At 57.1% G+C, this 57,671-nt stretch carries 45 protein-coding genes and 1 pseudogene (2 of these 46 only partly in view); 25 read left to right on the forward strand and 21 right to left on the reverse strand.

Annotated elements, in window-relative coordinates:
• The 3 genes from EI77_RS16735 to EI77_RS16745 form a co-directional block, all read right to left on the reverse strand.
• Positions 1-450, reverse strand: the beginning of a protein-coding gene (locus EI77_RS16735; protein ID WP_133796446.1) for a PSD1 and planctomycete cytochrome C domain-containing protein. Its footprint begins 2,580 nt before the window's first position; only the first 450 of its 3,030 coding nucleotides appear in the window; the start codon lies at positions 448-450; its stop codon lies beyond the left edge, outside the window.
• A gap of 83 nt (positions 451-533) precedes the next feature.
• Positions 534-2,249: a tRNA guanosine(34) transglycosylase Tgt gene (gene tgt / locus EI77_RS16740; RefSeq protein WP_133796447.1), complete on the reverse strand. Its 1,716-nt coding sequence runs from the start codon at positions 2,247-2,249 to the stop codon at positions 534-536.
• Positions 2,250-2,319: 70 nt separating this feature from the next.
• On the reverse strand, positions 2,320-3,531 hold the full coding sequence (locus EI77_RS16745; protein WP_133796448.1) for a nucleoside monophosphate kinase: 1,212 nt from the start codon (positions 3,529-3,531) through the stop codon (positions 2,320-2,322).
• Positions 3,532-3,730: 199 nt separating this feature from the next.
• On the opposite strand from EI77_RS16745, the gene EI77_RS16750 reads away from it, so the two are divergent.
• The gene (locus EI77_RS16750; RefSeq protein ID WP_133796449.1) at positions 3,731-4,486 is read left to right on the forward strand and encodes a phosphatase PAP2 family protein; all 756 of its coding nucleotides are present in this window, start codon (positions 3,731-3,733) and stop codon (positions 4,484-4,486) included.
• A gap of 76 nt (positions 4,487-4,562) precedes the next feature.
• Here the strand turns inward: EI77_RS16750 and EI77_RS16755 are convergent, their stop codons facing one another.
• Together EI77_RS16755 and EI77_RS16760 are read right to left on the reverse strand one after the other, a co-directional pair.
• A complete protein-coding gene (locus EI77_RS16755; RefSeq protein WP_133796450.1) occupies positions 4,563-5,369 on the reverse strand; it encodes a cysteine peptidase family C39 domain-containing protein in 807 nt (268 codons plus the stop codon).
• Between the two features lie 111 nt (positions 5,370-5,480).
• A complete protein-coding gene (locus EI77_RS16760) occupies positions 5,481-6,551 on the reverse strand; it encodes a peroxiredoxin family protein (protein ID WP_166647309.1) in 1,071 nt (356 codons plus the stop codon).
• Positions 6,552-6,724: 173 nt separating this feature from the next.
• Here EI77_RS16760 and mnmA point away from each other — a divergent pair, with 173 nt between their 5' ends.
• The gene (gene mnmA / locus EI77_RS16765) at positions 6,725-7,801 is read left to right on the forward strand and encodes a tRNA 2-thiouridine(34) synthase MnmA (protein ID WP_133796452.1); all 1,077 of its coding nucleotides are present in this window, start codon (positions 6,725-6,727) and stop codon (positions 7,799-7,801) included.
• A 10-nt stretch (positions 7,802-7,811) separates the two neighbouring features.
• Here mnmA and EI77_RS23835 read toward each other — a convergent pair whose 3' ends face one another.
• Both EI77_RS23835 and EI77_RS16780 read right to left on the reverse strand, forming a co-directional pair.
• Positions 7,812-10,943 (reverse strand): excinuclease ABC subunit UvrA, encoded by a 3,132-nt coding sequence (locus tag EI77_RS23835; protein ID WP_243838905.1) that lies wholly within the window; start codon positions 10,941-10,943, stop codon positions 7,812-7,814.
• A 92-nt stretch (positions 10,944-11,035) separates the two neighbouring features.
• Positions 11,036-14,161, reverse strand: a complete 3,126-nt coding sequence (locus tag EI77_RS16780) for a PSD1 and planctomycete cytochrome C domain-containing protein (protein WP_133796454.1) — start codon at positions 14,159-14,161, stop codon at positions 11,036-11,038.
• Between the two features lie 231 nt (positions 14,162-14,392).
• Between EI77_RS16780 and EI77_RS16785 the strand changes: the two genes are divergently transcribed.
• Positions 14,393-16,111 carry a hypothetical protein gene (locus EI77_RS16785; RefSeq protein ID WP_133796455.1) on the forward strand — a complete coding sequence of 573 codons (1,719 nt, stop codon included), beginning with the start codon at positions 14,393-14,395 and terminating at the stop codon, positions 16,109-16,111.
• Between the two features lie 96 nt (positions 16,112-16,207).
• Here EI77_RS16785 and EI77_RS16790 read toward each other — a convergent pair whose 3' ends face one another.
• Complete coding sequence (locus EI77_RS16790) at positions 16,208-17,200, reverse strand: DUF6807 domain-containing protein (protein WP_166647310.1); 993 nt, start codon at positions 17,198-17,200, stop codon at positions 16,208-16,210.
• A gap of 134 nt (positions 17,201-17,334) precedes the next feature.
• Between EI77_RS16790 and ftsY the strand changes: the two genes are divergently transcribed.
• Together ftsY and tadA are read left to right on the forward strand one after the other, a co-directional pair.
• Positions 17,335-18,180 carry a signal recognition particle-docking protein FtsY gene (gene ftsY / locus EI77_RS16795; protein ID WP_133796457.1) on the forward strand — a complete coding sequence of 282 codons (846 nt, stop codon included), beginning with the start codon at positions 17,335-17,337 and terminating at the stop codon, positions 18,178-18,180.
• A complete protein-coding gene (tadA, locus tag EI77_RS16800; RefSeq protein WP_133796458.1) occupies positions 18,177-18,734 on the forward strand; it encodes a tRNA adenosine(34) deaminase TadA in 558 nt (185 codons plus the stop codon). Before ftsY ends, tadA begins: the two co-directional genes overlap by 4 nt.
• Before the next feature lie 54 nt (positions 18,735-18,788).
• Here the strand turns inward: tadA and EI77_RS16805 are convergent, their stop codons facing one another.
• The 3 genes from EI77_RS16805 to EI77_RS16815 form a co-directional block, all read right to left on the reverse strand.
• A complete protein-coding gene (locus tag EI77_RS16805) occupies positions 18,789-19,586 on the reverse strand; it encodes an ABC transporter permease (protein ID WP_133796459.1) in 798 nt (265 codons plus the stop codon).
• Between the two features lie 40 nt (positions 19,587-19,626).
• Entirely contained in the window at positions 19,627-20,382 is a 756-nt protein-coding gene (locus EI77_RS16810) for an ABC transporter ATP-binding protein (protein ID WP_133796460.1), read from the reverse strand.
• Positions 20,383-20,469: 87 nt separating this feature from the next.
• A complete protein-coding gene (locus EI77_RS16815) occupies positions 20,470-21,459 on the reverse strand; it encodes a hypothetical protein (RefSeq protein ID WP_133796461.1) in 990 nt (329 codons plus the stop codon).
• A gap of 283 nt (positions 21,460-21,742) precedes the next feature.
• On the opposite strand from EI77_RS16815, the gene EI77_RS16820 reads away from it, so the two are divergent.
• Positions 21,743-23,785, forward strand: coding sequence for an FAD-dependent oxidoreductase (locus EI77_RS16820; RefSeq protein ID WP_133796462.1), 2,043 nt, complete (start codon positions 21,743-21,745; stop codon positions 23,783-23,785).
• A 54-nt stretch (positions 23,786-23,839) separates the two neighbouring features.
• Here EI77_RS16820 and EI77_RS16825 read toward each other — a convergent pair whose 3' ends face one another.
• From EI77_RS16825 to EI77_RS16835, 3 genes are read right to left on the reverse strand one after another with little or no spacing between them, the layout of a single operon-like run.
• Positions 23,840-24,874 carry an aldo/keto reductase gene (locus EI77_RS16825; protein WP_133796463.1) on the reverse strand — a complete coding sequence of 345 codons (1,035 nt, stop codon included), beginning with the start codon at positions 24,872-24,874 and terminating at the stop codon, positions 23,840-23,842.
• A gap of 21 nt (positions 24,875-24,895) precedes the next feature.
• Positions 24,896-25,930: an LLM class flavin-dependent oxidoreductase gene (locus EI77_RS16830; protein ID WP_133796464.1), complete on the reverse strand. Its 1,035-nt coding sequence runs from the start codon at positions 25,928-25,930 to the stop codon at positions 24,896-24,898.
• A complete protein-coding gene (locus EI77_RS16835; protein ID WP_133796465.1) occupies positions 25,927-26,976 on the reverse strand; it encodes an alkene reductase in 1,050 nt (349 codons plus the stop codon). Before EI77_RS16835 ends, EI77_RS16830 begins: the two co-directional genes overlap by 4 nt.
• A gap of 79 nt (positions 26,977-27,055) precedes the next feature.
• Here EI77_RS16835 and EI77_RS16840 point away from each other — a divergent pair, with 79 nt between their 5' ends.
• Positions 27,056-27,388: an ArsR/SmtB family transcription factor gene (locus tag EI77_RS16840; protein ID WP_208300396.1), complete on the forward strand. Its 333-nt coding sequence runs from the start codon at positions 27,056-27,058 to the stop codon at positions 27,386-27,388.
• A gap of 15 nt (positions 27,389-27,403) precedes the next feature.
• Entirely contained in the window at positions 27,404-28,843 is a 1,440-nt protein-coding gene (locus EI77_RS16845; protein ID WP_133796467.1) for a DHA2 family efflux MFS transporter permease subunit, read from the forward strand.
• 81 nt (positions 28,844-28,924) lie between these two features.
• Here EI77_RS16845 and EI77_RS16850 read toward each other — a convergent pair whose 3' ends face one another.
• The 5 genes from EI77_RS16850 to EI77_RS16870 form a co-directional block, all read right to left on the reverse strand.
• Positions 28,925-29,278 carry a DUF5615 family PIN-like protein gene (locus EI77_RS16850; protein WP_133796468.1) on the reverse strand — a complete coding sequence of 118 codons (354 nt, stop codon included), beginning with the start codon at positions 29,276-29,278 and terminating at the stop codon, positions 28,925-28,927.
• Complete coding sequence (locus tag EI77_RS16855) at positions 29,275-29,523, reverse strand: DUF433 domain-containing protein (protein WP_133796469.1); 249 nt, start codon at positions 29,521-29,523, stop codon at positions 29,275-29,277. Before EI77_RS16855 ends, EI77_RS16850 begins: the two co-directional genes overlap by 4 nt.
• 30 nt (positions 29,524-29,553) lie before the next feature.
• Positions 29,554-31,692, reverse strand: a complete 2,139-nt coding sequence (locus EI77_RS16860) for a BatA domain-containing protein (RefSeq protein ID WP_133796470.1) — start codon at positions 31,690-31,692, stop codon at positions 29,554-29,556.
• A 171-nt stretch (positions 31,693-31,863) separates the two neighbouring features.
• Entirely contained in the window at positions 31,864-32,760 is an 897-nt protein-coding gene (locus EI77_RS16865) for a DUF58 domain-containing protein (protein WP_133796471.1), read from the reverse strand.
• 152 nt (positions 32,761-32,912) lie between these two features.
• Positions 32,913-33,914 carry an AAA family ATPase gene (locus tag EI77_RS16870; protein WP_133796472.1) on the reverse strand — a complete coding sequence of 334 codons (1,002 nt, stop codon included), beginning with the start codon at positions 33,912-33,914 and terminating at the stop codon, positions 32,913-32,915.
• A gap of 499 nt (positions 33,915-34,413) precedes the next feature.
• Between EI77_RS16870 and EI77_RS16875 the strand changes: the two genes are divergently transcribed.
• Positions 34,414-35,445, forward strand: a complete 1,032-nt coding sequence (locus EI77_RS16875) for a hypothetical protein (RefSeq protein ID WP_133796473.1) — start codon at positions 34,414-34,416, stop codon at positions 35,443-35,445.
• Positions 35,446-35,484: 39 nt separating this feature from the next.
• The gene (locus EI77_RS16880; RefSeq protein WP_166647311.1) at positions 35,485-40,311 is read left to right on the forward strand and encodes a Kelch repeat-containing protein; all 4,827 of its coding nucleotides are present in this window, start codon (positions 35,485-35,487) and stop codon (positions 40,309-40,311) included.
• Between the two features lie 124 nt (positions 40,312-40,435).
• Here EI77_RS16880 and EI77_RS16885 read toward each other — a convergent pair whose 3' ends face one another.
• Positions 40,436-41,431: a hypothetical protein gene (locus EI77_RS16885; RefSeq protein WP_133796475.1), complete on the reverse strand. Its 996-nt coding sequence runs from the start codon at positions 41,429-41,431 to the stop codon at positions 40,436-40,438.
• Entirely contained in the window at positions 41,421-42,080 is a 660-nt protein-coding gene (tmk, locus tag EI77_RS16890; RefSeq protein ID WP_208300390.1) for a dTMP kinase, read from the reverse strand. The genes EI77_RS16885 and tmk overlap by 11 nt, the downstream gene beginning before the upstream one ends.
• Positions 42,081-42,173: 93 nt before the next feature.
• Between tmk and hisI the strand changes: the two genes are divergently transcribed.
• From hisI to EI77_RS23610, 15 genes and pseudogenes are all read left to right on the forward strand, one after another.
• Complete coding sequence (gene hisI, locus EI77_RS16895; RefSeq protein WP_133796476.1) at positions 42,174-42,596, forward strand: phosphoribosyl-AMP cyclohydrolase; 423 nt, start codon at positions 42,174-42,176, stop codon at positions 42,594-42,596.
• Positions 42,597-42,836: 240 nt separating this feature from the next.
• A complete protein-coding gene (sucD, locus tag EI77_RS16900; RefSeq protein WP_133796477.1) occupies positions 42,837-43,742 on the forward strand; it encodes a succinate--CoA ligase subunit alpha in 906 nt (301 codons plus the stop codon).
• Between the two features lie 1,040 nt (positions 43,743-44,782).
• The gene (locus tag EI77_RS16910; protein WP_133796478.1) at positions 44,783-45,226 is read left to right on the forward strand and encodes a hypothetical protein; all 444 of its coding nucleotides are present in this window, start codon (positions 44,783-44,785) and stop codon (positions 45,224-45,226) included.
• Positions 45,216-45,605, forward strand: a complete 390-nt coding sequence (locus tag EI77_RS16915; protein ID WP_133796479.1) for a type II toxin-antitoxin system VapC family toxin — start codon at positions 45,216-45,218, stop codon at positions 45,603-45,605. Before EI77_RS16910 ends, EI77_RS16915 begins: the two co-directional genes overlap by 11 nt.
• A 27-nt stretch (positions 45,606-45,632) precedes the next feature.
• Positions 45,633-46,542: pseudogene (locus EI77_RS16920) on the forward strand (virulence RhuM family protein); the annotation flags it as partial.
• Positions 46,543-46,547: 5 nt separating this feature from the next.
• Complete coding sequence (locus EI77_RS16925; RefSeq protein WP_133796480.1) at positions 46,548-47,957, forward strand: ATP-binding protein; 1,410 nt, start codon at positions 46,548-46,550, stop codon at positions 47,955-47,957.
• Positions 47,958-47,969: 12 nt separating this feature from the next.
• A complete protein-coding gene (locus EI77_RS16930; protein WP_133796481.1) occupies positions 47,970-49,811 on the forward strand; it encodes a DUF262 domain-containing protein in 1,842 nt (613 codons plus the stop codon).
• Between the two features lie 195 nt (positions 49,812-50,006).
• On the forward strand, positions 50,007-51,113 hold the full coding sequence (rsgA, locus tag EI77_RS16935) for a ribosome small subunit-dependent GTPase A (RefSeq protein ID WP_133796482.1): 1,107 nt from the start codon (positions 50,007-50,009) through the stop codon (positions 51,111-51,113).
• A 297-nt stretch (positions 51,114-51,410) separates the two neighbouring features.
• The gene (locus EI77_RS16940) at positions 51,411-52,478 is read left to right on the forward strand and encodes an AAA family ATPase (protein ID WP_133796483.1); all 1,068 of its coding nucleotides are present in this window, start codon (positions 51,411-51,413) and stop codon (positions 52,476-52,478) included.
• 55 nt (positions 52,479-52,533) lie between these two features.
• The gene (locus EI77_RS16945) at positions 52,534-52,857 is read left to right on the forward strand and encodes a hypothetical protein (RefSeq protein ID WP_133796484.1); all 324 of its coding nucleotides are present in this window, start codon (positions 52,534-52,536) and stop codon (positions 52,855-52,857) included.
• A complete protein-coding gene (locus EI77_RS16950; RefSeq protein WP_133796485.1) occupies positions 52,850-53,557 on the forward strand; it encodes an ATPase in 708 nt (235 codons plus the stop codon). The genes EI77_RS16945 and EI77_RS16950 overlap by 8 nt, the downstream gene beginning before the upstream one ends.
• A gap of 6 nt (positions 53,558-53,563) precedes the next feature.
• Positions 53,564-54,472 carry a DUF58 domain-containing protein gene (locus tag EI77_RS24005; RefSeq protein ID WP_133796486.1) on the forward strand — a complete coding sequence of 303 codons (909 nt, stop codon included), beginning with the start codon at positions 53,564-53,566 and terminating at the stop codon, positions 54,470-54,472.
• Positions 54,472-54,999, forward strand: a complete 528-nt coding sequence (locus tag EI77_RS16960; RefSeq protein WP_133796487.1) for a DUF4381 family protein — start codon at positions 54,472-54,474, stop codon at positions 54,997-54,999. Before EI77_RS24005 ends, EI77_RS16960 begins: the two co-directional genes overlap by 1 nt.
• Positions 54,996-56,021, forward strand: coding sequence for a VWA domain-containing protein (locus tag EI77_RS16965; protein ID WP_133796488.1), 1,026 nt, complete (start codon positions 54,996-54,998; stop codon positions 56,019-56,021). The genes EI77_RS16960 and EI77_RS16965 overlap by 4 nt, the downstream gene beginning before the upstream one ends.
• A 1-nt stretch (position 56,022) precedes the next feature.
• Positions 56,023-57,671 carry the 5' portion of a VWA domain-containing protein gene (locus tag EI77_RS23610; protein WP_208300391.1) on the forward strand. Its footprint extends 289 nt past the window's final position, so only the first 1,649 of its 1,938 coding nucleotides appear in the window; the start codon lies at positions 56,023-56,025; its stop codon lies beyond the right edge, outside the window.

Raw genomic sequence — 57,671 nt, forward strand, 5'->3', positions numbered from 1 at the left:
GGCCATTTGAAGGCCTGCTTTGGACAATCGTGCTGTGATGAAGTGATCCACAGGATGCCCCGTCACTTTCGTTTTCACCGGCTTTTCAAAAGCCCAGTGCTTGCCCCAAACTGCTCCCTGGGCGATCCAGCGACGTATAACGTCAGCCTGTTCTGGGTTAAGGCGCGGCTTGTGGGATTTAGGCGGCGGCATCAGTTCATCGGCATCCTCTGTCAGGATGCGGGCCAGGAAATCGCTCGCCTTGGGATCGCCGGGTTTGATGACGCTCATCGCCCCATCTTGAGTGTCCAGCCGAAGGTCTGCCTTGCGGTGAGCTTCGTCCTGGCCATGACAGCTCAGACAATTATCGGACAGGATCGGCAGCACATCGCGGCTGAAACTGACCGTCTCTTCACTGTAGGAAAAGAGCGGCAGCAGGGCAGCAATGAAGGCGGCGGATCGGACGGACATGGACAATACCATGCCATAAAGAACGCTCCCGGCCATGAAGCGTGCAGGCATTGCCTTTGGACTATCCGATCATTTTTAGCGACCTATCTCTCAGGTGTTCCAATGGGAATCTCCATCCCTGGCAGCACCTGGTGGAATGTCGCTTCCGGGGGAGATGGAGCCTGAGGGATGGTTTTATCCAGAGGCCCTTGCAGGAGGGTCCAGGTCAGTCCCGTCTTGTAGCGTGAGGTCCATGCATTGCGATGCAAAAGTGTGTCCGCCGCGCCATGACGCAGATAGGGGAAATGCCTCTTGTGGCTAAGTGCCAGCCGCAGGGGTGAAAGATCATTGGTTAGGCTGACGATGTGCATTGGCCTGACCGGCCCCTTGTCCGCCTCCATCTCGTAAGTCAAAATGGCCGCAATCGCCGCCGCACCCGCTCCAAGGCCGATATCCCAGACGATCAGCGGCATGGACTCTTCTGCACTTTCACCTGCTGGCAACCGCAGGTGGGTGGCCAGGTGGGCATCCTCCGTCCAGGCCGCTGCCGTCACATCCGTATTCACCGTCTGGCCCGTACCGATGTGAAATATCCGTGCGGCTTCACCGGCGCGCAGTTCCAACTCATAGTCTCCCATCCTTTGGGCATGATCCGGGCTGATGACGGGCGGCTTCACGGTGGTAATGGGATGGTCCACATCTTCCACCTGGAGAATCTGCCTTTTTTCGTGATACAGCTTCAGGAAACGGTCTTCCAAAATGCTCTGGCGGATCTCCCGCATGAGCTGGTGATAAAAGTGAATGTTATGCTGCCCCATGAGCTGCCAGCCCAGCGGCTCCTGCGTCTTCGTCAGGTGGTGCAAATAAGCCCGAGTATATTTGGCGCACACCGGGCAGGTGCAGTCGGGATCTAGCCTCTCTTCAGAAAATTTATACACCGAACGGCGGAGTTGAACGATCCCGCGCGAGGTGAAAAGCGATCCGCGTTTAGCCACCTGCGTGGGGATGATGCAGTCAAACATGTCCACCCCGCGATGCACCGCCTCCAGCACGTCCAGAGGTGTGCCCACACCCATCAGATAGCGGGGCCGGTCCTGCGGCAGCAGGCAGGCCGTCATCTCGCAGGTATCCTCACGCTCAGCTTTCTCCTCCCCCACTGCTAGCCCACCGATGGCAAAGCCGTCAAACGGCAGCTGCATCAGACCTTCGGCACTCTCACGCCGCAGATGCGGATACAGCGCCCCTTGCACAATGGCGAACATGGATTGGGGGGAGTCTTCGCGTGCCGCCAAACTACGAACCGCCCAGCGCTGGGTCACTTGCAGGGCCGCACGTGCCGCAGCCTCATCGGCAGTGGAGGGAATGCACTGGTCCAGCACCATCATGATGTCACTGCCAATGGCCATCTGTGTCTGGATACTCAGCTCCGGGCTCAGCAGGATGCGCTGGCCATCCACGTAACTTTGGAAAACTGCCCCAGCTTCCGTCATAGAGCGGGAGTGGGGCAGGGAAAAGATCTGGTAGCCGCCAGAATCTGTCAGCACGGATCCGGGCCACTGCATGAATTGATGGATGCCACCCATCCGCTTAAACACCTCCGGCCCTGGCCTCAAAAGCAGGTGATAGGTGTTGGCTAACAAAATTTGCGAACCGGATTCATGCAGCGTCTCTGGCAGCTGCGCCTTCACCGTCGCTTGAGTGCCTACCGGCATAAAAAGGGGCGTACGCACCGTGCTATGCAGTGTGCGGAAGGTGGCCGCACGTGCGCGCGAGCCGGTGGCCTGGGCTTCTAATTGAAAATCGAGACGGGAAGGGGACATGAACACCCTTTCCCTATCGTCGATTCAGCCGTCGTCGAGAGCAAAGCACCGTCCGTCTCTCACAGAAGAGTTAACCGCGCCGGATCTCCGACCCCTTGAACCGGATGCCAAAACGGAAGACCTTCTTTTTCCGGCACTGGATTATCCCTGTTTGCAGGTCAAATTTCTCAGGAATCTCAATGTGATGGAGGTCCACCGTCGCCTGAAAACCGCGCTCGGAAAAGATGTCAATCAAGATGGCCAGCGCCTGCGGATCGTGAAACAGTTTGTCCTCGGAGTTGATGTCCGCCCGGCCCGAAATGGCATGACGTACAATGATCGGCATCATCTTTTCCTCGATGAAATTCACCACGGCCTGCATTATTTCAGGCTTCTCAACCTTATAGCCATCCAGCCTGCGCACCAGGTCCTGCCGCGCATGGCGGACGATCTCGCTGGCCAGTGGCAGCTTGCGTAGAAGATCAAATGTCCTTGGATCCAGTTCCAGCGAGCTTTGGTATTCCAGCTCACGGACGATGTTTTCCTGCACCAGTTCCAGCGGTGCCTGGGCATTGATGAAGTGATAATGAAAGATCTCTTTCAGCGAGACCAGTGCATCATAAGTCTTCTCCTTGAAGACCTTATAGCGGTTTCTGGCCAGGTTCGTATCAAAGTCCGTGGCTCTTTCCTCCCACAGTTCCCCCAGGCCGGAGCGCCGCACCTCCTCATTGTGTGCCAGCACTTCTTGGCCACGTTTCAACTGCCGGGCGATACTCTCCGCCTCATCCACAAACAGTACCATGATATGGAAGATCGGCTGTTTGAAATGAAACGCCTCCGGTGTTTCGGAAAAGTCCATTCGCAGCCGCATCATCTCATCAAAGAGCAGCTTCAGGCACTCCACCTGTACTTTGGTGCGGGGAAAGCCATCCAGGATCGCCCCATTCTGCTGCTCCGGTTCCAGCAGCTTGCGGATCAAGATGCCCACCACTTCACGGTCACCCACCATGCCCCCTTGGGACTTCAATTTCTGCGCCTCTGGACTGTCCAGCAGCGCACTCACCACGATGGGTTCTGCGGTGATGCCACGCAGCTTGCGGATGAAATTGGTATTCGTCCCTTTCCCCGCACCCGGTGCGCCGCCCAGCAGGATCAGCTCCTTCGGAAACCGCAGGTTCTCACGCCCATAGTCTTCCTCCAGCTTCTTCCATACCTGGTTAAAGATAAGCTGCGCATCCTTAATTTCCAAATCCGCCGGAGCGGTCGGTTTGAGGGCGGGGGTTTCTGTAGGCACAGGCGGCATGGATGGGGCTTATCGCAGGGAGCCTCACTTGCCAAGCTCCGTCATCAAAAACTACTGGGTGACAGAATTTCGTAATTACCCCGGACTATCTTTGCCAGACATCCAGAGCTTTCGGCTGGAACGAAGTATGCTTGTTGTTTCATGGCTGAAATTCACGGGATTTTGGCCGGAGTTGGATTAGGGGTTGAACCACACTTCTATGCTTGCGCGTTCCTTCGAACTTTTTTTAAATCAGGTGCGGTCTTGGCGAAAGGAGCCGCTCATCCCTGCGGCCCTTTTAATCATTGCCTGTGGACTGTTTGCCTTCATCGAAATCGCGGAAGAGGTGCAGGAAAAGGAGTCACACAGCTACGATGAAATGATCCTGCTGGCGATGCGGGAGCCTGGAAATACAGCGGATCCGTTGGGTCCCCCTTGGATGGAAGAGATGGGCCGGGATCTCACGGCCCTGGGCGGATTCACGATCCTGACCGGTCTGACGGCTGCCTCCATGGGCCTGATGCTGCTGTTTGGCCGTGTGCGGCTTTCACTGCTCACGCTGTTGGCCATCATGGGCGGCATGCAGGCCTCGGCCTGGTTGAAAAGCATGTTTGACCGTCCGCGCCCGGACCTGGTACCGCATGGGGTGCTGGTGACCAGCGCGAGTTTTCCCAGCGGCCATGCCATGATGGCGGCAGTCGTCTATCTGACTCTGGGCGTCATGCTCGCCCGCACCCAGACCAGTCGGAAAGTCCGGCTCTACATCGTATCTTTGTCGGTATTCATCGCCCTTTTGGTCGGCTGCAGCCGGGTGTATCTGGGCGTCCACTGGCCCACGGATGTATTGGCTGGCTGGATGCTAGGCGGAGCCTGGGCCGTGACCTTTGGCCTCATTGCCCTCAAGGTGGACCCCCGCCGCCCTGGCGATGAAGGTAGCGCCGATGAGGATGCGGATACGCTGAAGGAGATCGAGTGAAAATTCAGTTCTGGGTCTGCGATTGACGGCTTTGGGATGTAAGATGCCGCCCCTTGCAAGGGATACATTTAGCTTTCTAACGCATGGGATGACTTGAATGAACCTCCATCCAAAATCCTGTGAATTTATATCGTTGCTCTAACTCTCCAAGCTCCAGCACCTCGCTTCCACGCAACGGATCACCGATGTGAAACTGTTCGTCATTACGGGAAAGCACGGCGATAAAATGGCCTGTATGGCCAAACCGCACTCCAACAATGGCCGGGAGAGAGTGGGCCTGAAATCGGTGAGGAAGGTCAGTGGTGACATGCATCGTGGCTTCGAGATTCCTTTTTCGGAGTGCCCTTGCCAGATACCAGACCTCTGTTCCTCCCTGGTAGGAGTAGGCTTCGCGTGCTAATGCCGATTCACTGACGGTGATTCCATGATGTCTCAAAATGGTTGCGGCTGATGCGGCTCCACAGGTGGAATAGGTGCTTTGCAGACAAATGTCTCCCTGCCACTGGTCTTGTAAAGAGCCTTCAGGTAATGGACCGAGAAAGGGCTTCACAAAGGGAACGCTCACCAATGCGGAGACGATAAGTAGCACCAGTATTCGGGGAATCGCACTAAAGAAGCTCGCCAAGAATCCACCCGCCACTCCGATCAAGATCAAAGCCGATTCTATCCTCTGCCAAGAACGGAATTCATAGTACCATGCGGGCACATCTACCAGATGGGCATAATACCCCGCAAAGCTCGCTCCAGGAAGGGCTAGAAGAACAAGGAGTCCTGTCCACACAGCCCTAGTACCTTCAGACAGCCTTCCGGCCAAAACATAGCTCACAAAAAAAGCCAAAAATACTACCACTGTGCATACGATACCGAACCAGTTGGGATTCATGAGGGCGAGGGGAACCGACAGATAATAAGGCTGTTATGCTGATTAAGCCTGAGCTCCACGGCAAGCCAAAAGGATGGGCGACGATTCTCGTCACGCCATGGGCACGCCACACTACAGTCCCTTCAAGCTTTCCCTCACCGCCTCAATGCTGGTCTGCTTGAGCAGGATTTTCCCATCCGGGCCAATCAAATACAGGGTGGGAAAGTTACGCAGGTTAAAGAGGGTGGTGATGGGACCCGATGTGGTGCCGTCGGACCAGTTGCGAAAATTGACCTGATAGTCCGCATAGGCTTTGCGCGCTTCCGTGGGAATGTCGGTGTTGATGCCCAGGACCGTCACCGGTTTTCCCCCGGTCTTCATGTCGGTGACAAACTGGTTCACCACTGGCAGCACCCCATGGCAGGCATGGCACCAGCCGCCCCAGAAGATGAGGACTACGTACTGGCCACGGTGGTCACTGAGTTTGAAGGTCTGTCCATCCAGGTCCTGCCCTTCGATCTCCGGGGCCGGACTTCCTGCGGATAGGTTGGCCATTTCAAATAGCATGCGGCCTGCCTGCTCGGCGATGGGGAAACCTTGGATTTTCACATCGCCATGAGCGGAGATGATTTCCTGGAAACAATCCATGGAGCGCGTTTTGGCTGCTTCCTCCTCCGTTGGACTCAGACCTGCATCGAAGCGGCGGAAGTAATGCATGCCCAGAGCATAAAGGGCGGCGGCTTTCTCCTCCGCATGGGGATTCTTCTGGCGGATGGTTTCCAGGATAGATTCGACCTTTTCCAGAGGCTGAAATTCCAGGGATTTCACAGCCGGGGCAATGCCTGCACTGGCAGCAAACGTGGTGGAGAGGAGATCGAATGCCTTTTGGGATTCCGGGAAAGCGGCGGCCTGGGTGATGAGCCAGACGATGCCCGTGATACCGCCAGGATCTTCTGGACTGGCCTCAATGATAGCCAGGACGCGCGTGGCATACGGCGCAGCACTCGGTACGGTGGAGCGATAGCGGGCCCGCTCCTCCTCGGTGGTCGCTGCAATGATCTTTTGGGTATTGGCGCGGACATTGGTTTCGTATTCGTCGATCACCGTGCGGATCTGGAGGTGAACCGGACTGCGAGTCAGGTCGCTCTGCGCGTTCAGCACGGTGACGAGGCTCAACAGGAAGAAGATAAGAAAGCGGGGCATGGCGAAAGGATGCAGATTGGCGGATTCAGTCCGAGTTTGAGGCTTGGGATAAACCTGAGGCAGAAAGATGAACATGTCTAATTTATGGTAATTATAAAGACATGTAAACAAGAACTCGCAGCTTCTGCCAACGGCCATTTGTTTACCGACAGCGTTTATGTCATGAAGAAGGAATGAAGATTTTGGCCGCTATGTCAGGGGGAGTGGACAGCAGTGTTGCGACGGCGCTGCTGGCCCGGGAGGGGCATGAAGTCGTGGGGGCTTACATGAAGAACTGGATCAATGAGGAAAACATCATTGGCCACTGCCCCTGGGAGGAAGACATTGTGGATGCCCGCGCAGTGGCGGACCAGTTGGGCATCGAATTTCATGTGGTGAACCTGATGAAGGAATACCGGGAGCGGGTGGTGAAATATCTGCTGGAAGGATACCAGGACGGCATCACCCCGAACCCTGACGTGATGTGCAATCGGGAGATGAAGTTCGGCGTCCTTTGGGATTGGGCTAAGGAACGCGGGTTCGATGCCATCGCCACGGGTCACTATGCGCGCAAGGGGAGTGATGGGCTATCCATCCTGCGTGGAGCCGATCCTAACAAAGACCAGACCTACTTCCTGGCGATGATGCAGCCTGAGCAGGTACGCATCGCCCAGTTTCCCATCGGCCATCTGTTGAAGCCAGAGCTACGGGAGCAGGCGCGGCAGTTGGGATTGAAGACGGCAGAAAAGAAGGATAGCCAGGGCATCTGTTTCATCGGCGAGGTCAAAATGGAAGACTTTTTGCGCACTTTTGTCGCGGATAAACCCGGGCCAATTGTGAATCTGGAAGGCAAAGTCCTGGGGGAGCATAAGGGCCTGCATCTTTATACCCTGGGGCAGCGGAAGGGCATCGGTGTGGCCAGCAATCTATACAAGCAGGCCTATGTAGTGGTGGCAAAGCGGCATGAGGCCAATGAACTCGTCATCGCCATTGAGCGACCGGATACCCCCCTGCTATGGGCCAGGAAATGTACCCTCACCGGGGTATCCACCACCGGCTCCCCTCTGGATGCAGAGCGGACTCTCCAGGCACAGCCACGGTATCGCTGCCCGGCAGGGGATGCGGTCTATACGCCAGTGGGAGAAAACCGCGCCGAACTGGTCTATACGCAGCCGCAGCGGGCGCTCACCCCCGGGCAGATTTGTGCACTCTATGATGGCGACCAATTACTGGGCGGAGCCGTCTTTGAACGCATCGAATACGAAGGCTAACCTGGAGAAATCAGGCGGGATTCAGAAACCGTCCTGTCGCGCTGGACGTCACTTTAGCCACCTCCTCCGGTGTACCTTCGGCCACGATATGCCCTCCTTCATTGCCCCCGCCCGGCCCCAGGTCCACCACCCAGTCCGCACAGCGGATCACATCCAGATGATGCTCGATTACGATGACCGTATTCCCTGCATCGCGCAGGCGGAAAAGCACCTGCAATAGCGTTTGGATATCCGCAAAGTGCAGGCCCGTCGTCGGCTCATCTAAAACATAAAGCGTATTCCCCGTAGCCTTGCGCGCCAGTTCTGCGGAAAGTTTGATCCGCTGCGCCTCCCCACCGGAAAGGGTATTCCCCGCCTGGCCCAGCCGCACATATCCCAGGCCGCATTCCTCCAGCGTGCGCAGCTTTTCAGCAATCGCACTCGCCTTGCCAAAAAAGCGTGAGGCCTCACTCACCGTCATCTCCAGAACCTCGGCGATGTTTCGTCCCTTGAAGGTGATCTCCAGCGTCTCCGCATTGTAGCGCTTTCCATGGCAGTGGTCGCAGGTCACATAGACATCCGCCAGGAAGTGCATGTCGATTTTGATCTGGCCATCCCCCTGGCATTTTTCGCAGCGCCCACCGGCCACATTGAAGCTGAAACGACCTGCCTCATAACCGCGTACACGTGCCAGCGGCAGGTTGGAATAAAGCTCACGGATCGGCCCAAACGCAGCCGTATAAGTCGCAGGATTGCTGCGCGGACTCCGTCCAATGGGTGATTGATCGATCACCACCACCTTGTCAAAGGCTTCGATTCCTGAAATGCTGCCATGCCTGCCCGGCTCATCCTTTGCATGATAAAAATGCCGCTGCAGCGCCCGCATCAGGATACGGTTGATCAAGGTGGACTTGCCACTGCCGGAAGGTCCCGTCACCGCAGTCAGACACCCCACTGGAAACGAGGCGGTGACATGCTTGAGGTTATGCTCAATAGCATCGTGGATCGTCAGCCAGGTAGGCAGCGGATGCTCCGCCCGCAGGGCGAAGTGCTCTCCCAGTACCGTTCTCTTTTTCCCCGGCTGAGACTGGGCGCTGCGCTCCATGGCGGCTGCGCTCACGGTCGCAGCCGAAGGCGGTTTGCCGATAGGAGCCACCCGTCCTGAGGGCGGTGTAATGCGGAGCTGCTCGCTCAAATAAGCCCCCGTCAGACTCTCCTTCATCGCCATTACCTCTTCGGGGGTGCCCTGGGCGATCAACTGCCCTCCATGGACGCCTGCCGCAGGCCCCATCTCGATCACATGATCCGCCGCCCGCATCATTGCCTCATCATGTTCCACCACCAGCACCGTGTTTCCCAAATCCCGCAGGCGCAGCAGCGTGCCGATGAGCCTTTCCGTATCCGCCGGGTGCAGGCCGATGCTTGGCTCATCCAGCACATAGAGGACACCCGCCAGCCCCGCACCGATCTGTGTCGCCAAGCGGATACGCTGCATCTCCCCACCGGAAAGGGTACCACTCTCCCGGTTCAGCGCCAGATACCCCAGCCCCACCTGCTCCAGGAAATCCAGCCTCTTTAAAATCTCCTTCTGCAATTCCTCCACATAGCTACGCTGATGCTCCGTGAGGCTGAGATTCCTCACCCAGATGAGAGCATCCCGGATGGGAAGCGAGCAGAGATAATGGATGTTTAATAATGAGGGGGAAATAGAGACGGGAGTGCTCAGTGCTCCGTGTTCAGTGCTCAGTGGGGGAATGGGCGGGGCATTGTCCTTGGTCCTTGTTTTCCCCCTGGCCTTTTTCGGTTCCGAAGTCTGAGCACTGATCACTGCGCACTGAGCACTAATTTCTTCTCTCGCCCCAATCTCCGACGCCAGCACCACCGCCAGGCTCTCTTTCCGCAGTCTTTTCCCCTCACAGGCCGGGCAGGGCAGGGGATTCATATAGCGGGTCAATTGTGCCCGCAGGGTGTCACTTTCAGCATTTTCATAAAGTCGCCGCGCCTCATTCAAAAGGCCCTCATAAGGTTTCGCCAGGCTGCGTTTATTCGCTCCGGTAGCCCAGCCTGTCGGGATGGCCTTGTCCCCGGTGCCATGGAAAAGAGCCTCTTTAAATCCCTGCGGCAATCCTCGGAATGGAGCATCCACCGCCACCCCAAAATGCTTCGCTAAAGCCTCCACTCCGCGTTGATGGATCAGCTTCAGTTTCGGATTGCGAGACCACCAAGTTTTCACCGCACCATCTTGGATGGACACTTCTCCATCCGGAACCAGCAGCCCTGGATCGGGTGCCATCAGGGTGCCCACGCCTTCACAGGTCGGGCAGGCTCCCAGGTGCGTGTTGAATGAAAAATGCTGAGGCGTCAGTTTTTCGATCACATAGCCGGTGCGTGGATTTGCATAGGCCGTGGTGAAACTCAGCAGGTCCGGTTTTGCCTCAGCGGCACCGCTCACTAAAAACTGTACTTCGCTCTCATTCCACCGCAACGCTGCCTCGATGGATTCCATCAGCCGCGCTTTCACTCCTTCTCGGATCACCAGCCGGTCCACCACGATCTCTACCCGATGTTCCTCCCTCAGGCTTGGCTTCAGCTCCTCCTCCAGTTCCACGATCTCTCCATCCAGCCGCACCCTCACAAACCCCTGACGGCGCAGTTTTTCGAATAGTGCCCTTAGGGCCGCTCCATCCGCCGGGGGCTGTGGAGACAGAACCACCACGCGCGTTCCTTCTCCCAGAGAAAGCAGCCGCTCCCCGATCTCCGCCGGCGTGTTTTTGATCAGCCTCTCCCCCGTTTCCGGGTCATGCGGCTGTCCGGCGATGGCATAGAGTACACGCAGGTAATCATAGATTTCCGTCACCGTAGCGATGGTGCTGCGCGGGTTTGGTGCACTGTGCACCTGCTCGATCGCCACCGCTGGAGAAAGGCCTTCGATGAAATCCACATCCGGCTTTTCCAGTTGATCCAAAAACTGCCGCGCATAGGCCGAAAGGCTCTGCACATACCTCCGCTGTCCTTCGGCATACAGGGTATCAAACGCCAACGATGACTTCCCGCTGCCACTCACCCCCGTGAGCACGACCAGCTTGTGACGGGGAATGTCCACGTCCACATTTTTCAAATTATGCTGCCGGGCCCCACGCACCCGGATAAAGTCCTGCGCCATCTCTGGATAAACGAGGGCGCACCGCCCCGCGCAAGCACAACTGCGAACAAATCCCGCTCCTGGGATGGGGCGCTCCCTCACCGGCACCTATCTCAATACCGCGTGATCATCTCATGCAGATTCAGTACCACACGGCACACACTGGTCCAGGCGGCCATCTCAGCAAGGTCGCCGGAGGGACGAGGGCGCAGGCCGGCGGAGAGAAGTTTTTCAGCATCTTCTGGGGCCGCCTGGTAAACCTCCCGCTGGCTTTTGAGGAAGCCTAACAAGCTTTGCATTTCCCCGGCTTTCGGTTTGCGCGCCAGGGTGCGCAGAAAGATGGTTTCCAGCCGGGCTTCGTCAGCCCCCTGTGGCAGTTTTTCTGCCAGGGTGCGCGCGGCTTCGACAAAGGTCGGGTCATTGAGCAGCGTCAGTGCCTGCTGGGGTGTGTTGGAGACGTTGCGTGTGGCCGTGCATTCATCACGGGCCGGGGCGTCAAAATTCGCCAGCATGGGGTGCAGGAAAGTCCGCTGCCAGTGCATATAAACTCCCCTCCGCCACTGCCGGTCATCTGTGCTGGCGATGTAGTCGCGGCTGGGAAACTGGATGTTTTCATAGTAACCGCCGGGCTGGTAAGGCTTCACACTCGGGCCACCGATGTCCAGGTTCAAAAGGCCGGAAGCAAACAGGGCATTGTCACGCACAAACTCCGCATCCAGGCGACGCGGATTTTGAAAAGCCAGCAGACGGTTGCCTGGATCCAGATCCTTCAATTCTGGCCGGGTGCGGCTGTCCTGAAGGTAGGTATGGCTGCTGACGATGAGGCGCATGACGTGCTGGATGTCCCAGCCGCTTTCACGAAATTCCACCGCCAGCCAGTCCAGCAGTTCCGGGTGGCTCGGGGTCTCTCCCTGCGCTCCCAGGTCATCCACAGCCTGAGACAGGCCGATGCCGAAAAACTGCTTCCACAGACGGTTCACAAAGGTGCGTGCCGTCAGCGGATTTTCGGGTGAGGTCAGCCAATGCGCCAAGTCCAGCCGGGTCTGGCGGCCAGCGTTTTCTTCCAGTTTGCCCGTGAGAAATCCGGGCGGTGAAGGTGGGCAGATTTCTCCCGTTTCATCCATCCAGTTACCACGCGGCAAGCGGCGGATGGTCAGGGGTTCTTTGACTGCTACGGTGACTTGAGTCCAGGTTTTGCCGCCCGTGCATTCCACGGCCTGCGCATGCAGATTTTTCCAGGCGGCCTTGGTTTCCGGGGCAGCTTGACCGGACTGCCGCATCCATGCCTGGGCCAGGAGAGGAGACTTCAGCGTTTCCTTTTTCAAATCGGATACCAGTGGCTCCACCCAGTCCTGAGCTAGGGGAGTAGGTGGTGCGACAGCGGCCAGGGAAATGCGCAGGCAGCCGACGCTATGCGATGGAAGACGGACAGTGAAAGTCTCTCCGGCCTTCAGTTCCGCCGTTTCATCCAGCAGCCAGACAGAGGAATGGGGCATCTTGGTTTCCTTCATGGAGGTCTTCCATCCACCCGTCACTCCCGGCTGCTCCTGGGTGCCAAGATAGCGAGGCGCTTTCACATCCGCATCTGCCTGGAAGACGGCCAGTGCACGGTCTTTCTTATCCCCTGCGGGCCGGTAGCTAAAGGCAGGCATGACCGTCATACCTGTCGCTGTTCCGTTAAGTTCAATGCTGTCCTGATGCGCTGCATCTGGCAGCAACTCCAGCCTCACGGCAGCAATGCGGGTATCCTCAGTGGCAGTGAAGACCATCGTGGTATTTTGGGCTGCCTTAGCGCTGATAAGCAGCCTACCATCCTGCTGCTGGGTGATCTTGGATTCATCCACCGGTTTCGGTGCATCTGGTTTGGCGGCATCCGCTTTGGGCTTGGCTTTGGCCGCACCCTTTTTGGACACAGGAGCCAGCTCTGTACGTACATTTGAGGGCAGGGTAAACCAGATTTCAGGCCGCGCCTCAAGAGTGGTGAGCGTATTTTGGACCCAGGATTTCACACCCTCTTTCGGCGCTTTCTGCACGGCCTTGAGGGCCATCTGATTCATTTGGGTAGTCAGTTTTTCCAGTCGTGTCTTCAGATACGGACTGTCCACCAGGATCTCCGGGGGGAATGGGTATTCATTGGTCCATCCGGCCAATTCTTCGATGGGGGAATAGCGATAGCTGCCGTACACCCCGAACTGCTTCACATCCGCAAAGTAGGCGGACATAGAATAGAAATCGCGTGCGGTATAAGGGTCAAATTTATGATCGTGGCATTCGGCGCAGCCCAGGGTCGCGCCCAGCCATGCTCCGCCCACCGTACGCACGCGGTCGGCCTGGTATTTAGACAGGTATTCCTTTGCCTGGGCACCGCCTTCGCGGGTCATCATGTTCAGCCGGTTAAACCCACTGGCCACTAGTTGCTCCGTCGTCGGATTGGGCAGCAAATCACCTGCGAGCTGCTCCTCCGTAAAACGATCAAACTTCTTGTTAGAATTAAAGGCGGCGATCACATAGTCACGATAGGGAAAGATGCGCTGGTTCTGGTCCCCATGAAAACCCACCGTATCCGCAAAGCGCGCCACATCCAGCCACCAGGCGGCCCAGCGCTCGCCAAAATGGGGGGACTTCATCAGACGCTTCGTCCAGATCTGCACGGTACGCTGCGGGTCGCGGGCAAAAGTCAGCTCAAAGTTTTCCACCTCCTGCGGTGTCGGTGGCAGGCCCACGAGGTCCAGGCTCAGACGGCGGAGGATCGTGCGTGCATCCGCCAGCGGGGCAGGGGAGATGCCTTTCCCTTCCAGCGCATTTTGTACATAAGCATCTATCGGGTGGCCTTTTTTTCCCTCAGGCAGTTCCGGCCTGACTAACGGTGTATAGGCCCAGTGCGGTTCGTACTCAGCCCCCTGCCGGATCCATTCGGCCAGCATTTGCTTCTGTGCATCCGTCAGCGTTTTTTTGGATTCCGGCGGCGGCATCACATCCTCTTCGTCATGGGTATGAATGCGCTCCATGATGCTGCTTTTATCCGGATTTCCGGGCAGGATGGCATTCATTTCCATGGCTGCCTCACGCACATCCAGGCGCAGGTCCGCCTCCCGGTGGTTTTTATCTGGACCATGGCAGGCGAAGCAGTTGTCTGACAAGATTGGCCGGATGTCCCGGTTATAGCGCAGCTTTCCCGTGGGCGCGGCCGATGCGGCAGCGGCGGTCATGGCCAGGAGAATGAACAAGCGGGAAGTCATGGCGAAAAAGGTAAACACACTACCCGGTATATACGCACGCTGGCCAGCCGGGATTTCGCCGCTGCATGGCGGCGTCTGCTCAAAGGCATGGGCATTGCACGCATGGATGCCCATTTTCCTCGGCTCATCAGCCTGTGGCGTCCGTGCAAAACACCTGGAATCCAGCCATTTTCATCAACACTGAATAATCATCCGCTTCAGGGGGTCTGTACGACATCTAGCTTTTCCCCCATGAAAACTGTCAGCCCAAATCTTTCCGTGATTGAATCCTTAGAGGCTCGCCTTGCTCCTGCAGGGGTCGTGGCCCTCACCCTCTCTGCATCGGGTGCCCTCACCATTACTGGAGATGTCCATGCGAACGATTTCACCATCACCGAATCCGGTGATCTGTGGACCATCACCTCGCAAACAGGCACCACCGATTTCAAGTTTAACAATGGTGCAGAAATGAGCGCCATTACCTTTGATGCACCTCTTTCTGTCAAAGCTACCCTGGGCGATGGCGATGATGTGATGGTGCTGGACGGCGTACTGATTCCCAAAACTCTGAACGTCAATACCGGCAATGGCAATGACATCGTGGATCTCACCAGCACGGCCATTTTCAGCACGGCCACCGTGGCCATGGGCAACGGTGATGACACTTTCACAGGGGGCGGTGATCTTTACTTTGCGAAGGGCTTCAGCGTCACCTTGGGGGCAGGTGCCAATACCTTTGATGTGAATGCCGACACCCTGTTGTCCGAAGGCAACATCTCCGCCACTGCCGGAGGAACCATCCTTGAAGATCAGGCCTTTATTCTGAAGGCAGGTGTGGGGGAAATTTTCGGCAGCCTGACTTTGCGCACCACCATAGGCAGCTCCACCGAATTTGAAATTGGAGAACTGCTTTCCGATTCTCTCCTGGTCACGAAGGCCATGACCTTGCAGTCCGCCGCTGGCTCGGATGATGTCACCCTTCGCGGCGACCTGATGGTGGGCGGCGTCTTGTCCCTGAAAATGGGCAATGGCAATAACCTCATCTATACCGATGAGTTGGACCAGCTCAGCACCAAAGGCCTAGCCTATACGGGCGGTACCGGACTGGATGATTTCCGCCTGGAAGCACGCGAAGTCATCGTGGACGGTAGCTTTACCTTCAGCGGCAGTTCTGGCGAAAACTACCTGGACCTGCTCACCACGGAATACCTTGGCATCACCAAAGGGCTGACTTATACGGGCGGCGTGGGACAGGATTCACTCGTCATTGGCGGCCCTGAAGTGGTCGTCATTGGTCAGGTGAAAATGACCGGTTCCAATGGTTTCAATTATCTTGGCATTGATGCCACCTGGGCAGATCTCGGCAGCCTCGCCTACAGTGGCGGCACCGGGGCGGATCTTGTGGAAATCGGCCACCTTGAGGGGGACTCTGAACTGGTCACTGTCTATGGTGGCATGTCCCTGGCTATGAGCAGCGGCGATTCCGAAGTGCACCTGCTGGATACTTATATCCGTGGAAACCTCTCCATCACTACCAAAGCCGCCCTCGGTTACCTGGATAATATCTGGCTTCTGGATAGCGATTTCGACGGCTCCGTCTCTGTCAATATGAGCGGCACCGCTGACAGCTATGTGGAAGTCCGCGATGGCATCTTCAATGGCAACGTGACCCTTCGCACTGGGGCAGGCTATGACGAAGTCCGCTTTGATACGGATATCGACTCCTCCTCCATCTACAGTGAGTGGAATGGATATGTCCGCGTTTATCTCGGCTCCGGTGATGATGAATTCTACGCAGGCGGCACACCCACCCAGTCCACCGTCGGCCACGTGGGCAATGATTTTAACTACTACGTGGACGTCTATGGAGATGCTGGTTACGACACGGCTTACTTCATGAGCACCGCAGATTATAACAATGGATTCAACTACGACGACCCATGGATCTTCAGCATTGAAGACTATGCCTGAAATAAAAAGGGTGAGGATTCGAGATCCTCACCCTTTTCATGAATCAGTCTTTCAAAGCAGCGTGCGCAGGGATGCGGACGCTGCTTTGGTTTGGGCTCAGGGCTCCTTGGCGTAATCTGCAAAAGCCTCAGCGATCTTGGCTGCCTTTTCATCACCCAGGTGGAAGATGAAGCGGTGGCGCAGGGTGATTTTTTCACCTTTCTTCAGTGTCACAGCACCATTCTCAGCCTTCGGGTCCAGGGACTGCGTGCCAAATGGATTGGCGGTGAAGAGACCGTATGTGCGCACATGCCATGGGGTAGGGTGGCGAAAGCTCTTGGGGTGGTTCAGCATAGCCACACCTACCTGCTTGCCGTCCACTTCACCATAGTAGTCACACCAGGTGGCGCGCTTAGCCCAGGCATCGGCATCTGTCTCGCCTTCGCTGTTGATGATCTTGCCGGTGCCCGGTGTTTTCTTTTCTTTTTCCACCGCCATGTTAGTCGGCACACGGATGCTCAGGCCGGAATCTTTTTTGTCATCCACCAGCGTGTCGCCCTCGGTGGCGATGAGGTCGATGTCGATATCAATGAGACGGGTTTCACCCACCACTTTGAAAGTATGATGGCGCACTTCTTCGATGGTCTTCTTGCCATCTGGTCCCACGTAGTCGGAGACGGTGGTGAAGGAGGCTGTTTCACCTTCCTTGATGTCCTTCAGTTCGCGATGCTTGATGGCACCCAGGTGTTTTACACGTTCGGCTGTTTTCGGATTCTTGCTTTCACCAAAGGTGGCGGCTTCCGCCCAGGTGTCATAACCGCCTATGTTTTCGTGGCCGAAGCACAGGCCGCGATGGTGCGGGTGGTCATGCTGCTCACCTTCCACGGTCTTCATCGGGTAGGCGCGGGTCATCGTCTGGCCGCCAGGGCCGATGATGGGCCACAAGTAAGGCTTATTGGCCTGATCCACCACGAGTTCGGTGAAAAATTGGCCGTCAATTTTGACCACGGCACCGCCTGTGGGAGTCTTTTCGACGGTGAATGTAGCTGCGGCGGCGCTCAGTGAGAGCGAGCCGAGTAGAAGGGCGGATAGGATGGGCGTGAACTTCATGAGTGAATGTGGCACAAGGACGTATATCAACGTTCTTGCAATGCATATTCTTCCGCCCTCCATTCATCATTCCGTGATGGCGGCATGCGCATTTCTGAGTAAGCACTCACCCCCTTCTTTTTCTTCACGACCCTATGGCCGGCTTTTTCAAATCTCTCATCCAACGCTTCACGAAACCCGACATCGATTGGGATGACCTGGAGGCCGCCCTCATCGCCGGTGACCTCGGGCCCCGGCTCAGTCTGCAAATTGTGGATGACCTGAAGGATCAGGCTCGCAAGCTCCACGGAGCAGACATTGTGCAAGTGACCCGGGAGCACATCCGCAAGATCCTGCCCGAAGCGCCTAAACCGCTAACCCGGCTGGAAGGGAAACCAAAAGTGGTCCTGGTTATCGGTGTCAATGGCACCGGCAAGACCACCTCCACCGCCAAGCTGGCCCATCTGCTGCACAAGGGCGGACACAAGGTCGTCCTCGCCGCTGCGGATACCTTCCGTGCGGCCGCTGTGGAGCAGCTCGAAGTCTGGTCCCAGCGCTTGAATATCCCCATGGTCAAAGGACCGCCGAATGGCGATCCTGCCTCTGTTTGTTTTGAGGCCTATGACCTGGCCTCCAAGACCGGAGCGGATTTCCTCCTCTGCGACACCGCCGGGCGTCTCCATAACAAGCACAACCTCATGGAGGAGCTGAAAAAAATTCATCGCATCCTCGGGCGCAAAGACAGCACCTCCCCGCATGAAGTCCTCCTTGTCGTGGATGCCACCACCGGTTCCAATGCCTTGCAGCAGGCACGTGAATTTAACAAAATTATCCCTCTCTCCGGCGTCATCGTCACCAAGCTGGATGGCAGCGGCAAAGGCGGCATCCTGGTGACCATTCAGCAGGAGCTCGGCGTGCCCACCCGCTACATCGGCCTGGGTGAAAAGGTGGAGGAATTTCAAGCCTTCGATTCCCAACGTTTTGTCGAGGAACTGCTATGAGCATCGAGCTGCCGCCCGCCATCGATCTCATCTCGGACGCCCACTTCATGCGCGAGGCCCTGCGCATGGCGCAAAAAGCTGCCCGTCAGGACGAGGTGCCCATCGGTGCCGTCATCGTCCACCAGGGGCAGATCATTGGCCGCGCCTGGAACCAAGTGGAAACACTCAAGGATGCCACCGCCCATGCGGAAATGCTGGCCCTCACCCAGGCGGAAAGCGCCATGGAGGACTGGCGCCTGGCTGACTGTGATCTCTACGTGACCAAAGAGCCTTGTCCTATGTGTGCCGGGGCCATCATGCACTGCCGCATTCGCCGCGTCATCTTCGGCTGTGGCGACCCCAAAGGCGGTGCCGCCGGCGGTTTCTGGAACCTCCTCCAGGCCCCCAACCTCAATCATCGCAGCGAGATCACCCCCGGCGTTTTGGCCGAGGAAAGCGTCGCCCTGTTAAAGTCCTTTTTTGCCGAGGCCAGAAAACGCAAAGCCCTCGGCCAAATCCATACCAAAGGACTCGGCGGAGTCTCCTCCTCCCCAGACATCTTCGACGGCCCCTAGCCATTGATCCAGAGCGTAGTTTGCAACCACGCTCACAAGCCGCTGGGAAGCCCCCTACTGCGTCGCAAACTTCGTCAGCAGCCCACGCTTCCGCGTGAGGCGCAGGATCCACAGGAAAAGCCCTCCGGCAGCCGCCAGATACACCAGATTAAGCGCGAAGGACTGGACCAGCAGCGTCATATTCATCGTGCCCGTTTTCATCACCTCGCGCATGCCCTCAAAGATATACGTGGCCGGGAAAGACCAAGCGATGGGCTGCGCCCAGGAAGGCATATCCGCCACCGGATAAAACACCGCCACCGCAGGCTGGATAAAGAATGGTACCGCCCAGGCCAGCGATTCCGCCGCCTGGCCCCAGCGCAGGATCAGCGCCGTGGAGATCATCCCCAGCGACCACCCAAAAAGCATCAAGTTCAGGAAAAACGGTACCAGCCACCATTCCAGCACGAACACATTAAACGAATAACCAAACCACGCGATGGACCCCAGCACCACACCCGTGATGGCGATGCGCAGCACCCCCACCGCAAAGGTCGCGCCCAGGTATTCGGAGGTCCGCACAGGGGCGACAAAGATGTTCAGCAGATTGCGCGTCCACACATCCTCAAGGAATGAAATGGCCACCCCCTGCTGTGCACGAAACATGATGTCCCACAGGATCATCGCGCCGAGCAGGAAGAGGATGTAATTGCCAAATTCATGCGTCGTGTTGCGCTGCAAAAACAGCGTCAGGTTTCCCCACACCAGCAGGTCCACCACCGGCCAGAATACCATCTCCACCAGGCGCACCGGATTCCTTGTATAAAGGAAGATGTACCGCAAAACCAAAGCCCAGATTATTCGCAAATTCATAATGGTTGATCAATAAAACACGCTTCCTGTGGATTCCGCCTCATGCCTCCAGGTCCCCGCTGCGGGCGATCTTGATGAACACATCCTCCAGCGAGTTTTCGGAAAACTTTTTCACAATCTGGTCCGGCGTCCCTTCCGCCACGATCTTGCCCTTGTGCAGGAAGATCACCCGGTCGCACACTTCCTCGATGTCACGCATGTTGTGGCTCGTGTACAGGATGCCGATGTTCCGCTCACTCTGTACCCGCCTCACCACTTTGCGCACCTTGTCGGCGATGTCCGGGTCAAGGCTTGCTGTCGGTTCATCCAGCATCAGCAGTTCAGGATCATTCAGGAAGGCCTTGCACAAATTTACACGCGTGGATTCCCCGGCGGAAAGTTGTCCCGTGACCCGGTTTCTCAGTTCCGTCACCTCCAGCAGTTCCAGCAGCTCGGCGATTTTCTTCTTCGCATTGGGTACGCCATAGATCTGGGCAAAGACCTGGAGGTTCTGCCACACCTTCAGGTTTCCTGGCAGGGCCACATAGGCGGAGGAAAAATTCGTCTTCTTCAGGATCTCGATCCGGTTTGCCTCCAGCGCCTTGCCAAAGGCAAAAAGGTCGCCCGAGGTTGGCAGGGTCAGCCCCAGCATGCAGTTCATCGCCGTCGTTTTTCCCGCCCCGTTTGCCCCCAGCAGCCCCAGGATTTCCCCACGGTGCAGCTTGAATGAAAAACGGTCCAGTGCCTTCACCCCGTCGAATTCGCGGGTGAGTTCACGGGCTTCCAAAATGACTTCGCGCGTGTCGGTGGCTGGCATGGGCGCGCAGATTCGCTGGGAAGTGCAGAAATGCAAGAGCGGCCCGCACTTGCTGAACCCAGATAGACCGCCAGCCCTGCCTCAGCTTCACTGGCGGCTCAGTTCCAGTTCGATCTCCAGAAATTTATCCGCCAGTGGAGCCGTGAGATACCAGTGGTTGCTTTCACGTCCCAGCACCGTTTTGATCCTCCCCACACCCCGTCCCGCATTCCGGATTTCATACCACACACTCCGGGATGAAGAAGAATTGGAACGATCATACAAAAAGTTGAAGTAGGGGTTGCGGCTGCCATCCGGCCCAATTCCTGCCCACACAATGTCTTTGGCGTTCTTTTGATGGAGCTGGACTGAGATGACACGGTCCAGCGCATCTGTGATGAAGTGGATTTCATCAAAAACCTCCCCCCGGTCCAGGATGCCTAGATTGCCCCCGATATGCCAAAAGTGGATACTCAGCCCCTCTGGAAAGCACAGGCGGTTAGCGCGGTCAGACCTTAGCTTATAAGACCCTTTGGGCAACGTCGCCAGAGCATCGCCGATAGGCATCAGCCATGTGATGCTGCTCCAGATTTTTTCGGGAGTGCCGGAGGTGCTCTGCAGCACCTTACGGGAGTATTCAGCCAGACTCTGCAGCAGCACTTTGCGGCTATACAGGCTGGAGGGTATCCACGGATCATACAGAGCCATCTCACCCGGCTTCGGATTCAGCTTATCCGCAGCATGCACCTGGTCAGGCCTTGGCGTGTCCGCCACAGGGGCCAACGATTTTTGCCGGAGACCACGGATGAGTCCTGAGGCGCTGCCTTCTTCAAGATAGCGCGTGGCTTCGGAATCAAAGGTAAGTGTCACCGTTTGCTGATTCGGGTACGTCACCCGCAGTGTATCATGATCCAGCGCTTCCCATTGGCTGACCTGCTTTTCTCGGGTGAGCAGCGTACCATCCGCACGAAAGCAGACTAAAGTATCCGCTGTCGGGCTCTGCCAGGTCCATAAATACCCCTGGACGGCCTTGGCCAGCTCCGCTGCCGTCGTGCGTGGGGGATTGGAAACCGGTGCCGCTGTTTCAGCTTCAACCATCCCCCCTTGGGTGATAAAAAGGGCAATAAACCAGCAGAAGGATCTGAATTTCTTAAGATTAAAACGAGGCATCATGCTCAGTGGAACTGGATGTAGGCTGCAATGCAAACAGCCTGCTAAGAATCAGGCTAGCAGATTAAATTCCAATTCGATAGCCTAATACAAATGTTTATCGGTAAATTGTGCGATTCTTACAGGCGATTTTTCTCCGTCCTTTGCGGATCACCTTCAAATAAGACTGTCCAAAACCATGGCCAGCACTCCTAATGGAGCCTGACCAACCATGAAAAGACTGACCCTGTTGCTATCATCCCTCACCCTCCTGGCTCAGGCCGCTACGGAATCTGACGTTCTCGTCTATGGCGCCACCCCCGGCGGATTCTGCGCCGCCATCGCCGCCGCCAGGGAAGGGGCTTCCGTCGTTTTGCTTGAGCCCACCGACCACATCGGCGGCGTCAACACCGGCGGCTTGAGCTTTAGCGATTCCAACCAGACCGTTCGCAACACCGTCATGGGCCTCTTCGACGAATGGCATAGCCGCGTCGAGAAAGACTATGTCCAGCGCGGCATTGAGCTGCCGTATAAGGTCAGCGTCAAAGACCAGAGCAAGTGGACCTATGAACCCAGTGTCGCCATGCGCATCACAAAGCAGATGCTAGATGAAGCGGGTGTCAAGGTCCTGCCCGAGCATGAACTCAAGACGGTGCTCAAAGATGGCCCGCACATCACTGGTCTCACCACCACCCAGGGAGAGTTTACGGCCAAAACATTTGTCGATGCCACTTATGAAGGAGACCTCCTCGCCGCTGCGGGTGTGAGCTGGACCATCGGGCGCGAGGGCAAAAAGGAGTTTGGTGAATCCTTCGCTGGCAAGCAGTATCCTAAATCCAAACTCCCCATCAATGGTTTTGATGAAAACGGTAAAGTCCTCCCCCTCATCACCACCGATGATGCTGGTGCCGAGGATGAAGGGGATAAAAACGTCATGGTGTATAGCTTCCGCCTCTGCCTGACGAAGGAGGCGGCCAACCGTGTGCCCTTCCCGAAGCCCGCTGCTTATGATCCGGCTCGGTTCGAGGTCCTGCGCCGTTATTTTGCTGCCGAAAGACAGCCCCATCTTCTTTGGGATCTCTATCCTCTGCCTAACAACAAGTTTGATGCTAACAACGGCATCGGCAAGCATTTCTCCATGGGCCTGGTCGGTGCCTGCAATGGCTGGAGCGAGGCCGATGCCGCTGGCCGGGCAAAGATCTGGGAAGCGCACAAGCAATACACCCTGGAGCTCTACCACTTCCTGACCACCGATGCCGCCGTGCCCGAGTTCCTACGCAAGCAATTGGGTGAGCTGGGCCTCTGCAAAGATGAGTTCCCAGAATACGGCCACTGGTCACCCCAGCTTTATGTTCGCGAGGGTCGTCGTATGCAGGGCATGTACGTCGTCAGCCAGAAGGACATCATGGACCAGCCGGAAAAGGAAGACGCCATCGCCGTCTCCTCCTTTCCCATTGATTCACATGACTGCCAGCGCGTAGCCCTGAAGGATGGCGGCGTCATCAATGAAGGCACCATTTTTCCTGTGCGCATCCCAGGGCGCAGGCACGGCTATGCTTACCACATCCCCTATCGCAGCGTGCTGCCCCGGCCTGAAGAATGTGATAACCTCCTCGTTCCAATCGCCCTTTCTTGCACTCATGTGGCCATCTCCTCCATCCGTGTGGAACCCACCTGGATGATTCTCGGCCAGAGTGCCGGCATTGCGGCTGCCCTTTCCGCCAAGCAAAACGTCGCCGTGCAGAAGCTCCCCTATGTCCTGCTGAAGGAGCGGCTGCTCGCTCAAAAACAAGTGCTGGAACTCCCGGTGCTCCCTGAGCTTCCTCCAGAGGCGGTGACTGAAATGAGCATTGATCCCTCAAAACTGGAAGGCATTGTTCTCGATGATTCCCGGGCGGAACTGGCCGGTGCTTGGAAAAAGGCATCCAGTTTCAAACCCTATGTCGGTAACGGTTACCTGCACGATGACCGCCGCGCCGATGGGCAATCAGTGGCCACCTTCCAGTTCAAAGTTCCAGCCAGTGGCAAATACGAAGTTCGCATGGCCTATTCGGCACATGAAACACGCGCGAAAAATGTTCCGGTCGAAATCGTCAGCGGCAGCCAGACCAGCCGTCTCACAGTGGACCAGACTCAGCCCTTCCCAAAAGCGGAAGGCTTCCGCAGCATCGGTTCCGTAGAATTGGCGGAAGGGGCAGCCACCCTTAAAATCAGCAACGAAGGCACGGCTGGTTTTGTCATCCTCGATGCCATCCAACTGGTTAAAGCGAACTAGTCCGCCACGCCTGTCTAGGGGCTTCACGCCTTGTGAAGCCCCAACTCATCACGTTCATTTCGTCGGGAACGGATTCCGCTCATCAAACCCGGCCTGATGCCAGTAAGGGTAAGTCTTCGGCTTGTCGCTCGCCGCATCCAGCTTAGCCACCTGCTCAGTTGTCAGGTTCCAGCCCACTGCACCCAGGTTCTGTCTCAGTTGTTCCTCCGTCCGAGCACCGATGATCACGGTGGAAACCGTCGGCCTTTGCAGCAGCCAGTTCAGCGCCACCTGCGGTACTGATTTGCCCGTTTCCGCCGCCACTTCATCCAGGGCATCCACCACCTTGTAAAGGTACTCATCATCCACCTGCGGACCCATCTGGTTGCTCAGTGTGTGGTTCAGTCGGCTCGTCTCCGGGCGTGGCTGGTTGCGCCGGATTTTCCCCGTTAGCCGTCCCCAGCCCAGCGGGCTCCACACCACCGCGCCCACCTTTTGGTCCAGCCCCAGAGGCATCAGTTCCCACTCATAATCCCGCCCGATCAGCGAATAATAAGTCTGGTTGGCCACATAGCGTGAAAGGCCAAATTTTTCCGCATAAGCCTGCGCCTTCATCAGGTGCCAGCCGGAAAAATTGGAGGCCCCGATGTAGCGGATCTTCCCGGCTCGCACCAGATCATCCAGCGTGTTCATCACCTCTTCCACCGGCGTCATCGCATCGAATCCGTGGAGCTGATAAAGGTCGATGTAATCCGTGCCCAGCCTTTTCAGGCTCGCATCCACCGCACGGGTGAGATGCCAGCGGGAGGAACCCACATGGTTAGGCCCGTCGCCAAAACGGAAGGTGCCTTTGGTGGAGATGAGCACTTCGTCACGGCGGCCCTTGATCGCCTGGCCCAGGATCTCCTCTGCCATGCCCATGGAGTAAATGTCTGCGGTATCAAACATGTTCAGTCCGTGCTCCAGGCAGATGTCGATGAGCCGTGATGCCTCGGAAACATCCGATGCCCCCCATTCCTTGAAAAATTCCGTGCCACCACCAAAGGTGCCCGTTCCAAAGGTCAATACCGGTACTTTGAATCCTGATCCGCCGAGTTGTCTGTATTCCATAAGAGTGTGTTCGTTTTGAGGTTAAGAATGTGTTTTGGAGGCAAGGGAAGTGTTGATGTCCTGAAACACGCCAGCGGCGATTTCAAAGGAGCGCAGCCGCGCTTGCGGGTCAAAAATGTGCGCCGTTGCAATGAGCTCGTCCGCCTGCGTCGCGTCCAGTAAAGTCTCGATCTGTCGGCGCAGTGTCACTGGACCGCCCACCGCTGAGCAGCTCGTCATCCGGTCCACCTGCGCTGCTTCCACCGGATTCCACACTTCGTCGATGTCATCCACCGGTGCCTGGAGTTCCCGAGGCCTGCCCCGGATCAGGTTCAGAAACACCTGCTGTAGGGAGCTGAAAAGCCGTGTCGCCTCATCATCTGTATCGGCCGCGATGACGTTCACGCCCACCATTGCATGTGGCTTGTCCAGAAACACGGATGGTTTGAACCGCGTCCGGTAAATATTCAGCGCCTGATACAAAAGCTCCGGCGCAAAGTGGGAGGCAAAGGCAAACGGCAGCCCTGTCTCCGCCGCCAAACTCGCACTGAAGGTGCTGCTGCCTAACAAATAGATGGGCACATTCGTATCCTGTCCAGGCACCGCCCGCACTTTTTGTCCTGGCTGTATTTTGCCCAGGTAGCCTTGCAACTCTTGCAGGTCTTCAGGAAAGGTATCCCCGCTGCTGCCCAGTCCCCGGCGCAACGCCCGTGAAGTCGTCTGGTCCCCACCCGGTGCCCGTCCCAGGCCCAGGTCGATCCGCCCCGGATATAGGGATTCCAGGGTGCCAAACTGCTCCGCAATCACCAGCGGCGCATGGTTCGGCAGCATGATTCCGCCGGAGCCGATTCGCATCTTCGTGGTCCCTCCTGCCAGGTGGCCGATCACCACCGACGTCGCCGCGCTGGCCACCCCGGGGATGTTGTGATGCTCCGCCACCCAGTAGCGGTGGTATCCCCATCGCTCCGCATGTTGAGCTAGGTCCAGCGACCGGCTCAGGGCCTCAGATGCCGTGCTCCCTTGCACAATCGGCACTAGGTCCAGGACAGAATAAAGGAACCCGGATGTACGTTTCATAGTGCTGGGTAATCGGTGTAGCCCTTCGGCCCGTCTGCATAGAACGTCTGTGGATCCGCCGGATTTAAAGCCGCCTTTTTGGCAAACCGCTCCGGCAGGTCAGGATTAGCGATGAAGGGTACCCCAAAAGCAACCGCATCCGCATCTCCAGCTGCGATGATTTCATTGCCCGTTTCCAGGGTAAACTTTTCATTCGCCACATACACCCCGCCAAAGGCCTTCTTCAGCGCAGGCCCCAGGCTGTCTGGACCCTGCTTCTCACGGGCACAGATAAAGGCAATCTTTCGCCGCCCCAGTTCACGCGCCACATAACCAAAAGTTTCGCCAGGGTTTGCATCCCCTATATCATGAGCATCCCCACGCGGTGCCAGATGCATGCCCACCCGGTCCGCTCCCCAGACGGAGATGGCCGCATCCGTCACCTCCAGCATCAGCCGCGCCCGGTTTTCTACCGATCCGCCATACTCGTCCGTGCGCAGATTGGTCTTCGTCTGTAAAAACTGGTCCAGCAGGTAGCCGTTCGCACCGTGGATTTCCACCCCGTCAAACCCGGCTTTCTGCGCATTCTCTGCACCTTTGCGATAAGCCTCAATCACCCCGGGGATCTCAGTCAGCTCCAGCGCCCGTGGCGTTACAAAAGGCTTCTCCGGCCGTACCAAGCTCACATGTCCCGCAGGCTTCACCGCGCTCGGGGCCACTGGCAGCTCTCCATTGAGAAACATGGGGTCAGACATCCGGCCCACATGCCACAGCTGTAAGAAGATGCGCCCCCCCGCCTCATGCACCGTTTTGGTGACCAGCTTCCAGCCTTCCACCTGCTCATCAGACCAGATACCCGGCGTATTCGCATACCCAACTCCCATGGGGGTGACGGACGTAGCCTCACTCAAAATCAAGCCCGCTCCGGATCGCTGGCGGTAGTATTCCGCCATCAATGCATTCGGGACACGCTCAGTCCCGGCGCGGCTGCGGGTCAGGGGAGCCATAAAAATGCGATTGGGCAGGTGCAGGGAGCCGAGCTGAAGCGAATCAAAAAGGGAGGACATATATGTTAGTTCTATTGTTCACTAATACGGAACTAAAGAATCATTGAACTGCAAGTGATTTTTGTGTATGATTAAAACCATCAGACCGCTCCACCATCCTTCACCCGAAAGCATCACCGTCACAGGCATCCTCCACGCCCTGTCTGATCCGGTGCGGATCAGCATTGTCGCGGAGCTTCGCAAGGCCGAAGGCGGGCTTAACTGCATCGAGACCACCAGCCGTCTCCAGTTCTCCATGCCCAAGTCCACCTGCTCCCAGCATTACCGCATTTTGCGTGAATCCGGATTGATCTATAGCGAGCGACGCGGAGTGGAACTGACCAGCCGGGTCAGGCGTAAAGAATTGGACAGCCGCTTCCCCGGCCTCCTGGATGCCATCCTCAAAGCCTGGCGCAAAGAGCAGGAAGGTTAGCCCGGCAGTTTCAAGATGACTTCACAACCAACTCTCCCCGCCCGGCACCCATCTCTCACCGTGCTGCCCTGGCTGGTAGCGGTGGCCCTGTTCATGGAGAACCTGGACGCCACCATCCTCAATACGGCCGTCCCCACCATGTCCGCCAGTCTCGGCGTGGAGCCGCTGAGCCTGAAGTCCGTCCTTACCAGTTACACGCTAAGCCTCGCCGTCTTCATTCCCGTCAGCGGCTGGATGGCAGATCGTTTTGGTACAAAGCGTGTCTTCTCCCTGGCCATCGTCCTCTTCACCATCGGCTCCCTCCTGTGCGCCGTCTCGTACAATCCGCCCATGCTGGTCGTCTCCCGCATCATTCAGGGCATGGGAGGAGCCATGATGATGCCCGTGGGTCGCATCGCCCTCGTTCGCTCCTTCCCCCGGTCCGAGATGCTCAGAATAACCACTTATGTGATCATTCCTGCTCTCATCGGACCCCTCATCGGCCCCTCCCTGGGCGGAGCCATCATTCACTGGTTTTCCTGGCGCATCATCTTCCTCTTGAATGTCCCCTTTGCTATCGCCGGTCTTTGGCTCGCCTCCCGGCACATGCCGGATTTCCGGGACACAGAAGCCCCTCCTTTAGACAAGTCCGGCTTCTTCCTCTTCGGCAGCGGCATCGCCCTCCTTTCCTATGTGCTTGAGGTCTTCGGTGAGCACACCCTTTCCCCGATGACCCTCGGCCTCATGACCCTCGTTTCCCTGGGGCTTCTGACCGCCTACTGGCGGGATTCACGTCAAAGCAGCGCTCCATTGCTATCCGTCCGCCTGTTTAAAATACGCACCTTCCGCCTATCCGTCATCGGCGGTTTCGTCACCCGCCTCGGCGTCGGCGGCATGCCCTTTCTGCTGCCGCTTCTTTATCAAATTGGCCTCGGTTTCCCGCCTTGGCAGGCGGGCCTTCTCACCATCCCGCTCGCCCTCGCCGCCATTGGCATGAAGGTCATCAGCCGCCCGCTGCTCGCCCGCTTTGGTCACCGCCCCGTGCTCATTGTGAATACCGTCTTGTTAGGCCTCAACATCACCATCTTTACCCAGGTTGGTCCCGGCACCAGCATCTGGATGATCCTCCCCCTCAGCTTCACCCAGGGGTTCTTTTCCTCCCTCCAGTTCACCAGCATGAACACCCTCATCTTCGCCGATGTGGACGACCGCGATGCCAGCAAAGCCAGCAGCCTAGCCAGCACCGGCCAGCAGATGTCCGCCAGCTTCGGCGTCGCCATCGCCTCCATGCTCACCGCCTTCTTCATCGGCGGCCTGGACCAGACCAATCCCCTCGTCACCGTCCCCGCCCTCCATCACGCCTTCCTCACCATGGGCCTCCTCACCATGCTCTCCTCCTTCACCTTCTGGAGCCTCAAAAACAGCGACGGCGACAACGTCAGTCTCCACCACTCCCCCACCCAGCCGGAGGCGTAACAAAAAGCACTCCCGAGCTTGAGCTCGAAAAAGTCTGCAGCTTATTGAACCACGGGAAAGCTCAAAACAAAGTCCTCGGGTCTATGCGACTGCTGAAACCTTCTGTCTGTCCAGCTCTACAAGGGTGCACTCATTAAGAGCCTCCAAGATTGCAGGCAAATGCTGTTCAAACATCCGTCGAGTGTCTTTCAGTCCCATGTTTCCTGTTCTCACCAGAACTAGTTTCCATGGGCGTCCCTGTAGCAGGTGCGAATGATAAAAATCGGTATCTTTGGTTACCACGATTCTCTGCTCAGCCATGGAGACGGTGTTTAGCTGTCCGTCTCTGGATGCGTTCTGATCAGGTAAATCCAAGGTGTGAATGACGTCCTGGCCTGCCTCTTCAAAGACCTTTTTCAGACTTGGCGGCAGGTGTGCATCAATGAGGAATTTCATGCGGTGACCAGTTGCCAGCTGCGCATTTTAAGAGACTGGGTAGCAAACTGCAGACATGCCAGCAAATCCTCACGCTCCAGGTCTGGAAACTCCGCCAGTACATCCTCAAAACTGTCTCCGGCTGCGAGATATTCGAGCACTGACTCCACGGGATAACGCATCCCCCTGATCGTGGGCTTTCCGTGGCAGATCTCAGCATCAATCACGATTCTGTGCAGAAGGCTTTGGGACTCACTCACTGTCATACCTTCAGCTTCGTCTCAGAATCCAAAAACTCAACCCCGCGCAATCCTCTGCTGCAGCAGTACCTCAAAAAACAGCAGCCCCAGCAATGCCAGTAAGAATGGCTGCCAAAGTTCACTTCCATGCCGCCTAGTGCGGTCCAGCTTCTGCCAGGCATCGAAGGACTCCACGAATGCCACATCATACCGGTCAGCAATCTTCTTCACCTGCTCCGCAGGTAGCGCCGCCAGATTGGATTCCGCCGCGTCCAGGTTGTAGGCCATGAGCTGCGTCTTGTTGCCCTGCGTCAATTTATAGATCCCCGGTGCCGTGATGGCAGGGGATTCCAGCAGCCCCTGCTCGCCCTCCGCTTTCACCTTCAGTTCCTGGATCTGTCCGGTCGGCCCTCGCAGCGCATACTCCTGGCCCACTCGGTCCTTCGGCAGCACTGCGCGCAGCGGTTTCCCCACCTCCGCCCAGGCTGTCACGGCGCTTTGCGTCGCCAGATAAGTCACCAGCCTCTGCATCATCGGCACAAAGAAAGGCTGGAGCGGCAGATTGCTCCACTCCGCATCCGCCGTTGTCGCCGCCAAGATCACGCGGCCTCGCTCATGCGCTTTCTCGATGAATAGCGGCGTCCCCCGGTCCAGTTGCAGCAGCGGCTGCGTATCCGCATTTTCAGGTGCATCAAATTCCAGCCAGCTTTGGAACTCCGCATCCTGCAAGCGCCCTCCGCGTGCATCATTGAAATAGACCATCGCTGGATGCGTCAGCCGTTGTTGCAGAACCCGCGCAGGCGAGGCCGTAGTGGTCGCCCTTTGCAGCCCCTTGATTTTCGTTGGCAATAGTCCTGCTCCATTTTTGTAAAACTCCCGGTTATACCAGTCCAGGTCACAATGCGGTCCCGCAAAGACAATCAGCCCGCCGCCCGCCTTCACAAACTTGTCCAGTTCCACTAGCTTGTTGCCTTGCAGTCGGTCCACATCCGCCATCACGATGATTTCCTTGCCCTTGTAATCATCATCCCGCAGCCGCCGTGAATCCACCTTCGTGATGCGGATCAGGTCCTTCAGCTCCGCCTGCGCAGAGAGATACGGCGTCAGCGCCAGCTCCAAAAAATCCGCAGCCCCGCCCAGCGGCTCCAGGCTCGGGTCCCCGTCCACCAGCAGCACATTCAGCTGGTTGCGCACCTGCACCACCGAGTAAAAAGCATTGTCATCCGGGAAGCTGTCCCCCTCCAGCCGCACTGCCAGGGAATGATCCCCCACCTCGCCAAAAGCATGCGTAAAGCTGATCACCGCCTCACCCTCCGGGGCCAGCGAAACGCGCGATGTCCTCAGCCGCGCCCCATCCGTCTCCAGATGCACCGCCACATCCTGCCACGCACGTTTTCCATGATTCCGAATCCTCACCCGCAGGCCGATGGGCTGCTCCTCCGCCACCACCAGGGCGGATAGCTCCGCACTCGCGATGCTCAAGTTCTCGGTCAGATCACTGGTTAGGCGGTAAAAGGTCACTTGTGGTTTCGGCTCCTGCTTCAGCAGCGTCTCCAGCGCAGGCAGGGCCGCCCCGTCCGCCGCGCTCTGCCAGTCACTCGCCTGGAAATCAGACAGGATCGCCAGCTCCCGCGCCCCGTTCGGTGCCTGGGAAAGCGCCGCCCCCGCCGCTTGCAGCGCATCATTCACCTTCACCGGCCCCGCCTGGTTCGTCGCATCCGCCAGTTGTTTGGGGATCACCTCCAGCATGCTGGTGGACTGATCCATCAGCCGCCTAGCCGTCCCACCGGCCAGCACCACCTGCGCATCAGATCCCTTCGGCTGCGCCTCCAGCACCTGCCCCACATCCGCCCGCGCCCGCTCCGCAGGGGATCCACCTGCCGACGGAGCCCGCATGGAAAAGGAATCATCCAGCATCATCACCAGTGATGTCTTGCCCAGGCCAAAGGAACGCAATGCCGTTAAAACTGGTCGCGCCAGGCACAGCGCCAGCACGATCGGTATGGCGATCCTCACCGCCAGCAGCAGCCACTGCTCGATGTTCAGCTTCCGTTTCCGCTGCTTCAGCATCTGCTGTAGCAAATGCATCGCCCCCCAACGCACCGTCTGCACCCGCCGTTTATTCAGCAGATGGATCAGCAGCGGCACCAGAAAAGCAGCCCCGCCAGCAAGGAGAAAGATGTTGAGGAAAGTCATGGGCAGGAAAGGGGATTTGGGAGCAGCGGCGCAAAGTGCTCAGTTCGCAGTGCGCAGTTCTCAGTCATTGCTGAAATCCCTCCAGTGGGAAGTGGAAAAAAGTGCCCAAGACTGAGCACTGAGCACTGAGCACTACTCCCCTTTGTCTCCCCCACCTTCTTAAGCTCTTCCTCATCCCCTCATCCTCAGTGAAAGATAGCTCCTCAGTGCCGCCGCGTGTGATTCATCCGTCGGCAGGCTCAGGTAGTCCACCTGGTGTTTGCGAAAGCCCTCCTTGAGCTTCTCTTGAAAGTCTTTCAGCACCTCCATGTATCGCAGCCGCACCGCCGCAGGATCCAGCAGCAGCACATCCTCCGCGTTCTCCAGGTTTTCAAAACGCGACCACTGGCCAAAGGGAAACTCCAACTCATCCCGGTCCCAGAGCTGCATCGCGATGACCTCATGCCCCTTTTTGCGCAGCACCCCGATGGCTTTCAAAATGGCGGCCGCATCATCAAAGAAATCGCTGATCAGGATCACCAGTCCCCGCCGCTTCAGCCGCTGCGCCAGCGATTCCAAAACCGGGGCTAGTGAAGTGTCCTTGCCGGGCTGCGTTTTGATCAGCGTCTCCAGCATGTAATGCAGGTGCGTGATGCGCGTCTGGTTCGGGATGAAATCGCGGATCTTCGTGTCAAAAGTCACCAGCCCCACTGCATCCTGTTGCGACATCAGCAGGTAGGCCATCGCCGCCGCCAGCTTGCGGGCATAGTCAAATTTCAGCACCCCCTTCTGCCCCCGGTAGTTCATGGAGCCGCTCGCATCCAGCACCAGCGTTGCCCGCAGATTCGTCTCCTCGTCAAACTCGCGGATGTAAAACCGGTCCGCCCTACCAAAAATCTTCCAGTCCAGCCGCCGGATATCATCCCCTTGCACATAAGGTCGATGCTGGCGGAACTCCACACTGAACCCCTTATGCGGTGAGGCATGCTGCCCCGTCGTGAATCCCTCCACCACCGTCCGCGCAAAGAGCTGCAAGCTCTGCAGACTCGTGATGTCTTCAGCTTCAAGGATGGAGGACAGTGTGGCCATTAAGTGTTTTTAGACAGGATTGCAGGATTGCCAGGATTCACAGGAGAAAACCTTGAGTCTGTTTTGACGCCAGTCCTGACAGCCAGTAAAAAATAAAAGCAGTTTCATGTGAATCCTGAAAATCCTGCAATCCTGTCTAAAATTCAGACTCTTTACAGCACCTTCCCCCCCGGCTTCTTCACCTTTGCGATCAGTTCCTTCACGATCATGTCCACCGTGATCCCCTCCGCTTCCGCGTGGAAGGTTGGCACCAGACGGTGTCGGAGTGCGGGCATCGCCAGCGCCTCGATGTCATCCGTCGTCACATGCGTCCGCCCGTGCAGCAGCGCCCGCACCTTGCCTGCCAGCACCAGCATTTGGCTCGCGCGCGGCCCGGCGCCCCAGCTTAGCATCTCCTTCACATAGGGCAGGGCATCTGGCTCATTCGGCCGCGTCGCCCGCACCAGGTCCAGGACGAAATCTGTCACATGATCCGGCACCGGCACCTTTCGGGCCAGCGCCTGCGCCGCTTGCAGTTCTTCCGCCGTGATCACCGCCTCGATCTCCTCCTGCACCCCGCCCGTCGTCCGCGCGATGACCTCCCGCTCCTCCTCCCGGCTCGGATAGTCCACCTTGATCAAGAACAAAAACCGGTCCTTCTGCGCCTCGGGCAGGGGATAGGTACCTTCCTGCTCGATGGGGTTCTGCGTCGCCAGTACAAAGAACGGCTTCGGTAATACATACGTTTCCTGGCCCACCGTCACACTCTTCTCCTGCATCGCCTCCAGCAGGGCCGCCTGTGTCTTCGGCGGCGTGCGGTTGATCTCATCCGCCAGGATGATCTGGGAGAAAATCGGCCCCTTTTGGAAAACCAGCTTCCGTCGCCCCGTCTCGGAGTCCTCCTGGATGATCTCCGTTCCTGTGATATCCGCAGGCATCAGGTCGGGGGTAAACTGGATGCGCCGGAACCCCAGGTGCATCGCATCCGCCAGGGATTTCACCAGCAGCGTCTTCGCCAGTCCTGGCACGCCTTCCAAAAGACTATGGCCCCCGGCTGCAATGGCGATGAACACCTGCTCGATCACCGCATCCTGTCCCACGATGCGCTTGCTCAGCGCAGATTTGAGCTTGTTGAAACCTGAGACAAAAGCGGCTGCGGCGGCGGTATCGGACATGGGGAAAAACTGGGGAAAATCAAGGTGACCTGGAGACACGAAATCATATCAGCTTTTCTTTCTGATTCGCGATAAACAAAACAAAAGGGGAGGCCCCCGCCTTTTCATCCGCCTCATCATTTAGTCAGCCCCGTATTCTATTCTCCTCAATCCCCTACCACCGAAGATCATCCGGAAAATCACGGCCATTCTAAGGCATTGAAAATCAACAGAATATCCTTCAAAAGGTCTTCGGCCCGTTATAAATTCCCAGTCTTTCCCGCCCCTGCTGGGACTCTTGGCCGCCTCCTTGATGGGGAGCTTTTCCCCGCAATCATAAAAAAATGACATTTAAGATGTAACAGATTCTCGTCAGCGGGGTGATATTACAGTGAGAAATGTCTTCAGTCTCTGCTGCTATTTCTGAAAAATATCCTCCACATCACCTCGGTAATGTGTTGAAATCAAACTGCTACACTCAAACGAGGTCCCCACTTTTTTCTTCATTTCGCGAACAATCATGAAACGTTTCTTTTGTTTAGCCGCCTCCTGTTTGCTCGCAGCCTCTGTTTATGCGGAAGTTTTGGTGACCACACCCGTCATGGGATTCGTCACCTTGAATGTGTTGCCAGGTACCAATTTCATCGGCTTTGCCTTGCTGCCAGCCATGGAACTTCAGGGCGTCGCAAACATTTCCCCACAGCGCACCAGCCTCTTCCTTCAGGGCAGCCAGATAGAGCTCGCCGAAAACCAGTTTAATGGCGGCACTCACGCTACCCATGCAGTGGAAATTGTCACGGCAAGCGGCAGCGTCGGCTTTACCACCGAAATCACCGGTACTCTGGCAGAGGATAATGAAATCACCCTGGCTTCCCCCATCCCCGCGAACGTCCAGGATGGAGCCACCGTCAAAATCTGGAAACTCTGGACCCTGGCGGATGTCTTCGGTGCCCCACCTGTCTCAGGTCTCACAGTCGGCCCAGAGCCAGCTCTGGCGGATGTGATCCAGATCCCCAATGGCTCCGGTTTTGATCAATACTTCTATGCCAACGGGGCAGGCAGCTATACCCAGGGCTGGAGACTGATCGGGGATGCAACAACGAATCAGGCCAAGGTTCCCCTCAAGCTCAACGGCGGCTTCGCCATTCGGGCAGGCACTTCAAAGTCCATCACCATCGTCGGCCAGGTGAAGCCCGGCCAGACGTTGGTCAACTTGCAGCCTGGGAATAACTTCGTCGCCAATCTCTGCCCCGTGAAGTTCGATGCTGCCGATGTGAATCCTGATCAAGTGGGCCGTAACCTCGGGAATTCCGGTCTCTCCACCGACCTCACCCCAGGGGTGCATTACCGCCAGGCAGACTTGGTTCTGATCTGGAATGGCACCGGCTATGACCAATACTACTATTCCAGCGGCGGCTTGGCCGGCCAGGGCTGGCGTCTCCTGGGCGGGGATAATTCGGACCGTTCCGCCGTCCCGCTGCCTGATGGGGCCTATGTTATTTTCCGGCGTGGTGATGCCACCAGCATCCAGCTTGATCTGGGTGAATTTTAAACCTGCCGCATCATCCGCCCCCCTTTGATTTTTATGAAGATGAAAAAGCTTTTTTCTCTGCTCGGCAGTTGCCTCCTGCTTTTGGGCAGCAGTCAGGCTGCCACTCTGAATATCTCCAACGTCAATGCTGATTTAGACGGCTATTACGGCGTTGCAGATGCCTCAGGCACCCTCATGACCCCGAGCGCTGGCTCAGCCATCATCGGGCGTATCGATGGGCTGACGGATGTCCAGGTCATCAATAAAGCAGCCGCCGGAAAAATCGCTGAGCTGGATGCCGCCTTCGAACCCTTTGGCAGTGCCTTCTCCATGGCCAACCGTGCGGACGGTGCCTTCGATGCAGATCCATCTCATGATACCTCGGCGGATACGAATCCCGGCTACGGCGGCAGTTCCATTTACGTCTGGTTTTACAAAGGCTCCAGCCGCCTGCTGGCCACGGAATACCTCCTGGTCAAACTGAATGCCGTCTTTCCGACGGATACCGGCGTGCCCGCAGCACCCATAGACGTCTCAGTCACTCCAGAAGGCGTGGCGACTGTGGTGGCAGGTGTTTTTGGAGTAGCCACCCATGATTATCAGGAAGGCAGCGGCCCCCTCGGGCTCTATCAGATGATCTCCACCTCCACCTCCATCAATGTGGCACCTATAGCTCACGATGGCGACCTCGCAGCTTATTCCGGTTATCCCAAGTCTGGAACCTTGTCCGCAGAAGATGAAAACACAGGGGATACCCTCACCTTTAGCCAAACGGGCGCTGATCCGCTATTGGGCACCGTCAGCATTCAGCCGAATGGCAGCTATACCTACACAGCCAATGCCATGGCTGAGGGGGAGGACACCTTCAGCTTCATCGCCAATGACGGCACCGCAGATTCCAATGTCGCCACAGTCACAGTTACCATCACCGTCCCACCTCCTAACCAGGTGCCCGTCGCCTACTCGGAAGTTTATTCTGGGAAAGTCGGCTCTCTGATCACGGGTCAAGTTTTCGCCTCTGATGACGATGACGACGATGAACTAACGTATTCGGTGGTGCAGCAGCCCGCCTCCGGCATCCTGCTTTCCTTCTCTCCATCCAGCGGCCAATTCCAATATCGTGCAAATCCAGGCTTTGCTGGCGTCGATTCATTCACCTTTAAAGTCAATGATGGCTGGGTGGACTCTGAAGTCGCCACGATTCAGATCATCATGCAGGACCCCATCCCATCTTGGGTTTGGATCGATGGTGACAATGCTGTTAAAAAGCCAGGGATTTACACGGGTGAACCTGCCGTTCTCAAGCCCGGTGCTCGCACAGATGCCACCACCGTGGATGCCGGCAATGGCATTTCCTATCACTTCGGTGGTCAGGGCTATGCAGAGACCACCAAGGTGGGGGCCCTCAATGACCTCTGGAAATATGATTCCAAAACGGGCCTGTGGACATGGTTGAGCGGCAGCAAGGCCGTCAACTCCCCAGGAGTCTATGAAGCCGTCGGTGATGTTTCACCCTCTCCTGGCGGACGCAGTGGCTCCCTCATGTGGCTGGATGACCAAAACAATCTGTGGGTCTTTGGCGGAGCCAGTACCACAGCCCTCCGCTTCAATGATCTTTGGAAATACAACATTGATACAAACGTCTGGACCTTCATCAGCGGCGGTCAGCTTCCCAATGCAAAAGGCAGCTATGTGGAGGCCGGGCTTCCTGATGCTGAAAACACTCCGGGTGCCCGCACTCTGGCCGCTGGTTGGCGGGACGCTTCAGGCCGTCTCTTTGTCTTCGGCGGTATCGGCTGGTCTGTCACTGGCACCAAGGCCGGTCTCCTGAATGACCTCTGGGTCTTTGATCCTGCCACGGAACAGTGGACCTGGCTCAATGGTGGCACGGGTATCGATGCCATCGGCGTTTACGGCGTGCTCGAAAATGCCAGCAGCGGCCAGACTCCTGGCGGACGCCAGGCAGCCACCACCTGGGTGGGGGACAGCGGTAATCTCTATCTTTTCGGCGGCAATGGCCGAGGGAATACCACCAAAGCTGGAAACTTGAATGACCTTTGGGAATACAGTTTCCTCTCCAATGAATGGAAATGGGTATCTGGTTCCCAGGCCGTCAATGCCGTGGGTGTTTATGGTGAGCAGGGCGTGGCTGCGGTTGGCAATGTTCCCGGTGCGCGTGCCGGTGCTGCCGGATGGGTGGCCGCTGATGGTGCTTTCTTCCTCTTTGGCGGTCAGGGCAGCGGATACTTCAATGACGTCTGGCGCTTTGATCCAGAAGAGCCGGAATGGATCTGGGTCAAAGGCCCGCGTACGGCCAATGGGGTTGCCTTTTATGGTGATCTGAATCAGCCTTCTCCTTCGGCCACACCGGGTGCCCGGCGCGGCTCTTCCGCCTTCACCGACGCTACCGGTAATCTGCTTCTTTTCGCCGGTGCTAACGGTGCCAACAGCAACAACGATGTCTGGTCTTTGGACATCCCGAATTTCCCTGTTGTCAATCTCCTGGCCGTCTCTGACATCACCTCCGATAGCGCCACTGTTGACGTTGAAATCAACCCCAATGGGTACGCCACCTCAGCCCGCTTGATGCTCATCAAGCTCACTAATGGCGAAGATGAAGAGACGATTGATTTGGGAGACCTGGGTGATGGCTCCAGTTTCCTGCCCCTTTCTGAGCAGCTTACCGGCCTCGAAGAAGGTTCTCGTTATGCCGTTATCGTGCAGGCTGAAAGCGTCATGGGGCGCGGACAAAGCATCGTCCGCCTCTTCACCACGCTGGGTACCCCGCCGCCAGTGGTCGCCAACTTTTCTGATTCGGAGTCTGAACCGGATGAAGGAACTGGCACTGTGAATGTGGAAGTTTCCCTCACCACTCCCGCCACCGCTCCTTTCACCTTGCCCTTCACCGTCAGCGGCACTGCCTCCAAAGGCACGACAGGAGATTTTGTCATTTCTCCAGTCTCGGAAGTGCTTAAGTTTGCAGTCGGCCAGAGCCATGCCTCCATCAGTGTTTCCATCATTGATGACTCGACGCTGGATGACGGTGAAACCGTCATCTTGACCCTGGGTGAACCCACAGATGAATCCGTGACCGTCGGTGACGGCGTTCATACGCTGTCCATTCGGGACAATGAGTCCATTCCGGCTTTCGTCAGCGCTCCAGGTCCCCGGCTTGTACCTCTCGGCAGTCGTGTTGTATTTGATGGCACAGTGACTGGCTCTTCCACCGTGGCTTATCAATGGCTCAAAACGAACAAGAACATTTCCAAAGCCACCCTCCCCACCTATACCCTGGCCAGTGCCAAACTGACCGACGCTGGCAGCTTTGAGATCCGTGCGGTCACGCCTCAGACTCCTTTAACTTCATCGTTTAATTTCGGTGTGGTGGATACCGCCGGGCGCACGGTTTTGCAGGCCGCAGGGACTGCCGTCCGCGCCAAGGTCCTCGCCGCAGGCACTGGCCTGACTTTCCAATGGTATAAAGGTAACGATCCCGTCCAGACCGGGGATACGCTCACCTTTGCATCCGCTACCGTGAATGATTCTGGAGACTATACCTGTGTGGTGTCCATGCCGGGGGCAACTCCCGTCACTACCGGAATTATTCGCGTTCATATTTACAATTCAGCCGTGACCATCCCCGCCATGCTCGTCGGCAATTACGTCGGTGTGGTGCCTGCCAATGAAGCCGCAGGTGCACCTCTCGGCGGCCGTTTGAATGTCACTGTCACCACCAAGGGTAGCTATACCGCTAAATTGATCCTGGGCACCACCACCCTCAGCGGCAGCGGCACCTTGTTCATCACCGGTGATGCCACCGCCGCGCAGGGCCAGTCCACCGCCGTCTTCCCCCGCAGCGGACTCGCCAGTATCACTGTTCGCTTCACTCTCAGCGGTAATGCCACCACGCCTCCCACCTTTCAGCTTGTGGGGACGCTCATTGATCCCGCCACCAATGGAACGGTCAACATCAATGGCTATCGCAATCCTTGGGTGGCTAAGCCAAAAGTGGGCAGCACCGACCTAGCTGCCACCGTTTACGAAGGCAGCTATACTTATGGCCTGGAACTGCCCGAAGATAAGCTGACCCTCATCAATATCCCGCAGGGTAATGGCTTCGGCTCACTCACCGTCACCACCGCAGGTATCGCCACCTATGCCGGGCGCACTGCAGACGGAGGTAAATTCACCGTCGCCACTATTGTCGGTCCCGGTGGTGAACTGCCATTCTATTCCGCCTTTACCCTCACCCAGGGTTACCTCCTCGGCGTCCCTGTTATCACTCCCACAACGATTACGGTGACGAATGATAGCAACGGCCTGGGCGGTACCCTCGCCTGGATGAAACGTCCTGCCGATGTGAAGTCCAAGGAGCTTGCCTACCGCGAAGGATTTGAAGAATTCAATCTCGACGTCGTCGGTGGCAAATGGCAGCCGCCAGGCAGTGGCGAAGTCATCGCTGGTCTTGGTGGCGATGACGGCAGCGCCAACGTGGATGGCAATACCGAGCTCATCTTCAGTGATGGCGGAGTGAATGAAGCGGGATTGGATTCCTTCATCTTCAGCATTCTAAACCTCAAGACGACGGGCACGACGCAGACGGTGAAAATCGTCAAGAACGATCCCAACTACCCGAATCCAAACACCGTCACCTTCAAGCTGATCGCCAAGCCCGTAGGCCACTTCTCCGGCACCTTCATCATACCCCATGCGACGAAGACCCTGGTCCGCACCGCCGCCTTCCAGGGCACCTTCATCCGCCTGACGGACGGCACCTTCACCAGTGGTGGCTTCTTTCTCCTCGCCCAGCTTCCTCAGCCAGGGCAGACCGTGAAGACCTCCCCGCAACTCAGCGGCTACGTCGGTATCGGCAAGCCAAAGCAGTAAACGCATCTTACTCCGCTTCATTGAACTTCCCTCTCCCCACGCGGGAGAGGTGATGGGCAGTGAAGCTCAGAGCTTTAGCCTGCCCAAATGCGGCCCTGTTTCCCCTTCGATACGCCGAGACGTCTCAACGTCCGAAGGCTTGGATAAACCCCACTTCCAGGGCCAGTCCCTCATTCACATTCGTGTGCAGGTGGGATTCCAGCTTGCGGAGGGTACGCAGGCGTTTGGTCGTCTCCCCCGGTTCCCAGCGCTGGGCTAGTGCAGCCGTCGCCTTGGCGTATTCCGGCAGGTCCAGATGCTCCGCCCCCACCTGCTGGCGGGCTACATCCCCCATCCAGGCCAGCAACAGATCCATCAGCCCATCGCGTTGTTGTAGATAGGTCGCCTCGATCTGGGCCGTCACCTGCTCCTCCCGCTGTTTCAGCCAAGTGCCATCCGTCGTTTGTTTATAGTGGTCCTGCTCCTTCTCGAAATCGTCTTCCTGCTCCTCCTTGATGTCCCCATGCAGGTCCTCCAGGATGCCTTGAAAATCCGCCTTTAGGCCCAGTGCGGCAGAGATGCTCCCGCCTTGTCCACTCGTCAGTTTCTCCAGCACCGCCAGCAGCTTTTGCTCATGCTCTGTAAACTTCCTTGCTCCGCCAGGAGGCAGCAGGGAAATCTCAATGACCCGTGAGCGGATCGTCGGCAGGAGCTGGCCGGGCTGGGAGGTTAGCAGCAAAAGCAGCGTGCGCGGTGGTGGCTCCTCCAGGGTCTTCAGGAAGGCGTTTTGGGCCTGCTCATTCATCCGCTCCGCATCCACGATGACCCCCAGCTTATACCCGCCAGGGCCTGTGGTGCGGTGGATCATGCGCTCCAGGTATCGAATCGTGCCCACATCATCCGCATCATCCCCCACCTTGATTCGGCGGGATTTGCTCTGCGGGCGCAGAATGATGGCCCCTTCCTGGGACCAGGCATCCAGGTTGTCATGCTGCGCCGCCGTGACCAGGCTCATCACCTGGGCGGCGAATCCCTCGCAGTCTGTGCCCCGCTGGCCGGTGATCAGATACGCATGGGCCAGCCTGCCCAGCTTCTGGGCGCGGGTGATCAGGGACAGGGCGTGGTCGGCTTTAAACGGCATGGCGGCGGGCTTGGATCAGCGTCCAGATTTCAGCGTGAATGGTCTCAGGGGGGCGGTCAGCATCCACCAGGGTCAGCCGCTGCGGCTCAGCCTCGGCGAGCTGGCGGTAACCCTGGCGCACTTTTTCGAAAAAGGCCAGCGGCTGGCTTTCCATCCGGTCCAGTTCCCGGCCCGTGGCGTGGATGCGCTGGTGCGCCGTCGCCGGGTCCATGTCCAGCACCAGCGTCAGCTCCGGCAGCGTGCCGCCGGTGGCAAAGGCATTGATGGCCCGCACGCTCTCCAGCGGCAGCCCCCGGGCCATGCCCTGGTAAACCGTGGTCGAGTCCAGAAACCGGTCCAGGATCACAAAAGCCCCCTCCTCCAGCAGTGGCCGGATTTTTTCCCTGACGATCTGCGCCCGGCTCGCCGCAAAGAGCAGCAACTCAGCCTCCGGCGTCATGCCTTCCCCCGCCTTGGCATGCTGCAGCAGGTGGCGGATTTCCTCGCCCACCTGGGTGCCTCCAGGCTCCCTCAGCACCTCAACACTGCACCCGCCCGCCTCCAGCCGGGCCTTCAGCAGGCGGATCTGCGTGGACTTCCCACAACCTTCGGATCCCTCAAAGGAGAGGAAGAAACCAGGCAGGGGAAACTGGGGGGCGGCATTCGTCATTTCGGATTCTCATTTCCTAGCGTGAGCCAGCAGGAAGTCGAACAAAAGCATTTTTGGTTTTCGATTTGTGACGTATCTTTCCTGCCCCCCTCGATGACTTCCACCACCCCCTATCAATTTGGTCCCCGTGACTCCAAACAGGCCATTGAAGAAGGCCTCGTCTTTGCACCCAAATTTGATGAGCATGGCCTCATCGCCGCCATGGCCGTGGATGCCCATACCGATGAAGCCCTGATGCTGGCCTACATGAACGAGGAATCCCTGCGCATGACGCTGGAGCTCGGTCAGGCCGTGTATTGGAGCCGCAGCCGCAAGCAGCTTTGGCATAAAGGTGCCACCAGTGGCGAATTCCAGGAAGTCGTCGATATCCGCACGGATTGCGACCAGGACGCCATCGTCCTCCGCGTCATCCAGCACGGCGGCGGCTGCTGCCACACCAAGCGTAACAACTGCTTCTATCGCAAACTCGTCGCCCCTAAAACCGGTGGCCTCGTGAAACTGGCCCTGGTGGAGTAACCGGCGGATGGCCGGTAGAGGCTGCCTTTTTGCGGACGGTGACTGAGGTAGAAGCCAGCTCAAATCTGCCGAAAATGAATGAATGGGGTGGTCAATGTCCATGCTCTGCTCCCTGGATGGCATCGTTCGAGTCAAAAAAGGTGGAGATTTTATTCTGGACCTCTCCTTGACGGTGGGTGACGAGTTTCTATGATGACGTGCCCAAGTTTTTGGGCATCCAGATTTACGCCCCTCCATATCATGGCCATCCTCGTTGACACAAACACTCGCATTCTCGTCCAAGGCATCACCGGGGACTTTGGTTCCCGTCACGCCCGGGCTTCTCTCGATTACGGCACTCAGCTGGTGGCCGGTGTGACCCCTGGAAAAGGTGGCCAGTCGTTTGACCACGGCAGCTACAAGGTGCCTGTGTTTGACACCGTCTCCGAAGCCGCGAAGGAAACAGGCGCGACCGTCAGCGTCATCTTCGTTCCACCTCCCTTCGCTGCGGATGCCATCCTGGAAGGCGTGGACGCTGGCCTGGACCTTGTCGTCGCCATCACCGAAGGCATTCCGGTCAATGACATGATCCGTGTGAAGTCCGCCATGAAAGGCAGCAAGACCCGCCTCATCGGTCCAAACTGCCCCGGCCTGGTCACTCCCGGCCTGGGTGAAAAATCCCACGGTGGCTGCCGCATCGGCATCGCCCCGGGTTACATCCACAAGCGCGGCAGCGTCGGCGTGGTCAGCCGCTCCGGCACCCTCACGTATGAAGCCGTCTGGCAGCTCACCACCCGTGGTTATGGCCAGAGCACTTGCGTCGGCATCGGCGGGGACCCGGTCAATGGTACCAACCACCTGGACATCCTGAAGATGTTCAATGAAGATCCTGAGACCGAAGCCATCATCATGATTGGCGAAATCGGCGGCAATGCCGAAGTGGAAGCCGGTCTCTGGGCCAAGGACCACTGCAAGAAACCCATCGCTGCCTTCATCGCCGGTGCTACGGCTCCTCCAGGACGCCGCATGGGCCACGCCGGTGCCATCATCGGCGGTGCCGATGACACCGCCGAAGCCAAGAAGCGCATCCTGGCCGAGTGCGGCATCTCCGTCGCCGATTCCCCTGCGGATATGGCCGCTGCCTTGCTGAAAGTCTGGGGCAAATAAGCCCTGGTGGTGAGTCCGTCTCATCGTGTCATTTCCGGCGCATCCTGTGAAAACAGGGTGCGCCTTTTTTCTGCCTGCCGCTTCTCCCAATCCCCACCTCCTGGCGGAGGCGGCTACATGTGGCTGCCCGCACCAGCGGGTGGGAGGATGCTCTGGTGCTGTCGAGGTTCCCAAACCCCACCTCCTGGCGGAAGCGGCTACATGTGACTGCCCGCACCAGCGGGTGGGCGAATGCTCTAGTGCAGTCGTGGTTCCCAAACCCCACCTCCTGGCGGAGGCGGCTACATGTGGCTGCCCGCACCAGCGGGTGGGCGAATGCTCTGGTGCTGTCGAGGTTCCCAACCCCCACCTCCTGGCGGAGGCAGCTACATGTGGCTGCCCGCACCAGCGGGTGGGCGGATGCTCTGGTGCAGTCGAGGCTCCCAAACCCCACCTCCTGGCGGAGGCGGCTACATGTGGCTGCCCGCACCAGCGGGTGGGCGAATGCTCTGGTGCTGTCGAGGTTCCCAAACCCCACCTCCTGGCGGAGGCGGCAACGGGATGTGTGGGGATGGGGTAGATTTTTGTTTTTTCCCCATCGGGGGATTTTGGGGTGTATGGAATTGAGGGTGAATGGTTTATGCATGGGGATCGGTTTCCCCATCGTTCCCCAAACCCTCCCCATGGGGAAATCTGGGGATGCCATCCCCGGCGCTGACCGGGCCTCGGTCTGGAGTCGTTGTCAGTAAAACAGGGCACGCGGCCAATGTCGCCCCGCCTCCGTTTCCCCTGCAAGGACCTGGCACCCGGACTTGGGCTAAGTGGGGAATTTTGTTTGGAGGCAACAATCCGGAAATTCCGGTGAGTTGGAATAAAGGTCTGGGCGGGGGAACGCGAGCCAACGCGATACGGGAAGCGGGTAGAAAGATGGGGGTAGAAAGATTTCTGGATTTGGGATTGGTGTTGGTGGCAACGGTTCGGTATTTCCGAATGGTTCGGGATGGGGCGCGTGCGGCGGACGGGGATTGACGGGTTTCCTGGCTGCCTTTATGATGATGGCTGTGAGCACTCGACAAATCAGCCTGAGCGACTTCGCTGCGCATTGTCTGGATGAAATTGAATCCATCCAGGGAGGAGAGACTGTGATCGAGATCCTGAGCCAGGGGAAAGTCGTGGCAGTGCTGAATCCTGCTCCGCAGGAAACGCATGGAGGGAGTCTGGGCGATTGGATCGGATCAGGAGCGGGGACGGTCAGTGGAATGGACTGTCTGAATGAGCCAACATTTCAAGATGCCGATGAGTCTGGGCCTGATGACTTTTGGCATCCGCTGTCAGCGCAGGAGCAGGCCGGGCAACAGCAAACGCCGGTGGTGCATACCCCGGAGGAGCTGCTGGGGGATGGGACGGAGGAGGAATGGGCCGGTTTTGAAGAGGCCCTGGAGGTGTGGCGTTCTGACCAGATGATCCATCCACTCATAGGCAGCCCGGTTTCTTTTGCTGCTTGATACGAACATCGTCAGCTACCTTTTCAAGAGGGACAGCCGGGCCGAGGCCTACCTGCCGCATTTTCAAGGTCAGCGGCTCCACCTGTCCTTTATGACCGTAGCGGAAATCTATCGCTGGCCGTTTGAGAGAAACTGGTCTGAGCCACGAAAGCAGGCCTTGGAGCTTTTCCTGCGCAGCCACTTCACCGTGCTTCGCTTTGACAACGACCTAGCCTGGACCTGGGCGGAACTTGTCGGCCAAAAGATGCGCGGCCAGCCCATGTCCGTGGCCGATTCTTGGATCGCCGCCACTGCTCTGCAACATCAGATGCCCTTGGTGACCCACAACGCCCGTCATTTTTTTGGAGTTCCGGGCCTCACGGTTATTACCGAGGCTTAAATCCTCTGAGGATGTGAAGGAGACGCTACAGCTCAAAGTGGGGAAAGGACCATTGAGGCGAGATATGAGGATGGCACGGTTTGGCTCACTCAGAAGCTCATTGCCCAGCTCTTCGATGTCAGCGTTAAGACCATTAGCGAGCATCTCCAAAACATCTTTGTCAGCGGCGAACTCTCCGAAAAGTCAGTTGTCCGGAAATTCCGGATAACTTGCCGCCGACGGCAAGAATTACGACACTCAACACTACAATCTGGACGCCATCATCTCCGTTGGTTACCGGGTGAGCTCCGTTCGTGCCACCCAGTTCCGCCAGTGGGCGACGGGCATCTTGATGGACTTCGCCATTCGGGGTTATGTTCTGGACCGGAAGCGCATGGAGAATGGCAGTTTTCTTGGGGAGGATTACTATGAGCATCTGTTGGAGGAGATCCACGAGATCCGCCTGAGCGAGCGGCGCTTTTATCAAAAGGTCACGGACCTTTACGCAACGAGTGTGGACTACAATGCAGAGGCCCCCACCACCCTTGGGTTTTTTGCCAAGGTGCAAAACAAGCTCCATTTCGCCATTCATGGCCATACCGCTGCGGAGTTGATCGTCGAGCGTGCCGACAGCCAGAGACCGCACATGGGCCTCACCAGTTGGGAAAACGCCCTGCAGGGAAAAGTCCTGAAGTCAGATGTGATCATCGCCAAGAACTACCTCGCCCAAGAGGAACTGGAATCCCTGGGCCGCATCGTCAATACCTACCTGGAACTTGCCGAGGATCGCGCCCGCCGTCGCATTCCCATGACCATGGAGGACTGGGCCAAGCGGCTGGATGCCTTCCTGGAGTTCAATAGTACTTGCCAAACTGAAAGCAAAACGCTTTATGGAACAGCTTTAGATGGAAGTCTTAGCTTGTCAGCTAAGCTCGATCAATTAAAGCTTTTAACCTAAAAGTCATGCTTTCCACTTCAAAAAAACTCATTGGTCGAGATAGCGAACTTGATCTATTGAAGTCTGCAATTAGTAGATTTGCAGCGGCTACAGCATCGAAAGCAGGACTGGAAATCATTAGTATTTCTGGGGCTGGCGGTGTTGGTAAGACATACTTGCTAGATACAGTACTTGATGAGACTCAGGCGGCCCTCAAACAAGCGCTCATTCTCAAAATTGATGCCTCCAGTGAGCATTTGCTCAAAGAGTTTACTTTGATCTTTGACCAGATGTTTGCGCCTACCGAACTGCCTCCTCCAGCGAAATCGAAACACGATTACTTTCCTACCACAAGGTCGTTGATCCGAAGACAGCATGAATTGATAGGCATGGTGGAGTCTGAAATTTCCAACAACAAGAATCTCAGCGATCAATGCAAAACCATGGCCAAGGCGTTATATAGGCTGAGTCCTGCCATCAAGTATCTGCCCAAGATCGGACCTGCGGCAGCCATGGCTCTCAAAGGCTTGGAGACGATCAAGGCTGAAGATTATATTGAACCTGCACTTGATGTTTTATCTAGTTTGCAGGCACTAAAGGATGAAACTGGCTTTTTCTCTTTTCCCTTAACCAAGACTCGGCTGGCTTCGCTGCGTCATAGCCCTTACGAAGCCATAAGTGAAGCTTATCTTTCTGATCTTTCCGCCATGTTGCAGAGCTATCAACGCCAAGACTGGTTTCGTTTTATGCATAGTGCGATAGAGGGTGTGAACCGGCTCTTCCTAATTGTGGATGATTTCGAAGCAGTAGGGCGTGTCCTCGGTACCTTTCTTGTGGAGAGCCTTTTACCAAGGCTCAAGAATGCTTCATTCTCTACACTGGTTATCTTTCTTGGCCGCGACAGCGTGTACGACGCCAACAAGGACTTTGCCCATCACCTCGCAGGCAACATCGGGGGGCTGATCAAACTGGAACCCTTTTCTTTCGTTGAAGGAGTAAAGTATCTAACTGATTCGGGTTATTCCTCAAGGGAAGCCGCTGAATGGTATCAAAAATCTCATGGGCTGCCATTTATTTTGCGCTTGCTTGTGGAGAATCGTACTGACGCTGATAAGCAATCTGCACTTTTTTATAAAAGATTTTATGAACGAACCACTCGCTGGATGTCACTTGAAGAACGCAAATGGTTGACACCCATCTGCTATTTGGACAATGTGAATGAGGGCACTATTAAAGCGCTGCTTCCTCAACAAGACGCTTCACGGATCATTGCATGGTTTGAAAGTGAGGCTTCAGTACGCGATGTGAACTCCCCTGTGTTTACCGTCACTCCTTATATTCGTCACATGCTCCTTGAGTATAATCGCCGCAAAGTCGGAGATCCTGAGCACATAAACCTAGCCAGGATTGCTCAAAAAGCTATGCGGGAAGCTTAATATATATTGATTATGGCTAAAATTGAGAACCATAAATACACTATTGAAGAGGCGTTTCGAGAATGCTTTTACATCATTCCTGACTATCAGCGCGAATACGTATGGACAGATAAAGAAGTGCAGCAATTGCTGGCGGATATCGATGAACAAATTGGGGGAGACAACACACGTGAATACTTTATTGGCACCGTATTGGTTTCTCCGGTCGGGGGGCAAAGGCAGCACTTTGAGGTAATCGATGGACAGCAGCGGTTGACCACATTTTTTCTTCTTCTCTGCGCCCTCAAACATTGTTTTGAGGGAGAAGTGCAATCACAGGCAATCGGCGGACTCATCACCACAAGTTACATTTCTGCAGATGGAGAAAACCAAGTCCGTCTCAAATTAGAGCCGCGCTATGAAAATGCTGGCGAGGTCATGACCAGGATAGTTGATATAGCCAGTGATCCTGAAAAAACTCGTGCTGGTATACAAGCGGCTGGAATAAAAAGTTTTGGGTCCTTGGAACGCCTTCTAAGCGCCTATGGCACGATCTATCGTTACCTGCAGAGCAATTATCAGGATCCCAAAACGCTGAAGCGCTATTTCGGTTATTTGGCCAACAATGTAATCTTCTTTCAGATATCCACTGATGTGAGCAGTGCGCTAAAGATCTTTGAGACGATCAATGAACGTGGTGTGGGGCTGAATCCGATGGATTTGCTGAAGAATTTACTTTTCACCCAAGTGCTGAAAGATGATTTTACTAAACTCAAAGGTGAGTGGGAAAAGGTAACAAAGCCGCTGGCCAAAGTAGGGGAGAAACCGCTGCGTTTCTTGCGTTATTTCCTCATGGCGAGCTATAGGATTGAAAATGCACGCAGAGATGGAGTAGTGCGTGAAGATGAGATTTATGACTGGTTCGTGAAAAAGGAGAACGAAGTCCTTTGTAACTACAAGGCGGCACCGTTTGCCTTCGTGCGAAAAATCATTATTAGTGTAGAATGCTACGTGAACTTTACGCAGCAGCGTGATAATAATGGCAATGCTAATGTGGCCATGAACAATCTGGCTCAATTGACAGGAGGAGCCTTCAGTTTGCACTATGTACTGCTGTTGGCTGTGAGTCCCTTACCCCCAGCATTATTTGATCATTTTGTAAAGCAGTTGGAAAGTTTTCTATTTTACTTTATATTCACCAAAAGCCCGACAAAAGAACTGGAGCGAAGTTTCTCAATCTGGGCTGATGAGTTGCGTTTCGTTTGTGAGATTGCTGATCAAGCACTGCAGCGTGAGCAATTGAATATCTTTCTAATGAATCGATTTCAAGCAGGAATGAAGGCGAAAGAGCCTGAACTCAGCGACGGAATAAAACGATATAATTTTGAATCGATGCAACAGTACCGAACGCGGTATCTACTACGGAAACTGGCCCAGCATGTGGATATGGCTTTCCGAGGTATCAAGGTTGCAGGATCTTTAGATGAGTATAGAGGCCTGGAGATCGAGCACATCCTGCCCAACACACCGACAGCGGATCTGCTAGCCGACTTTAAAAGGAAAAATCCAGGGCGGGACTATAATCAAGAGAAGCTTCGTTTGGGAAATTTGACCCTTCTAGAAAAGCCGCTAAATATTATCGCAGGAAACAATTTCTTTGAACTAAAGAAGCCTAAATACACCGCATGTGGAAGTTACCTGACGAGAAGCCTCGTAAAGCTGGAGGAATGTGGGAATAATACCTCCATTACGCGCATTAATACCAAGCTCGTAGCGTTCGACGAATGGACTGCTGAGACCATCGATCTAAGGCAGGCTATTCTCATAGCACTTGTGAAAGAAATATGGTCGATTAGTCCAATTGATGTTCAGTGAAACGCTTAATCGCAATTAGCGCTGATTTAATGGCGTTTCAGATTAAAGCGACATTTAACGGATGTAGTTCCCCAATTATAGATTCAAGAGTTTTCTCTTTTGTGTCCCCTGTTCGCTGTGCGCAAGACTCGTAAATCGAGTTGTTTCTGCCGCATCCTTGATTTGTTCTTTGGGGTTGTTGGGGTATTTTGGGGGATGACGTTGAGTGATCTTGGATGGAATGCGGTTTTTGAGGAGGCGTTTGGCCCGTTTTATAAGGCGGGCTGGGTGCCGGCGCGGTTGACGCGGGATAACAAGATCACGTATGGGGCGCTGACGGGCGATGGGGATGAGTATGAGGCGGTGATGTGTGGGAAGGTTTACCACGATGCGGAGACGGATGCGGAGCTGCCGGCGGTGGGGGACTGGGTGGCGCTGGAGGTGGGCGGGGAGGATGCGGAGCATGTGATCCGCGCGCGGCTGCCGCGGCAGACGTGTCTTTCCCGCAAGATGGCGGGGAAGAGTACGGAGGAGCAGGTGATCGCCGCGAATGTGGATGTGGTGGTGGTGGTGACGGATGCGGGGACGGACTTTAGCCTGCGGCGGATGGAGCGGTACTTTACGATCATCGCCCGCAGTGGGGCGAAGGCGGTGGTGCTGGTGAACAAGAGCGACCTTTATGAGAAGGAGGACAATGAGGCGGCGGCGGAGGAGATCCGTGCGCTGAATCCGGCGGCGGATGTGCACATCACGTGTGCGACGAAGAAGCGGAGCCTGGCGGTGCTGCGTCAATATTTGACGAAGGGGCGGACGGTGACGTTGATCGGGTCCAGCGGGGTGGGGAAGTCGTCGGTGCTGAATCAGCTCCTGGGGGATGAGTACCAGTGGGTGGATGAGGTGAATGAGCTGACGGGGAAGGGGCGGCATACGACGACGGCGCGGGAGCTGATCATCCTGCCGAAGGGGGGCGTGCTGATCGATAATCCGGGCATCAAGGAGGTGCAGATGTGGACGAATGAGGTGATCCTGCGCGAGGGGTTTGCGGATATTGAGGCGCTGTCGCTGCAATGCCAGTTTGGGGACTGCAAGCATGGGAAGGACAAGGGGTGTGCGATCCGTGCGGCGATGGAGGCGGGGGAGCTGGATGCGGGGCGGATGGAGGGCTTTTTGAAGCTGGATGAGGAGATCGAGAAGCTGCGGCGGAGCCAGAAGAAGCGGCAGATGACGGTGGAGCGGAGATCGAAGCGGGAACTGCAGGCGCGGGTGCGGGTGTATGAGAAGCGGCGGGACCCGGATCATGAGCTGGAGCCGCGGGAGCGGTGAGGGGCGGATTTTTTGGACAGGATTAGCAGGATTTACAGGATTTACAGGAGGGAGAGGGGGCTGTGGGAAGGGACGGGACGGGGCAGGGTAGAAAGATTTTTGGATGGGATGGTTGGGAAGGTTTTTTCGACAGGATTGTAGGATGGGCAGGATTGATAGGAAGGGTGGGGGGAGAGAGATTGGGGGTTGTTTTGGGGGTGGGGGAATCTTTTGCGGCAAAAAGGGTGGGCGGCGGCGTTTTGAACATGGAGGTCCTGTCTTGACTCTCACCCTGCCACCATTGAGCTTTTACCACGCATGTCTGATTCTGTTACCCCGCCATCCCTTCCTGAATCTGGTCCGATTTCTTTGAGCAAGAACCCTTTGCCCACGTCTGCGGGAGCGGCTGCGGTGCCGGATGCGGCGGGAATCGCGGCGGCATCGACGTGGGTGCAGCCGCTGCGGCGTGAGATCGGGCGGGTGCTGGTGGGGCAGACGGCGCTGGTGGACCGGCTGCTGGTGGCGCTGCTGACGAACGGGCATGTACTGCTGGAGGGGGTGCCGGGGCTGGCGAAGACGCTGGCGGTGAGGACGCTTTCGAGCGCGCTGCATGCGGAGTTTAAGCGCATCCAGTTCACGCCGGATTTGCTGCCTGCGGATGTGATCGGGACGATGGTTTACCACCCGCGGGAGGGGACATTTACGCCGCGCCTGGGGCCGATTTTTGCGAACCTGGTGCTGGCGGATGAGATCAACCGTGCGCCAGCGAAGGTGCAGAGTGCGCTGCTGGAGGCGATGCAGGAGCGGCAGGTGACGATCGGCGATAATACGTATAAGCTGCCGGATCCGTTCATGGTGCTGGCGACGCAGAACCCGATCGACCAGGAGGGGACGTATACGCTGCCGGAGGCGCAGCTGGACCGTTTCCTGTTCAAGGTGCGGGTGGACTATCCGACGCCATCCGAGGAGCGGCAGGTGCTGGATGCGATGGCGACGAGTGCGCCGAAGCTAGAGGTGAGCCAGATCACGAAGACGGAGGACATCGTGGCGAGCCGGAGGCTGGTGAATGCGATCTATATGGATGAGAAGATCCGCGATTACATTGTGGCGATCATCCAGGCGACGCGGAAGCCGGATGCGTATGCGCCGCACCTGAAGCTGCTGATCCGCTGCGGGGCGTCCCCGCGTGGGACGATCAATCTGGCGCTAGCGGCGAAGGCGCATGCTTTCCTATCCGGGCGGAACTATGTGACGCCGCAGGACATCAAGGACCTGGGGCCGGACATCCTGCGGCACCGTATCCTGCTTTCGTATGAAGCGGAGGCGGAAGGGGTGAGCAGTGAGGATGTGGTGAAACAGCTTTTGGACAAGCTGCCGGTGCCGTGAGGGCGGGTTGCGGGACGATTTTTCAAACTACTTTTTATTCCCACGGATCTCTGCCATGAAAACTTCCAATCTCCAAGAAAAGCAGGGCGAATATCAGACGAAGCCAGTCATCCTGGATGGGCACCGTTATGCGGTGGATCCGATGTCGGATTCGTTTACTGAGGTATTGGTCGCGTGCTTCGCGGAAGGGAAGAAAAAGGCGCTGGCCAGGAAGGCTGGCCTGAAGGCCTTTTCGACTGGTAAAAAGAGGGCAGCCAAGCCGGTGCAGGGAAGTCAATCATCGACGGTTTTACGGGCGGCTAAATCACCCGCCAGACGGGCAGGCACCGCTGCAAAAACGCTTCGCAAAAAGACCAAGGAAGCTTCAAAGAATGTCTAAACCTCATTTGTGGATCATTGCCGGGCCAAATGGGGCTGGAAAGACCACGTTGGTCCAGAGCGGTCCGTTTGCGGATTTGCTGTCCGCGTGTGAATTCATCAATCCCGATGCCATCACGCTCGCCTACCTGCAGGAGAGCGGGATCACCGCTTGGAAAGATGCCTCCAAGGAAATGCTGAAGTCCACTTTTATAAAAGCGGCCGATGATGCTGAGGCGTTGTTGTATAAACGCATGGAGGAAGGGGCTGCGGTGGTGATCGAGTCGGTATTGAGCACTTCAAAATACCGTGCGGTGGTGGAGCGTGTGCTGGAACTGCAGGGACGCTTTATGCTTATTTATCTGGCTTTAGATTCCGCAGCACTCTCGCAAGCACGAGTCCTTCAAAGAACGCTCGAAGGCGGGCATGATGTGCCTGCGGAGAAACTGGAGCGACGTTGGAAAGACTCGCTCGGATCGTTGCCCTGGTTTGCTACTCGTGCGCATCGCTTTTGGATTCTGGACAACTCGAAGGAGTCCGTTACTGCAAATGAGCAACCCATCGTGAGCGGTTCAAAATCCGCTGTCAGCTTGCATCTTATCCCGAGTCCATCTCTTTGTCCGGCCATCTCCGAAGTCATCAGCAGCCATGCGGCGGGTGCTCCGGCTGGCCTATGGCATTTTAATATCTCCACCTCTGACATGGCCTTATCAGCGGCTTAATTCCTTATGCTGACCACACCTGACAATGACGAACAGCTGACGCGCATCCTGAAGAGGGTGCGGAGGATCGAGCTGATCACGCGGGGGATGGTGAAGGAGACGCTGGGGGGGCAGTATCATTCGCGCTTCAAGGGGCAGGGGATCGAGTTTGATGACTTCCGTGAATATCAGGCGGGGGATGATGTGCGCTTCCTGGACTGGAATGTGACGGCGCGTATGGATGAGCCGTTTGTGCGCAAGTACATCGAGGAGCGGGAGCTAACAGTGATGCTGGTGGTGGATGTGAGCGGCTCTGGTGACTACGGGAGCCAGGAGGACAGCAAGCGGGAGCGGGCGGCGGAGGTGGCGGCGGTGTTTGCCTTCAGCGCGGTGCAGAACCAGGACAAGGTGGGCCTGATCCTGGTGAGCGACCGGGTGGAGCATTACCTGCCTGCGCGGAAGGGCAGTGCGCATGCGCTGCGGATCCTGCGGGATATTTTGACCATCCGGCCGGTGAGCCGAAAGACGAATCTGGCCCCGGCGCTGGATACGGCTCTGGAGCGTGTAGCGCACCGGGCGCTGGTGGTGCTGGTCTCGGACTTCCTGACGCCGGATACGGTGTGGGAGGGGAATCTGCGGGCGGTGGCGGCGAAGCATGATGTGGTGGCTGCGCAGGTGACGGACCCGCGTGAATGGGAACTGCCGAAGGCGGGGCGGATCTGCCTGGAGGACCCGGAAAGCGGGGAGCAGTTCATCGTGAACACGTCCCACCCGGCGGTGAGGCAGCAGTATGCCAGGGCGATCAGTGAGCGGCAGGATGCGCTGACGAGGATGCTGCGGAAAAACGGGGTGGAGCGCATCGATGTGCGCCTGGATGAGGATTATGCCCCGGCGATGAAGGCTTACTTCCGGTCACGGAGAAGGAGGAAAAGGTGATGATGAACTTTTGGTTAGCCCAGGCTCCGGCGGCCCCGCCGTTGCAGCCCTTGCCGCACCCGGAATTACCGGAGGTGTTTCTGCCGCCAGCACCGCTGCCGGTGTGGATTTTCATTGTGGGGGCGCTTTTTTTGGTGGCGCTGCTGGCTCTGGTGCTGTGGCTGCTGCTACGGCCGAAGCCGCCGATGGCGGTGGAGCCAAAGAGGCCGTGGCAGCAGGCGATGAATGCGCTGAAGGAGCTGGCGACCCGCGCCCGTGGACTGCCGCCGGGGGCGGTGAGTGCGGAGGTGTCTGAGATCCTGCGCGGGTATTTTCTGGAGCGGTACAAGATCCCGGCACCTTTCCGGACAACGCATGAAATTTTCCAGGGGGGCGGCATTCCGGCCACCTCCCAGCGCCTGCACCGGTATGCGCCGCTGGCGGAGCTGTGGGACCAGCTTTCCTTTGCGCCGGTACCGGCATCTGCGGATGAATCCATGGAACTGGTGGCGAAGGCGATGACGCATCTGGAGGAGGACCGGCCATGAACATTCCCTTTTTAAGAGACATCATTCTGGAGCGGCCGGAGTGGCTACTGGCGCTGCTGGCGCTGCCGCTGATGATGTGGTGGCGCGGGCGCATTGGCAAATCGCCAGCGGTCGCTTTTCCGACGGCGTTTATCCTGCGGGATCTGGGTTTCAAGGCGAAGTCCACGCATGGCGGGCTGACCTTTGGCCTGATCCTAGTGAGCCTGGCAGCGGCGATTGTGGCCCTGGCACGTCCGCAGAAGGTGATCTCTCATGACGAGGACAATACGGAGGGCATCGCCATCTGCCTGACGGTGGATGTGTCCCTTTCGATGCTGATCGAGGACTTTTACATTGGCGGCTCGCCCGTGAACCGGCTTACGGCGGCAAAGCGGGTGATGCGAGATTTCATCCGTGGCCGGACGAGTGACCGGGTGGGCATCGTGGCCTTTGCGGGGGCACCGTATCAGCCGTGTCCGCTGACCTTGCAGCGGGATTGGTTGGAGTCTAATCTGGACCGGGTGCAGACCGGGGTGATGGAGGACGGTACGGCCATCGGCTCTGGGCTGGCGATGGCAGCGCGGCGGCTGGACAAGGAAAAGGTACCCAGCAAGGTGATCATCCTGCTGACGGACGGGGCGAACAACAGTGGCAAGCTGAGTCCGCTGGATGCGGCGAAGCTGGCGGCTACGCTGGGGCAGAGGATCTATACGATTGCCATTGGCACGCCAGGGGTGCACATGATCCCGCTGCCGAGCGGTCGCATCATTACCAGCGGCAGGCAGGAGTTCGATGAAGGGACGCTGCAAGAGGTGGCGCGGATCGGCAGTGGCAGCTTTTACATGGCGCAGGATTTGACGGCGCTGGAGGAGATCTTCAGCACGATCGACAACCTGGAGAGGACGGAGATCAAACGCCGCAGCATTGTGGAGACGGAGGAGCTGTTTTTCGTTCCTGCGGCACTGGCGGCTGCTCTGCTAGGGCTGGCGCTGCTGCTGCGTCTCACGTTTTTGAATGCCGCCCCGGTGGCGGTGGCTACCTGAAATGACCCGCATGACTTTTGCCAATCCAGATTTGCTCTACTTTCTGCTAGTCCTGCCCGTGCTGGCGGGGCTGCGGCTGTGGTCTGCCATGAGCGCGGGCCAGATCGTGGAAAAGATGACGGCTCCGCGCCTGCGCCATGATCTGGTGGTGGGGGTTTCCTCCTGGCGTGCGGGGCTGATCTTTGGCCTGCAACTGGCGGCGCTGGGCTTTTTTATTCTGGCCATCGCGCAGCCGCGCTGGGGGGAGGACAAGGTCATCCAGGTGGAGTCCGGTAGGAATGTGATCCTGGCCCTGGATACATCCCGGTCCATGCTGGCCAATGATGTGGCACCGGATCGGATGACGCGGGCGCGGCTGGCGGCGCAGGATGTGCTGGCCTCGCTAAAAACGGACCGTGTGGGCCTCATCGCCTTTGCGGGAAATGCGTATTTGCAGGCACCGCTGACGACGGATCATGAGGCGGTGGTGGAGGCGATCCAGTCGCTGGATTTCACCTCGGTCCCGCGTGGGGGCAGTGACCTGGGGAAGGCGCTGAAGCTGGCGATGGACACGTTTGAAAAGAACCCGGCGCGTAACCATGGGCTGATCCTTTTCAGCGATGGCGGGGAGCCGAATGAGCAGGTGCGGGAGTATGCCCTGCAGGCGGCGAAGAAAAACATCCTGGTGCTGACCGTTGGCGTGGGCACGGAGGCGGGGTCTTTGATTCCAGATCCGGATCCGGACCGTGTGGGGGATTATGTGCGTGACCGGAGCGGGAATGTGGTGAAGACCACGCTACAGGGCGGGGTGCTACAGGAGATCGCGACGGCGACACGAGGGCGATATTTGAAACTGGGCTCGCAGCCATTGGCCGTATCCGTGGTGCGTGATCTACTTTCAGCCTTGCAGGCACAGACGAATGAGGCAAAGCAACTTGTGAAGCCTCTCGAACGTTTCCAATGGCCGTTGTCTATAGGTGTACTACTTCTTATGATTGCCTGGTCCCTCCGCTCTTCCTCCCCCCGCCGTCTAGCACCAGTGATGGCCCTCGTTTTTCTTGGGCTCGGCGACGTTTCTGCGACGGCTTCCGACGGACCTTTGTTGGCGGCCTGGGGTTCTGTTTTCGAGAGGAAAAAAGTGACTCCCGAAGAAGCTGAGGAAGCTCTGAAAGATGGGGATCACAAGCGGGCGGCGGATTTGTTTGGCAAGCTGATCAAGGAAGATCCGCCGGAGAGTGTGCGCTATCGTTATGCGCAGGCGCTGGGATATGCCTCGCATCAGTCGGAGGATTACGACCGCGCCATCGGGGCCTTTAGCAAGGCGCTGGAATCCGAGGAGACAACGGTGCAGAAGCAGGCACACCAGGGCCTGGCCCACAGCTTGTATGACCAAGGGGACCGGACCCTGGCCAAGCAGCCGAAATTTACCCTGAAGACCTGGAGAGACTCCTTGAAACACTTTGATGCTGCCTTGAAGCAGGATCCGGAAAATGAGCCGTTGAAGGAAAACCGTGAATTCGTGAAAAAGCGCCTGGATGAACTGCAGAAGCAGATCGATCAGCAAGAGCAGAAGGGTGACAAAGGGGACAAGGGCGATAAAAAGAAAGGTGAGAAGGGGGAGGAAGGTGAAGAGGGTGAGGAAGGCGAGGATGGAGAACAGGACGGCAAGGG

The organism is Prosthecobacter fusiformis, from assembly GCF_004364345.1.
GTDB lineage: Bacteria > Verrucomicrobiota > Verrucomicrobiia > Verrucomicrobiales > Verrucomicrobiaceae > Prosthecobacter > Prosthecobacter fusiformis.

Coding starts and splice junctions, on each gene's coding strand:
- EI77_RS16830 (WP_133796464.1), bottom strand. CDS start 25,930: ATGAAACGTACATCCGGGTTCCTTTATTCTGTCCTGGACCTAGTGCCG.
- EI77_RS16745 (WP_133796448.1), bottom strand. CDS start 3,531: ATGCCGCCTGTGCCTACAGAAACCCCCGCCCTCAAACCGACCGCTCCG.
- EI77_RS16875 (WP_133796473.1), top strand. CDS start 34,414: ATGAAACGTTTCTTTTGTTTAGCCGCCTCCTGTTTGCTCGCAGCCTCT.
- EI77_RS16785 (WP_133796455.1), top strand. CDS start 14,393: ATGAAAACTGTCAGCCCAAATCTTTCCGTGATTGAATCCTTAGAGGCT.
- tadA (WP_133796458.1), top strand. CDS start 18,177: ATGAGCATCGAGCTGCCGCCCGCCATCGATCTCATCTCGGACGCCCAC.
- EI77_RS16965 (WP_133796488.1), top strand. CDS start 54,996: ATGAACATTCCCTTTTTAAGAGACATCATTCTGGAGCGGCCGGAGTGG.
- EI77_RS16820 (WP_133796462.1), top strand. CDS start 21,743: ATGAAAAGACTGACCCTGTTGCTATCATCCCTCACCCTCCTGGCTCAG.
- tmk (WP_208300390.1), bottom strand. CDS start 42,080: ATGACGAATGCCGCCCCCCAGTTTCCCCTGCCTGGTTTCTTCCTCTCC.
- EI77_RS16755 (WP_133796450.1), bottom strand. CDS start 5,369: ATGAATCCCAACTGGTTCGGTATCGTATGCACAGTGGTAGTATTTTTG.
- EI77_RS16960 (WP_133796487.1), top strand. CDS start 54,472: ATGATGAACTTTTGGTTAGCCCAGGCTCCGGCGGCCCCGCCGTTGCAG.
- EI77_RS16805 (WP_133796459.1), bottom strand. CDS start 19,586: ATGAATTTGCGAATAATCTGGGCTTTGGTTTTGCGGTACATCTTCCTT.
- EI77_RS16750 (WP_133796449.1), top strand. CDS start 3,731: ATGCTTGCGCGTTCCTTCGAACTTTTTTTAAATCAGGTGCGGTCTTGG.
- EI77_RS16835 (WP_133796465.1), bottom strand. CDS start 26,976: ATGTCCTCCCTTTTTGATTCGCTTCAGCTCGGCTCCCTGCACCTGCCC.
- EI77_RS16870 (WP_133796472.1), bottom strand. CDS start 33,914: ATGTCCGATACCGCCGCCGCAGCCGCTTTTGTCTCAGGTTTCAACAAG.
- EI77_RS16790 (WP_166647310.1), bottom strand. CDS start 17,200: ATGAAGTTCACGCCCATCCTATCCGCCCTTCTACTCGGCTCGCTCTCA.
- EI77_RS16780 (WP_133796454.1), bottom strand. CDS start 14,161: ATGACTTCCCGCTTGTTCATTCTCCTGGCCATGACCGCCGCTGCCGCA.
- tgt (WP_133796447.1), bottom strand. CDS start 2,249: ATGTCCCCTTCCCGTCTCGATTTTCAATTAGAAGCCCAGGCCACCGGC.
- EI77_RS16825 (WP_133796463.1), bottom strand. CDS start 24,874: ATGGAATACAGACAACTCGGCGGATCAGGATTCAAAGTACCGGTATTG.
- EI77_RS16885 (WP_133796475.1), bottom strand. CDS start 41,431: ATGCCGTTTAAAGCCGACCACGCCCTGTCCCTGATCACCCGCGCCCAG.
- mnmA (WP_133796452.1), top strand. CDS start 6,725: ATGAAGATTTTGGCCGCTATGTCAGGGGGAGTGGACAGCAGTGTTGCG.
- EI77_RS16865 (WP_133796471.1), bottom strand. CDS start 32,760: ATGGCCACACTGTCCTCCATCCTTGAAGCTGAAGACATCACGAGTCTG.
- EI77_RS16760 (WP_166647309.1), bottom strand. CDS start 6,551: ATGCCCCGCTTTCTTATCTTCTTCCTGTTGAGCCTCGTCACCGTGCTG.
- ftsY (WP_133796457.1), top strand. CDS start 17,335: ATGGCCGGCTTTTTCAAATCTCTCATCCAACGCTTCACGAAACCCGAC.
- EI77_RS16950 (WP_133796485.1), top strand. CDS start 52,850: ATGTCTAAACCTCATTTGTGGATCATTGCCGGGCCAAATGGGGCTGGA.
- EI77_RS16850 (WP_133796468.1), bottom strand. CDS start 29,278: ATGAAATTCCTCATTGATGCACACCTGCCGCCAAGTCTGAAAAAGGTC.
- rsgA (WP_133796482.1), top strand. CDS start 50,007: ATGACGTTGAGTGATCTTGGATGGAATGCGGTTTTTGAGGAGGCGTTT.
- EI77_RS16945 (WP_133796484.1), top strand. CDS start 52,534: ATGAAAACTTCCAATCTCCAAGAAAAGCAGGGCGAATATCAGACGAAG.
- EI77_RS16855 (WP_133796469.1), bottom strand. CDS start 29,523: ATGACAGTGAGTGAGTCCCAAAGCCTTCTGCACAGAATCGTGATTGAT.
- EI77_RS16810 (WP_133796460.1), bottom strand. CDS start 20,382: ATGCCAGCCACCGACACGCGCGAAGTCATTTTGGAAGCCCGTGAACTC.
- EI77_RS24005 (WP_133796486.1), top strand. CDS start 53,564: ATGCTGACCACACCTGACAATGACGAACAGCTGACGCGCATCCTGAAG.
- EI77_RS16940 (WP_133796483.1), top strand. CDS start 51,411: ATGTCTGATTCTGTTACCCCGCCATCCCTTCCTGAATCTGGTCCGATT.
- EI77_RS16925 (WP_133796480.1), top strand. CDS start 46,548: ATGCTTTCCACTTCAAAAAAACTCATTGGTCGAGATAGCGAACTTGAT.
- EI77_RS16930 (WP_133796481.1), top strand. CDS start 47,970: ATGGCTAAAATTGAGAACCATAAATACACTATTGAAGAGGCGTTTCGA.
- EI77_RS16860 (WP_133796470.1), bottom strand. CDS start 31,692: ATGACTTTCCTCAACATCTTTCTCCTTGCTGGCGGGGCTGCTTTTCTG.
- EI77_RS16880 (WP_166647311.1), top strand. CDS start 35,485: ATGAAAAAGCTTTTTTCTCTGCTCGGCAGTTGCCTCCTGCTTTTGGGC.
- hisI (WP_133796476.1), top strand. CDS start 42,174: ATGACTTCCACCACCCCCTATCAATTTGGTCCCCGTGACTCCAAACAG.
- EI77_RS23835 (WP_243838905.1), bottom strand. CDS start 10,943: ATGGCGCAGGACTTTATCCGGGTGCGTGGGGCCCGGCAGCATAATTTG.
- EI77_RS16845 (WP_133796467.1), top strand. CDS start 27,404: ATGACTTCACAACCAACTCTCCCCGCCCGGCACCCATCTCTCACCGTG.
- EI77_RS16815 (WP_133796461.1), bottom strand. CDS start 21,459: ATGGTTGAAGCTGAAACAGCGGCACCGGTTTCCAATCCCCCACGCACG.
- sucD (WP_133796477.1), top strand. CDS start 42,837: ATGGCCATCCTCGTTGACACAAACACTCGCATTCTCGTCCAAGGCATC.